At 62.6% G+C, this 49,769-nt stretch carries 47 protein-coding genes and 2 pseudogenes; 25 read left to right on the forward strand and 24 right to left on the reverse strand.

The window, feature by feature from the left end:
* The 3 genes and pseudogenes from GSQ83_RS30465 to GSQ83_RS10430 form a co-directional block, all read right to left on the reverse strand.
* Positions 1-423, reverse strand: a pseudogene (locus tag GSQ83_RS30465) (DNA polymerase IV); the annotation flags it as partial.
* Positions 424-491: 68 nt separating this feature from the next.
* Positions 492-1,598 (reverse strand): NADH:flavin oxidoreductase/NADH oxidase, encoded by a 1,107-nt coding sequence (locus GSQ83_RS10425; RefSeq protein ID WP_158802834.1) that lies wholly within the window; start codon positions 1,596-1,598, stop codon positions 492-494.
* An 84-nt stretch (positions 1,599-1,682) separates the two neighbouring features.
* A complete protein-coding gene (locus tag GSQ83_RS10430) occupies positions 1,683-2,006 on the reverse strand; it encodes a hypothetical protein (RefSeq protein ID WP_254065606.1) in 324 nt (107 codons plus the stop codon).
* Between the two features lie 114 nt (positions 2,007-2,120).
* Here GSQ83_RS10430 and GSQ83_RS10435 point away from each other — a divergent pair, with 114 nt between their 5' ends.
* Positions 2,121-4,148 carry a M3 family metallopeptidase gene (locus GSQ83_RS10435; RefSeq protein ID WP_158802835.1) on the forward strand — a complete coding sequence of 676 codons (2,028 nt, stop codon included), beginning with the start codon at positions 2,121-2,123 and terminating at the stop codon, positions 4,146-4,148.
* 23 nt (positions 4,149-4,171) lie between these two features.
* The gene (locus GSQ83_RS10440; RefSeq protein WP_158802836.1) at positions 4,172-5,362 is read left to right on the forward strand and encodes an acetyl-CoA C-acyltransferase; all 1,191 of its coding nucleotides are present in this window, start codon (positions 4,172-4,174) and stop codon (positions 5,360-5,362) included.
* A 36-nt stretch (positions 5,363-5,398) separates the two neighbouring features.
* Here the strand turns inward: GSQ83_RS10440 and GSQ83_RS10445 are convergent, their stop codons facing one another.
* Both GSQ83_RS10445 and GSQ83_RS10450 read right to left on the reverse strand, forming a co-directional pair.
* The gene (locus GSQ83_RS10445; protein WP_158802837.1) at positions 5,399-6,784 is read right to left on the reverse strand and encodes an FAD-dependent oxidoreductase; all 1,386 of its coding nucleotides are present in this window, start codon (positions 6,782-6,784) and stop codon (positions 5,399-5,401) included.
* A gap of 51 nt (positions 6,785-6,835) precedes the next feature.
* The gene (locus GSQ83_RS10450) at positions 6,836-7,804 is read right to left on the reverse strand and encodes an MBL fold metallo-hydrolase (RefSeq protein WP_158802838.1); all 969 of its coding nucleotides are present in this window, start codon (positions 7,802-7,804) and stop codon (positions 6,836-6,838) included.
* Between the two features lie 187 nt (positions 7,805-7,991).
* Here GSQ83_RS10450 and cynS point away from each other — a divergent pair, with 187 nt between their 5' ends.
* The 5 genes from cynS to GSQ83_RS10475 all read left to right on the forward strand — a co-directional run bounded on the left by cynS (position 7,992) and on the right by GSQ83_RS10475 (position 11,449).
* The gene (cynS, locus tag GSQ83_RS10455; protein WP_254065607.1) at positions 7,992-8,522 is read left to right on the forward strand and encodes a cyanase; all 531 of its coding nucleotides are present in this window, start codon (positions 7,992-7,994) and stop codon (positions 8,520-8,522) included.
* Between the two features lie 55 nt (positions 8,523-8,577).
* Positions 8,578-9,207, forward strand: a complete 630-nt coding sequence (locus GSQ83_RS10460) for a TetR/AcrR family transcriptional regulator (protein WP_158802839.1) — start codon at positions 8,578-8,580, stop codon at positions 9,205-9,207.
* A gap of 82 nt (positions 9,208-9,289) precedes the next feature.
* Positions 9,290-9,865, forward strand: a complete 576-nt coding sequence (locus GSQ83_RS10465) for a DUF2852 domain-containing protein (protein ID WP_216850034.1) — start codon at positions 9,290-9,292, stop codon at positions 9,863-9,865.
* Positions 9,866-10,026: 161 nt separating this feature from the next.
* Positions 10,027-10,338, forward strand: a complete 312-nt coding sequence (locus GSQ83_RS10470) for a plasmid stabilization protein (protein ID WP_158802840.1) — start codon at positions 10,027-10,029, stop codon at positions 10,336-10,338.
* A gap of 70 nt (positions 10,339-10,408) precedes the next feature.
* On the forward strand, positions 10,409-11,449 hold the full coding sequence (locus tag GSQ83_RS10475; RefSeq protein WP_158802841.1) for an alcohol dehydrogenase catalytic domain-containing protein: 1,041 nt from the start codon (positions 10,409-10,411) through the stop codon (positions 11,447-11,449).
* 207 nt (positions 11,450-11,656) lie between these two features.
* On the opposite strand, the gene cysN is transcribed toward GSQ83_RS10475, so the two are convergent.
* The 3 genes from cysN to GSQ83_RS10490 all read right to left on the reverse strand — a co-directional run bounded on the left by cysN (position 11,657) and on the right by GSQ83_RS10490 (position 16,222).
* Positions 11,657-13,528, reverse strand: coding sequence for a sulfate adenylyltransferase subunit CysN (cysN, locus tag GSQ83_RS10480; protein WP_158802842.1), 1,872 nt, complete (start codon positions 13,526-13,528; stop codon positions 11,657-11,659).
* Positions 13,528-14,457, reverse strand: coding sequence for a sulfate adenylyltransferase subunit CysD (gene cysD / locus GSQ83_RS10485; protein WP_158802843.1), 930 nt, complete (start codon positions 14,455-14,457; stop codon positions 13,528-13,530). The genes cysN and cysD overlap by 1 nt, the downstream gene beginning before the upstream one ends.
* 163 nt (positions 14,458-14,620) lie before the next feature.
* Entirely contained in the window at positions 14,621-16,222 is a 1,602-nt protein-coding gene (locus tag GSQ83_RS10490; protein ID WP_159013361.1) for a Do family serine endopeptidase, read from the reverse strand.
* Between the two features lie 177 nt (positions 16,223-16,399).
* Here GSQ83_RS10490 and GSQ83_RS10495 point away from each other — a divergent pair, with 177 nt between their 5' ends.
* Both GSQ83_RS10495 and GSQ83_RS10500 read left to right on the forward strand, forming a co-directional pair.
* Complete coding sequence (locus tag GSQ83_RS10495; RefSeq protein ID WP_158802845.1) at positions 16,400-17,536, forward strand: Mrp/NBP35 family ATP-binding protein; 1,137 nt, start codon at positions 16,400-16,402, stop codon at positions 17,534-17,536.
* A 99-nt stretch (positions 17,537-17,635) separates the two neighbouring features.
* Positions 17,636-18,694 (forward strand): agmatinase, encoded by a 1,059-nt coding sequence (locus GSQ83_RS10500; protein ID WP_158802846.1) that lies wholly within the window; start codon positions 17,636-17,638, stop codon positions 18,692-18,694.
* Positions 18,695-18,861: 167 nt separating this feature from the next.
* Here GSQ83_RS10500 and GSQ83_RS10505 read toward each other — a convergent pair whose 3' ends face one another.
* Positions 18,862-19,455: an NADPH-dependent FMN reductase gene (locus tag GSQ83_RS10505; RefSeq protein WP_158802847.1), complete on the reverse strand. Its 594-nt coding sequence runs from the start codon at positions 19,453-19,455 to the stop codon at positions 18,862-18,864.
* A 167-nt stretch (positions 19,456-19,622) separates the two neighbouring features.
* Between GSQ83_RS10505 and GSQ83_RS10510 the strand changes: the two genes are divergently transcribed.
* Positions 19,623-20,792 carry a zinc-dependent alcohol dehydrogenase gene (locus GSQ83_RS10510; protein WP_158802848.1) on the forward strand — a complete coding sequence of 390 codons (1,170 nt, stop codon included), beginning with the start codon at positions 19,623-19,625 and terminating at the stop codon, positions 20,790-20,792.
* A 180-nt stretch (positions 20,793-20,972) separates the two neighbouring features.
* Here the strand turns inward: GSQ83_RS10510 and GSQ83_RS10515 are convergent, their stop codons facing one another.
* The 3 genes from GSQ83_RS10515 to GSQ83_RS10525 all read right to left on the reverse strand — a co-directional run bounded on the left by GSQ83_RS10515 (position 20,973) and on the right by GSQ83_RS10525 (position 26,012).
* The gene (locus tag GSQ83_RS10515) at positions 20,973-22,307 is read right to left on the reverse strand and encodes an O-acetylhomoserine aminocarboxypropyltransferase/cysteine synthase family protein (protein ID WP_158802849.1); all 1,335 of its coding nucleotides are present in this window, start codon (positions 22,305-22,307) and stop codon (positions 20,973-20,975) included.
* 31 nt (positions 22,308-22,338) lie between these two features.
* Positions 22,339-23,364 carry an isopenicillin N synthase family oxygenase gene (locus GSQ83_RS10520; protein ID WP_158802850.1) on the reverse strand — a complete coding sequence of 342 codons (1,026 nt, stop codon included), beginning with the start codon at positions 23,362-23,364 and terminating at the stop codon, positions 22,339-22,341.
* A 137-nt stretch (positions 23,365-23,501) separates the two neighbouring features.
* On the reverse strand, positions 23,502-26,012 hold the full coding sequence (locus GSQ83_RS10525; RefSeq protein ID WP_158802851.1) for an EAL domain-containing protein: 2,511 nt from the start codon (positions 26,010-26,012) through the stop codon (positions 23,502-23,504).
* A gap of 749 nt (positions 26,013-26,761) precedes the next feature.
* Here GSQ83_RS10525 and GSQ83_RS10530 point away from each other — a divergent pair.
* Positions 26,762-26,938 carry a hypothetical protein gene (locus GSQ83_RS10530; protein WP_158802852.1) on the forward strand — a complete coding sequence of 59 codons (177 nt, stop codon included), beginning with the start codon at positions 26,762-26,764 and terminating at the stop codon, positions 26,936-26,938.
* Positions 26,939-26,957: 19 nt separating this feature from the next.
* Here the strand turns inward: GSQ83_RS10530 and GSQ83_RS10535 are convergent, their stop codons facing one another.
* Positions 26,958-28,499, reverse strand: a complete 1,542-nt coding sequence (locus GSQ83_RS10535; RefSeq protein ID WP_158802853.1) for a peptide chain release factor 3 — start codon at positions 28,497-28,499, stop codon at positions 26,958-26,960.
* A gap of 278 nt (positions 28,500-28,777) precedes the next feature.
* The gene (locus GSQ83_RS10540) at positions 28,778-29,614 is read right to left on the reverse strand and encodes a transglutaminase family protein (protein WP_158802854.1); all 837 of its coding nucleotides are present in this window, start codon (positions 29,612-29,614) and stop codon (positions 28,778-28,780) included.
* Between the two features lie 104 nt (positions 29,615-29,718).
* Here GSQ83_RS10540 and GSQ83_RS10545 point away from each other — a divergent pair, with 104 nt between their 5' ends.
* Together GSQ83_RS10545 and GSQ83_RS10550 are read left to right on the forward strand one after the other, a co-directional pair.
* The gene (locus tag GSQ83_RS10545) at positions 29,719-30,051 is read left to right on the forward strand and encodes a cupin domain-containing protein (RefSeq protein ID WP_158802855.1); all 333 of its coding nucleotides are present in this window, start codon (positions 29,719-29,721) and stop codon (positions 30,049-30,051) included.
* A gap of 73 nt (positions 30,052-30,124) precedes the next feature.
* Complete coding sequence (locus GSQ83_RS10550) at positions 30,125-31,834, forward strand: dihydroxy-acid dehydratase (RefSeq protein WP_158802856.1); 1,710 nt, start codon at positions 30,125-30,127, stop codon at positions 31,832-31,834.
* 58 nt (positions 31,835-31,892) lie between these two features.
* On the opposite strand, the gene GSQ83_RS10555 is transcribed toward GSQ83_RS10550, so the two are convergent.
* From GSQ83_RS10555 to GSQ83_RS31195, 4 genes are all read right to left on the reverse strand, one after another.
* On the reverse strand, positions 31,893-32,162 hold the full coding sequence (locus tag GSQ83_RS10555; protein WP_158802857.1) for a hypothetical protein: 270 nt from the start codon (positions 32,160-32,162) through the stop codon (positions 31,893-31,895).
* A complete protein-coding gene (locus tag GSQ83_RS29845; RefSeq protein WP_216850035.1) occupies positions 32,159-32,437 on the reverse strand; it encodes an AraC family transcriptional regulator in 279 nt (92 codons plus the stop codon). Before GSQ83_RS29845 ends, GSQ83_RS10555 begins: the two co-directional genes overlap by 4 nt.
* Before the next feature lie 306 nt (positions 32,438-32,743).
* Positions 32,744-33,055 carry a LysR substrate-binding domain-containing protein gene (locus GSQ83_RS31190; RefSeq protein ID WP_216850036.1) on the reverse strand — a complete coding sequence of 104 codons (312 nt, stop codon included), beginning with the start codon at positions 33,053-33,055 and terminating at the stop codon, positions 32,744-32,746.
* Positions 33,056-33,064: 9 nt separating this feature from the next.
* Positions 33,065-33,160, reverse strand: a complete 96-nt coding sequence (locus GSQ83_RS31195) for a LysR family transcriptional regulator (protein ID WP_371417993.1) — start codon at positions 33,158-33,160, stop codon at positions 33,065-33,067.
* A 76-nt stretch (positions 33,161-33,236) separates the two neighbouring features.
* Between GSQ83_RS31195 and GSQ83_RS29855 the strand changes: the two genes are divergently transcribed.
* The gene (locus GSQ83_RS29855) at positions 33,237-33,482 is read left to right on the forward strand and encodes an SDR family oxidoreductase (protein ID WP_256367222.1); all 246 of its coding nucleotides are present in this window, start codon (positions 33,237-33,239) and stop codon (positions 33,480-33,482) included.
* Positions 33,483-33,714: 232 nt separating this feature from the next.
* Here GSQ83_RS29855 and GSQ83_RS10575 read toward each other — a convergent pair whose 3' ends face one another.
* The gene (locus tag GSQ83_RS10575) at positions 33,715-34,296 is read right to left on the reverse strand and encodes a helix-turn-helix transcriptional regulator (protein ID WP_158802858.1); all 582 of its coding nucleotides are present in this window, start codon (positions 34,294-34,296) and stop codon (positions 33,715-33,717) included.
* A gap of 178 nt (positions 34,297-34,474) precedes the next feature.
* Here GSQ83_RS10575 and GSQ83_RS10580 point away from each other — a divergent pair, with 178 nt between their 5' ends.
* Complete coding sequence (locus tag GSQ83_RS10580) at positions 34,475-34,681, forward strand: hypothetical protein (protein ID WP_158802859.1); 207 nt, start codon at positions 34,475-34,477, stop codon at positions 34,679-34,681.
* A 574-nt stretch (positions 34,682-35,255) separates the two neighbouring features.
* On the opposite strand, the gene GSQ83_RS10585 is transcribed toward GSQ83_RS10580, so the two are convergent.
* Positions 35,256-35,891 carry a TetR/AcrR family transcriptional regulator gene (locus tag GSQ83_RS10585; protein WP_158802860.1) on the reverse strand — a complete coding sequence of 212 codons (636 nt, stop codon included), beginning with the start codon at positions 35,889-35,891 and terminating at the stop codon, positions 35,256-35,258.
* 196 nt (positions 35,892-36,087) lie between these two features.
* Between GSQ83_RS10585 and GSQ83_RS10590 the strand changes: the two genes are divergently transcribed.
* The 4 genes and pseudogenes from GSQ83_RS10590 (at position 36,088) to GSQ83_RS10600 (ending at position 39,109) form a co-directional block, all read left to right on the forward strand.
* The gene (locus tag GSQ83_RS10590) at positions 36,088-36,834 is read left to right on the forward strand and encodes an SDR family NAD(P)-dependent oxidoreductase (protein ID WP_158802861.1); all 747 of its coding nucleotides are present in this window, start codon (positions 36,088-36,090) and stop codon (positions 36,832-36,834) included.
* Between the two features lie 303 nt (positions 36,835-37,137).
* A complete protein-coding gene (locus tag GSQ83_RS10595) occupies positions 37,138-38,475 on the forward strand; it encodes an FAD-binding oxidoreductase (protein ID WP_158802862.1) in 1,338 nt (445 codons plus the stop codon).
* 106 nt (positions 38,476-38,581) lie between these two features.
* Positions 38,582-38,725, forward strand: a pseudogene (locus GSQ83_RS30945) (response regulator); the annotation flags it as partial.
* Complete coding sequence (locus GSQ83_RS10600; protein WP_305782245.1) at positions 38,711-39,109, forward strand: winged helix-turn-helix domain-containing protein; 399 nt, start codon at positions 38,711-38,713, stop codon at positions 39,107-39,109. The pseudogene GSQ83_RS30945 and the gene GSQ83_RS10600, both read left to right, overlap by 15 nt.
* A gap of 454 nt (positions 39,110-39,563) precedes the next feature.
* Here the strand turns inward: GSQ83_RS10600 and GSQ83_RS10605 are convergent, their stop codons facing one another.
* The 3 genes from GSQ83_RS10605 to GSQ83_RS10615 all read right to left on the reverse strand — a co-directional run bounded on the left by GSQ83_RS10605 (position 39,564) and on the right by GSQ83_RS10615 (position 41,237).
* Positions 39,564-39,974 carry a GFA family protein gene (locus GSQ83_RS10605; protein WP_371417994.1) on the reverse strand — a complete coding sequence of 137 codons (411 nt, stop codon included), beginning with the start codon at positions 39,972-39,974 and terminating at the stop codon, positions 39,564-39,566.
* 216 nt (positions 39,975-40,190) lie between these two features.
* A complete protein-coding gene (locus GSQ83_RS10610; RefSeq protein WP_158802864.1) occupies positions 40,191-40,538 on the reverse strand; it encodes an SDR family NAD(P)-dependent oxidoreductase in 348 nt (115 codons plus the stop codon).
* A 150-nt stretch (positions 40,539-40,688) separates the two neighbouring features.
* The gene (locus GSQ83_RS10615) at positions 40,689-41,237 is read right to left on the reverse strand and encodes a carboxymuconolactone decarboxylase family protein (protein WP_158802865.1); all 549 of its coding nucleotides are present in this window, start codon (positions 41,235-41,237) and stop codon (positions 40,689-40,691) included.
* A gap of 816 nt (positions 41,238-42,053) precedes the next feature.
* Here GSQ83_RS10615 and GSQ83_RS10620 point away from each other — a divergent pair.
* Positions 42,054-42,479, forward strand: coding sequence for a PRC-barrel domain-containing protein (locus GSQ83_RS10620; RefSeq protein WP_158802866.1), 426 nt, complete (start codon positions 42,054-42,056; stop codon positions 42,477-42,479).
* A gap of 1,401 nt (positions 42,480-43,880) precedes the next feature.
* Complete coding sequence (locus tag GSQ83_RS10625; RefSeq protein WP_216850039.1) at positions 43,881-44,081, forward strand: DUF4142 domain-containing protein; 201 nt, start codon at positions 43,881-43,883, stop codon at positions 44,079-44,081.
* Between the two features lie 1,242 nt (positions 44,082-45,323).
* Here the strand turns inward: GSQ83_RS10625 and GSQ83_RS10635 are convergent.
* Complete coding sequence (locus GSQ83_RS10635) at positions 45,324-45,680, reverse strand: OmpA family protein (protein WP_371417995.1); 357 nt, start codon at positions 45,678-45,680, stop codon at positions 45,324-45,326.
* Positions 45,681-46,155: 475 nt separating this feature from the next.
* On the opposite strand from GSQ83_RS10635, the gene GSQ83_RS10640 reads away from it, so the two are divergent.
* The 4 genes from GSQ83_RS10640 (at position 46,156) to GSQ83_RS31200 (ending at position 49,315) form a co-directional block, all read left to right on the forward strand.
* Positions 46,156-46,362, forward strand: coding sequence for a hypothetical protein (locus GSQ83_RS10640; protein ID WP_158802868.1), 207 nt, complete (start codon positions 46,156-46,158; stop codon positions 46,360-46,362).
* A gap of 1,144 nt (positions 46,363-47,506) precedes the next feature.
* Entirely contained in the window at positions 47,507-47,980 is a 474-nt protein-coding gene (locus GSQ83_RS10645) for a hypothetical protein (protein ID WP_158802869.1), read from the forward strand.
* 76 nt (positions 47,981-48,056) lie between these two features.
* Entirely contained in the window at positions 48,057-48,614 is a 558-nt protein-coding gene (locus GSQ83_RS10650; RefSeq protein WP_158802870.1) for a sigma-70 family RNA polymerase sigma factor, read from the forward strand.
* Positions 48,611-49,315, forward strand: coding sequence for a ChrR family anti-sigma-E factor (locus GSQ83_RS31200; protein ID WP_158802871.1), 705 nt, complete (start codon positions 48,611-48,613; stop codon positions 49,313-49,315). The genes GSQ83_RS10650 and GSQ83_RS31200 overlap by 4 nt, the downstream gene beginning before the upstream one ends.
* Positions 49,316-49,769 lie beyond the last annotated feature (454 nt).

Consider the following 49,769-nt stretch of genomic DNA (forward strand, 5'->3'; position numbering starts at 1 on the left):
CATGTCGAGCGCCGCCTCGTCGATCGAAAGCGGTTCGACCAGCGGCGTGAGGTCGCGCATCAGCGCGCGGATGCGGCGGGATTCGTGAACGTATTTCGCCATGTCCGGGCGGATCACCACCGCTTCGGGGCAAAGCTTCAGCGCCTTGAACATCGGCATGGCCGAACGCACGCCGGAGATGCGCGCGATATAGCAGGCGGTCGTCACTACCCCGCGCTGTCCGCCACCGACGATGAGGGGCTTCGCCGCCAGCTCCGGCCGGTCCCGCTTCTCGACGCTCGCGTAGAAGGCGTCGCAATCGATGTGACCGATCGTGAGCGTGAACAGCTCCGCGTGGGAGACGATCGCTCGCGATCCACAGCGGGCACAAGCGCCCGATGGTCGGTCTGCCACCGCATCGCAGGATCGGCAAAGGCTGGGCATGATGCTGAGAGGTTAGCAGGTCGGCGGGCGATTGTCCGTCGGGCAACGCCTCAGGCGTTTCGAGGTCTCTATCCCTTCCCCAGTTTGAACAAATCGCGCAGGCCGTGGGGCTGGGAGCGCAGATATTGCGGCGGAGCCGAGACATGCGCGCCGAGGGTTGCGGCGGCGTGCCAGGGCCAGCGCGGGTCGTAGAGCATCGCCCGCGCCAGCGACACCGCATCCGCATCACCGCCGGCGATGATCGCCTCCGCCTGGTTGGCTTCGGTGATCAGCCCGACCGCGATCGTCGGCAACCCTACCTCCGCCTTTACCCGGCGCGCGAATGGCACCTGATAGCCTGGCGTCAGTGGGATCTGTTGTTTGTTCGAGATGCCGCCGCTGGAGACGTGGATCGCGGCGCAGCCCCTCGCCTTCAGTGCCTTTGCCAGCTCTACCGTGCCCTCGATATCCCAGCCTTCCGGCACCCAGTCGGTCGCGGAGACCCGCATCCAAACTGGCCGTTCGGCTGGGAAAGCCGCCCTCACCGCGTCAAAGATCTCCAGCGGAAAACGCATCCGGTTAGCGAGGCTGCCGCCATACTCGTCGTCCCGCTGGTTGGAGATGGGGGAGAGGAACTCGTGCAGCAGATAGCCATGCGCGCCATGGAGTTCGATCCCGTCCACCCCCAGCCGCGCGGCTCTGCGCGCTGTGGCGACAAAGTCTTCTCGCACCCGGTCCATACCGGCGCGGTCGAGCTTCAAGGGTGCGACGCCGCCATCCACTTGCGGCACCGCCGAGGGCGCCTCGGCGTCCCAGCCGTCCGGCGCGTCGGGCGTGATCTGCGCGCCGCCTTCCCAGGGTACCTGGAACGACGCTTTGCGCCCAGCATGCGCGAGCTGCACCGCCACCGCGATCGGCGAATACCGCCGGATCGCCGCGAGCACCCGCCCCAGCCCCGCCTCGGCCGCATCCGAATAGAGCCCGAGGTCGCGCGGGGAGATCCGCCCCTCAGCCGAGACCGCCGTCGCCTCAGTGATCAGCAGCCCGGCGCCCGACAATGCAAGGTGGCCGAGATGGATCATGTGCCAATCATTCGCGACCCCGTCCTCGGCCGAATACTGGCACATCGGCGCGATCACGACGCGGTTGACGAGTTCAAGCGCACCCAGGCGCCAGGGTTGGAACAGTTCGCTCATCTCGGACCTCAGACTGGTGGTGTGGAGTTGGTGTCGGATGTCGCACCCTCGCAGAGGCCGCGTCTTCGCAGAAGGCCCGGCGGGCTATTCCCCGTCCGCTCCGCTTCCGGAATTGGTGATGCCGGCGCGGCTCGGTGCCGCAGACCCCGGCCTGATCTCCCGCGACATGCGAGCGACCTCCTCATCATTCCCGGCCGGTTCGACCGCCGCCCGGTAGTCGCCGCCCGCGTCACTCAGTGCCGCTTCCACCGCCGATGGGTCGATGCGGTTGGCTTCGGCGAACAGGGTGTCCGCCTCATCCTGGTTGCCAGCGGCTTCGGCGCGGAGGGCCTTCTCGGCGAGTTGCCTGGCTTGTGAATGCTTCCCCGCCTCGGCGTCAGTGGAGGAGGCTTCGTCGTCATCCGCCATATTCATGTTTCCTTGAATTGCCCGAACCAGGGTTCGGCTAGCGGCATGTGGCCGCCCACGCGCGTCATTCAACGTCGCTTGACCTCCTTCCCGGCTTCTGCATCCCCTGCGCCCATGAACACCAGCAATCCACTCCTCGCTTCCTGGACCACGCCCTTCGGCGTTCCGCCCTTCGACCTCATCAAGCCGGAGCACTTCGCGCCAGCTTTCGGCGTGGCCATGACCGAGCACCTTGCCGAGATTGCGGCGATCGGCGCTTCCGCTGCGCCTCCGAGTTTCGCCAATACGATCGAGGCCTTGGAGCGCAGCGGCCGGACGCTGGCGCGGGTCGGCAGCGTGTTCGGAAATCTCGTGGCGAGCCAGGGCGGCGAAGCGCTGGAAGCGCTGGATCGCGAGATGTCGCCAAAGCTGGCACAGCACGGCATGCAAGTGTCGCTCGACCCCGCAGTTTTCAGCCGCGTCGATGCTCTGCACAGCAAGCGCGAGACCTTGGATCTGACCGAGGACCAGCGGCGATTGCTCGACCGCACGCATCTGGGTTTTGTCCGCAGTGGCGCCGCGCTGGCGCCGGCTGAGAAGGCGCGGATGACGGAGATCTCGGAGCGCCTCGCCGTGCTGCACACTGAATTCGGCCAGAACGTGCTGCATGACGAAAAAGCCTGGCAGCTACCGCTAATCGAGACTGATCTTGCAGGCCTCCCGGATTTCGTCCGCGCTGGCGCGAAGCAGGCGGCGGCGGAGCGCGGGATGGATGGCTATATCGTCACCCTATCGCGCTCGCTGATCGATCCGTTCCTGACCTTCTCGGACCGCCGCGACCTGCGACAGACGGCTTACGAAGCCTGGATCGCCCGAGGCACGCATCCCGGCGCACATGACAACCGCGTCCTGATCCCGGAGATCCTGGCGCTCCGCCACGAGCGCGCGCGGCTCCTCGGCTATCCGAGCTTCGCCGCATTTCGCCTCGCCGACAGCATGGCCGGCACTCCATCGGCGGCGGAGGGGCTGCTGGCGGAGGTCTGGCAACCGGCGAAGCGCGTGGCGGCAACCGAGCGCGACCGGCTGCTGGCGGTGGCACGAACCGAGGGCTTCAACGGCGCCCTCGCACCCTGGGACTGGCGCTACTACGCCGAGAAGGTGCGCCGAGCCGACTACGCGGTGGATGAGACGGAGATCAAGCCGTATTTCGTGCTGGAGAATATCCAGAGCGCGGCTTTCGATACCGCGACGCGACTGTTCGGCGTCACCTTCACGCCGCGCCCGGATGTCCCGACCTATCACCCCGATGTGCATGCCTTTGAGGTGCGCGACGCGACAGGCCATGTCGGCGTATTCCTCGCGGATCATTATGCGCGCAGCGACAAGCAGTCCGGCGCCTGGATGAGCAGCTACCGCGATCAGGAGACGCTCGACGGCGAAATTTCGCCGATCATCGTCAACAACAATAACTTCGCGAAGTCGGAGCCCACGTTGCTGAGCTTCGACGATGCCGAGACATTGTTCCACGAATTCGGCCACGCGCTGCATGGCTTGCTGAGCAAGGTGCGTTATCCGGGTCAATCCGGCACCTCCGTGCGCCGCGACTTCGTCGAGTTGCCGTCGCAGATCTACGAGCATTGGATCGCGCTGCCGGAGACACTGGGCCGCTACGCCTTGCACCACGAGACCGGTGCGCCGGTGCCGCCGGAACTTGTGGCGAAACTGCTTGCGGCGCGTGACTTCAATCAGGGATTCGGCACGGTCGAATATACCGCCGCCGCGCTGATCGACATGGCGATGCACAGCCATCCGGCGCCTGAAACGATCCGCGTCGAAGCCTTCGAGGCGGAGTTTCTCGCGGGCATCGGCATGCCGCCGGAGATCGGCATCCGCCACCGGCCACCGCATTTCCAGCATCTGTTTTCGGGCGGAGGCTATGCGGCGGGTTACTACTCCTACCTCTGGGCGGAAGTGCTCGATGCCGACGGCTTCGAGGCATTCAAGGAGGCCGGAAACCCGTTCGATCCCGCGACCGCGGCTCGCCTGCGAGTCTTGCTAAGCGCGGGTGACACCCGCGATCCGATGGAGCTTTACGCCGCCTTCCGTGGGCGCGCGCCAAGCACCGAGGCCCTGTTGCGCACACGTGGTCTGGCAGCGGCATAGGCGACAAGGAGCCAGGAAATCCCATGCCTGTCGCTGATCCGATCGTCATTGTTTCCGCGACCCGCACGCCGCTCGGTCGCTTCCAGGGAGATCTCGCGGCGATCCCGGCGCCGACCTTGGGCGCGCATGTGATCCGGTCGGCGCTGGAGCGGGCTGGACTTGCGCCGGAGCGCATCGATGAAGTTTTATTCGGTTGCGTGCTGCCGGCGGGTCAGGGGCAGGCACCGGCACGGCAGGCGGCGCGCGGCGCCGGCCTGCCGGATGCGACAGGCGCTACGACGGTCAACAAAGTCTGCGGTTCCGGCATGAAGGCGGCGATGCTGGCACATGACCTGATCACAGCGGGCTCTGCCGATATCCTTGTGGCGGGCGGCATGGAGTCGATGTCGAATGCGCCCTATCTGCTCGCCAAGGCGCGTGGCGGCTATCAGGTCGGGCATGACCGCATCTTCGACCACATGATGCTCGACGGATTGGAGGACGCCTACGAGAAAGGCCGCTCCATGGGCGATTTCGGCGAGGCGGCCGCCCAGGCCTATCAGTTCACCCGCGACGACCAGGACGCCTTCGCGATCGAAACCCTGACGAGAGCGCGCAATGCAATCGACAGCGGAGCTTTTCGCGCGGAGATCACCTCGATTTCCGTTCCGGCGAAAGGCGGAGACAGGCTCGTCGAGAATGACGAACATGCGCTGAAAGTCTCGCCGGAGAAAATCCCGTTGTTGAAGCCCGCCTTCCGGGCTGATGGCACGATCACCGCCGCAAGCTCATCCGCCAATGCGGATGGCGCGGCCGCGCTCATCCTGACGCGACGCTCGATCGCCGAGCGCGAGGGGCTGCCGATCCTGGCCGAAATCAAGGCGCATGCCACGCATGCGCAGGAACCCGCCTGGTTCACAACGGCGCCGATACCGGCGATCCGTAAGCTGCTCGCCAAGACGGGCTGGAGCATCAATGACGTCGATCTTTTCGAGATCAACGAGGCTTTCGCGGTTGTCGCCATGGCGGCGCAGCGCGACCTCGACATTCCGCGCGACCGCGTCAACGTCAATGGCGGCGCCTGCGCTCTCGGCCATCCGATCGGTGCGACCGGTGCCCGCCTCATCGTGACATTGCTGCACGCGCTGGAGCGTCACGACCTCAAGCGCGGCGTGGCGGCACTTTGCATTGGGGGTGGCGAGGCTACGGCCATCGCGGTCGAGCGCGTTCACTGATCATCGCAGTGCCTAGCGGTGTTGCGTCGCTCGACGCTACGCGGCCTCTGGCTTGCTAAGATGCGAGAACAGCATGTTCAACCCTTCCGCGATCGTCGGATGGGCGATTATGCCGTCTCGCAATGCCGTAAAGGGCAGACCACCGAGCATCGTCATCTGCACGACGGGCATCACCTCGCCCGCATGAGCTCCAAGCATCGCGAAGCCAAGAATGCTGTCGTCCTCCGCAACCAGAGCCTTCATGAATCCCTTGCGTTCCGAGAGCGTGCGCGCGCGGGGAATGACATCCATCGGCATCGTCGCCAACCGATAGTCTGTGCCAGCGGCGCGCGCCTCTTTTTCGCTTAGTCCCACGCGGGCGAATTCCGGGTCGATGAAGACGCAGTATGGAATGAGCCGGCCGGTGGTTGTGCGGTCGCCGCCGGTGATATCGCTTTTCGCGACGCGGTAGTCATCCAGTGCCACATGGGTGAACATCGGGCTGCCAGCGGCCTCGCCCATGGCCCAGATGTCAGGCGCGGTCGTCCGCAGCTTTTCATCGACCTTGATGAAGCCCTTGGCGTCCAGCGCGACGCCAGCGAGATCGAGGCCGATATCCGCCGTGGTCGGCACCCGGCCCGCCGCCACCAGAAGATGCGAGCCGTCAAAGCTTCGCCCGTCGCTGAGGCTGACGGTCACCTGCTCGCCGGAGCGGCCCTCGACACGGTAGTCGCCCGCCCCCAGCACCACCTCGATGCCGTCTTCCTTGAACAAATCGTGGATGGCGGCAGCAAAATCGTCATCCTCGCGCGGGGCCAGCCGCGGGCCGTTCTGGATGACCACCACTTCGCTGCCCAGTCGCCGGAAAGCCTGCGCCATCTCCATACCGATGTAACCGCCGCCAAGGACCACCAGCCGGCGCGGAAGAACTTCGAGCTTGAGAGCCTCGACGTGGGTGAGCGGCATCGCCTCGGCCAGGCCGGGAAGATTGGGAATGGCAGCACGGGTGCCGAGATCGAGGTAGATCCGCGAGCCCGTCAGCCGCCGCACGCCGGTTTCTGATGTTACCTCAATCACGCGAGGCTCGACGAAGCGGCCCCAGCCAAGCACCAGGTCAAGGCCACTCGCTTGGAACGCGTGCAGATTATACTCGACCATCCCGGCCACGATTTCGGCAGTCCTGAGGGCCACGCGCGCCATGTCGATGGTCGGCGCGGTGGTAGCGACACCGAAGGTGGCGCTGTGCCGGACGAGATCAGCGATCTGAGCGCTCCGCACCAGAGTCTTGGTCGGGATGCAGGCGATATTGATGCAGGCGCCGCCGATCATGCCGACTTCAACGAGCGCGACCTTCCGCCCTGCTTTCGCCTGGTCCATCGCCAGCGTCTTGCCGGCCTTGCCACCGCCCAGCACCAGGATGTCGTAGTGTTCCAGTTCGGCCATCACATCATTTCCTCGCGTCGCGCGTTCGTTGAATCCGGGCGTATCGCAGCGTCAGACACCTTCATGAACCAGCTCGGTGAAGAAGATGGGGTCGATGACGAACTGACCCCATTTCGCATCGAAGGCCGCCGTGGGTTTGGCGGCCACGATGTCGTCCAGCGATCTGCCTTGGCGTTTCAACGTCGCGACATTCTCGCGGATCGCGACCAGCATGTCGCGGTAGTCGGCAAGCTGTGCCCGGTTGCCGATGGGACCATGGCCGGGAATGATGATCGTGCTGTCGCGGGTCATCGCCAGGTTCTCCTCCACCGCGCGAATCGAACCGTCGATGCTACCGCCGGTGGAGTAGTCAATGAATGGGTAAATACCGTTCCAGAAGGTATCGCCGGTGTGGAGGATATCGGCCTCGCCGAAAGTCGCGGAGATGTCGCCGTCGGTATGGGCCGGGCCGTAGTATTTCAGCGCGATCGCCGTGCCGCCGAAATCAACGCTGCGCTCCGTGGTGAAGACATCGGAAGGAAGGGCGCCCGCGGGGGGAGCCGGGAAATCGGTGTGCCAATCCTCCACATGCTGGGCGGAACTCAGTCGCGTGCGGGTGTTCTCGTGAGCGAGAATGGAGGCGCCGGCCGCATTCACCCAGGCATTGCCGTCCGAATGGTCGAAATGCCAATGCGTATTGATCAATTGCCGAATTGGTGCGTCACCGAGCGTGGCCAACGCCTCCGCCATCATCGGTTGAGAAACGCCGATGCCGGCATCCACCAGCAGCTTGCCATCGGGCGCCACCAGCACGGCAACATTGCCACCGGAACCTTCGAGGACGCTCACCTGGCCTCTCAGCCGATGGACGGTGATCGTTGCTTTCGCGGCCGCGGCGCGGATCGTCTCGACGATGTGCCGTGATGCGGCGAAGACCTGCCTCGGGGTGAGCCAGGCGCCATCGGCGGAAAGCGTGGCCCCTCGGGTGCCACAGGTGCAGCCCAGGCTATGCGGGACAGCTCGTGTCTGGGTGTCGCTCATGGCTTCGTTTCCTCGGTTGCGGACGGGTTTCGCCCATCTCGGTTCGGAACTCCGCCGCGTATGCATCCAACGGCGCCACAGTCAGAAGATCGACCAGCGAGCCTTACATCAACCTCGAAATGCTCGCTGCAGTTTTCGCAATGCCACGGTGGGATGTCATCTTCGCCGCCTCCCTTGTCGCCAGCGGATGGCCCGCGCAAAGTCCAGGCACACAAACATCCTGAGGAGACCGGTCATCAAACGCGAGGAACTCACCGAAAAGATTCTCGACATCAAGCGCGAGCGGGACTGGACGTGGAAGCATATCACGGAGGAGATCGGCGGCATGTCGCCCGTTCTCGTCGTGGGGGCGCTGCTCGGCCAGATGAAGCTGACGAAACCGCTGGCCGCCAAGGCCGCGACTTTGTTTGGGTTGAGCGAGGTCGAGCAGCGGATGCTCAACGAGATTCCGATGCGCGGCATGCCGATGCCGCCGACCGATCCGCTGCTCTATCGCTTCTACGAGATGGTGATGGTCAATGGGCCGGCCTGGAAAGCCCTGATCGAGGAGGAGTTCGGCGACGGCATCATGTCCGCGATCGACTTCGATCTCCGGCTCGAGCGGCTGGCCAATCCGAAGGGCGACCGAGTGCAGCTCACCATGTCCGGCAAATTCCTCCCGTATAAATATTACGAGAGCGAACAGGGTCTGCCGGAATACGGATTCAAGGAGGAATGACCGACCGGCACCGCCGGGTGATGTAAAACCGACTCACATGGGCTAATCCACCCGCATGAGTTGGTCCGGACAGCGGCGGGGCTACCACCACGGCAACCTGCGCGAGGCGCTGGTGGAAGCCGCCCTGGCGCTGATTGGCGAAACAGGGCCGGCCGGCCTGACCATTGCCGAGGCGGCGCGCCGGGCAGGCGTCAGCCCTGGCGCGCCCTATCGGCATTTCCGTGACGCCGAGGCACTTCTGGCCGAAGTTGCGTTGCGGGGGTTCGAGAGCCTGGCAACTGCGCTGACCCAGGCGTGGAATGGCGGAAAGCCGGAACTGATCCAGGCTTTCGAGAATCTTGGCCGGGCCTATCTCGCCTTCGCCCGTTCCGAGCCCGCTTATTACGCGGCCATGTTCGAGGCTCGTGTGGATGCAGAGGCGCATCCGGGTCTGCTCGCCGCCAGCGATCGCGCTTTCGCAGTACTGCGCGATGCCGCCGACACCCTGACCGAAGCGGCGCCCGGTAGAGGGCGGCCACCGGCGCTCATGGTGGCGCTGCACGTATGGGCGATGTCCCACGGCATCGCCTCGCTCTTCTGCCGGCCCGATGCCGGGCGCCGGAAGCTGCCGATGTCAGCTGAGGAACTGCTCGAGGCGGGTGTGCTACTCTATCTGCAAAGCCTGGGATTGGCCGGCGGCAATTAGGCGATCCGCGCATTACCCTTGACGGCGGCAAAGCGCGGTGCCTAGATGTAAATGTGCTTTACATTCACATGGGAACCACATCATGTCTGGCGCTGCGAACCAAGGGGCCTTTGGCAACCCCGGTATGGGACAATCATCCTGGGGAACCGGGCCGAACTGGGGCCCCGGTGGCGGCAATCAGGGCAATCCCGGGGATCGGCCTTGGGGAGGGAATGGCGCGCCTAACGACTATTTCGGCCTTTGGTCGATCTCGCGTCCGCTGCTGATCGCCGCGACGATCACGGGCTTTATCGTCTGGTGGCCGGTCGGGCTTGCTTTGCTGTTCGTCGCCATTTGGAACAAGCGGGTTGGGCGCTGGGCCTTTGGGGCTCACGGCGGCCACCAAAGTGGCGGAGGCTGCGGCTGGGCTGGGCCGTGGTCCGGCTGGAAGAGCCGCTGTGGCGGCGGCGGCGGCAACTCCTCACGATCCAGCGGCAATAGCGCCTTCGACGAATATCGCGAACAGACGCTCCGCCGCCTGGAGGAAGAGCAACGCGACTTCTCCGGTTTCCTGGAGCGGCTGCGCTTCGCCAAGGACAAGGCCGAGTTCGACCAGTTCATGGCCGACCGCCGCCAGTCCCCGCCGCCATCCGAGCCGCAGCACCAGCCGGAAAACTAGGCGCCTCACCCGCGATCGCGGGTGAGTAGAGAAATCGGAAGAGGGGTGGCATTGGCCGCCCCTTTTTCGTTGGGACGCAGTTTTATGAGAGGTCCGAGCACTGCTTGACGCGCTTGCCTCGCGCGCCATCTCAACCCATCCGCATGACGATGGAGGTTGCAGTGCCACGCGGCGACAAATCGAAATACACCGACAAGCAGGATCGCAAGGCCGATCACATAGCCGAGAGTTACGAGGATCGCGGCGTCCCTGAAAAAGAGGCCGAACGCCGGGCCTGGGCGACGGTGAACAAAGAAAGCGGCGGCGGCAACAAGAGCGGCTCCGGCCGGGGCAAAGCTGATACGCACGTCTCCGCCAAGAAGGGCGGCAAGACCGGTGGCGCCGCCTCCGCGCATCGTACAGCCGCCGAACGTTCGACTTCCGCCAAGAAAGCGGCGGCGACCCGCAAAAGGAACGCCGAAGCTCGCGCCTAACGCCTTCGCCCGAGTTGCGGCGCGGCGCCTGAACCTTCAGGTTGGCCGGCACAACCAGGGACGATGCGCAATGACCCAGACAATGAGGCGCGCGCTGATGACGGCAATGGGCGCGCCGTTGGAACTCGGTTGCGACGCTATTCCAGCGCCCGAACGCGGCGAGATTCTGATCCGCGTTCTCGCCTGCGGAGTGTGCCATTCCGACGTCCATATCGTCGATGGCGACTGGGGCCGCCCGGCGCGTCTGCCGCTTATTCCCGGCCACGAAGTTGTGGGTGAGGTCGTCGCTCTCGGCGAGGGAGTGACCGTCCCGGCGATCGGTGAAACCGTGGGTGTGGCTTGGAACGGCGGCGCCTGCGGCCATTGCCGCGCTTGCCTGGAGGGCGAGGAGACCATCTGCCCCGAGCGTGAGGGCACCGGCTATTCGCGGGACGGCGGCTATGCCGATCACATCGTCGCGCGCGCCGATTTCGTGGTGACCTTGCCGAAAGGTATCGACGCGGCGCGGTTCTCGCCGATCCTATGTGCTGGGGTCACGACCTATCGCGGCCTGAAGAAGGCGGCGGTGCGGCCCGGCGGCTATGTCGCGGTCATCGGCTGCGGCGGGCTGGGCCAGATGGCGGTGCAGTATGCGCGTGCCATGGGGCTGCGGCCGATCGCGGTCGATCTCGATCCAGCTAAGCTCGAACTCGCGACACGCCTGGGCGCGGTGGCGACGGTGGGGTCTGATGAGGAGCTTCCGGCCGCCTTGCAGGCCATCGCTGGCGAAAACGGCATCCGCGCCGCGGTCATCGTGGCGCCGGTCGCCCAGGCTTTCGAGCAAGGCATCGCGGCGGTGGCGCCCGGCGGCGCGGTGATCTTCATCGCTTTGCCGAGTGAGCAGAAGGACAGGATCTCGATCTCGATTTCCGACTTGGCGAATAACGAGAAACGGCTGATCGGCACGAATGTCGGCACACGAGCCGATTTGCGCGAAGCGGTGGATCTCGCGCTGACCGCCGGGATCCTGGCGAATGTGGAGACCTTGCCGCTGGCGGATGCCGGTATCGCGCTGGACCGTCTGCGGCGCGGCGGTGTGACAGGACGGCTGGTGCTCACTATGAAGGGTTGAGGCAATGGCGGCAGCGGCGTCGATGAATTGGCGTAGACCTAGAGCGGAATGTCTCTGATCTGAACCGTGCCTATTCCATCACATCATGCTCGGCGAAGGCCGAGCATCCACGCCTTCACGTGGGTGACGAAGGCAAGGCGTGGATGGCACGCCTTCGCGTGCCATGACGGATCTTTTGGCCCCGGTTCGTTACTAGATCATCACGCTCTAACCCCCAATCATTCCCCGCCGCCGCAACTCCGCGATCACCGTGTCCGCCGCCGCCTCCGGCGTTGTTTCCACGGTGCGGATATGCAACTCCGGCGTTTCGGGCGCCTCATACGGCGCATCGACGCCGGTGAAGTTGACGAGCGTGCCGGCATCCGCCTTGGCGTAGAGCCCCTTCGGATCGCGCCGGCGGCAATCCTCGATGGGTGTATCGACGAAGATCTCGATGAAGCCGCCCTCCCCTGCCCGTTCGCGCGCCAATTGACGCTCGGCGCGGTAGGGCGAGATGAAGGACACCACCACGATCAAACCGGCATCCATGAACAGCCGCGCGACTTCAGCGACGCGGCGGATGTTTTCCACGCGATCGACTTCGGTAAAGCCAAGATCGCGATTGAGGCCGTGGCGAATATTGTCGCCATCGAGCAGATAAGTATGCGCGCCGCGCGCCAGAAGTTTCTGCTCGACAAGATTGGCGATCGTCGACTTGCCAGATCCAGACAGCCCGGTCAGCCACAGCACGGCCGGTTGCTGACCTTTCTGCGCGGCGCGGGTCGCGCGATCGACGGTGATCGCCTGCCAATGCACATTCGCGGCCCGTCGCAGCGCGAAACGAATCATGCCCGCGCCGGCGGTTGCATTCGTCACCCGGTCGATGATGATGAAACCGCCCATCTTGCGGTTCTCGGCATAAGATTCGAACGGGATCGGCTCGGCGAGCGACAGATTCACCACCGCGACATCATTGGCCGAAAGCGACTTCGCCGCGAGCTGGTCGAGAGACTCCATATCCACGCGATGCTTGATCTCGGTGATCTGCGCCGAGACCGTGCGGGTGCCGATCTTCAGCAAATACGGACGGCCGGGGAATAGATCGGCATCATCGAACCAAACGAGATCGGCGGCGAATTGGTCAGCGACCTCGGGCCGCGCGGCGGCGGCGGCAATCACATCGCCACGCGAGGCATCGCGCTCATCGGTGAAGAGCAGCGTTACCGCATCCCCCGCCTTCGCCTCAGGACGATCGCCGTCCATGCTCACGATGCGAGCAATGCGCGTGGTCTGGCCGGACGGCAGGATGGCGACGGTGTCACCGGGCTCCGTGCGGCCAGCGACGACAGTGCCGGCGAAACCACGGAAGCTCGAATCCGGGCGATTGACCCATTGCACCGGCATGCGAAAGGGCGCGGCGGCCGCCGGTGGCGTCACGTCCACCGTTTCCAGATGATCGAGCAGCGTTGGTCCCTGGTACCAGGGCAGCCTGGCGCTCGGCGCCGTCACATTGTCGCCGTGGCGGGCGGCGAGCGGAATAGCAGTGATGTCGTCGAAGGCGAAGCGTGTGGCGGCGAATTCCTTGTAGGCCTCGGCAATCTCCCGAAACCGTTCGGCGCTGAAGCCGACCAGATCCATCTTGTTCACGGCCAGCACGATGTGGCGGATACCAAGCAGGCTCGCGATGAAGGAATGGCGCCGCGTCTGGCTGAGGATGCCGTGCCGCGCGTCGATGAGAATGACGGCAAGGTCTGCGGTGGACGCCCCGGTCGCCATGTTGCGGGTGTACTGCACATGGCCTGGGGTATCGGCCACGATGAAGCGGCGGCGGGCGGTCGCGAAGAACCGGTAGGCGACATCGATGGTGATGCCCTGCTGCCGCTCCGCCTCCAGCCCATCCAGCGCCAGGGCCAGGTCGATCTCATCGCCCGCGGTTCCGAAGCGGCGCGAGGCCTGGGCGACGGCGGCGAGCTGATCCTCGAAGATGCGCTTGGTGTCGAAAAGGATGCGGCCAATGAGGGTTGATTTGCCGTCATCGACGCTGCCGCAGGTGAGGAAGCGCAGCAGCGTCGCCTGAAGCGGATCCGCCAGCGCGTCCATCAGAAATACCCTTCCCGCTTCTTTTGCTCCATGGACGCAGCCTGATCCTTGTCGATGAGGCGGCCGGAGCGTTCGGACCGGCGGGTCGCGATCATTTCGGCGACGATCCCGGCCAGCGTCGTCGCGTCGGATTCGATCGCGCCGGTGAGCGGATAACAGCCGAGCGTGCGGAAACGCACGCGGCGCATCTCGGGCTTTTCGCCGGGACGCAGCGGCAAGCGATCGTCGTCGGCGACGATGAGCGTTCCGTCACGCTCGACCACCGGCCGGTCCGCGGCGAAATAGAGGTCGGGGATCGCCACGCCATGCAGCTCGATATATTGCCAGATATCGAGCTCAGTCCAGTTCGACAGCGGAAAGACGCGGATCGATTGGCCGCGCGCGACGCGGCAGTTGAAGAGATTCCATAGCTCCGGCCGCTGATTCTTCGGATCCCAGCCGTGATCGGCGGACCGCACGGAGAAGATGCGCTCCTTGGCACGGCTGACTTCCTCGTCGCGGCGGGCGCCGCCAAAGGCGGCATCGTAGCCGCCAGCATCGAGCGCCTGCTTCAGCGCCACGGTTTTCATGATGTGGGTATAGGTGCCGGCATCATGGTCGAAGGGGTTGATGCCACGGGCACGACCCTCGGCATTCTGGTGGACGACGAGGCGGAGACCGAACTCGCGGGCCATGCGGTCCCGGAAGGCGATCATCTCGCGGAACTTCCAGCCGGTATCGACATGCAGCAGCGGAAAGGGGATCGGCGCTGGGAAGAAGGCTTTGCGCGCCAGATGCAGCATGACCGAGGAATCCTTCCCGATCGAATACAGCATCACGGGATTTCGCAGTTCGGCCATGACCTCCCGCATGATGTGGATGCTCTCATCCTCGAGCTGGCGAAGATGCGCCGCGGTGTCGCCGTGCGGCTCGAGCGAGAGGTCTGTCATTACGGCAGCGGCCTTTTGCAAAGCGATGGCGCTGTTTGATCCCGAGCGCCGAGCTTGGGAAGCGCGGATACCGCGACGGAGAGGTTCATTTTTTGGAAGCCATCGCACCCGCCTGCCGGGCGCCTCCCTGGCACAGCGAGAAACAACGACCGGGCGCCCGCGCTTAGGTTCCGCCACTGAGGGGCAAGGTCACCCATTGCGTCTCGTCACTGCCCTGGACGAGCAGGAGGATCTCGCCCCGATGCGCTCGCCGCAAGGCATCGATCCGTCCCGCGACGTCTTGCGGGTGGGCAACTGGAGCGGCGCCCAATTGCAGGATGACATCCCCCGCCGAGAGGCCCGCCTGGGCGGCAGGTCCCTTGGCAGTGACATCGGCGATGACGACGCCGTGGTTCTCAGGGACCGAATACTTGCCCCGCACCGCCGGGGTAATCGCCGTGACGGAAAAGCCGAGGCCCGCGATGCTCAGCGTGCTGGGCTTGGGCGGCGGCGTGGCCGCCGCGCTGATCGTTGACGGCGGCGTAGGGGCATCGGAGATCGCGACGGTCGCAGTCTCGCTTTTGCCGTCCCGCCAATAGGTGAGCGACGCCTTGGCGCCGACGGCGACCTCCGCGACCAGCCTCGGCAGGGCATGCATGCCGCTGACCGCATGGCCATCGAAGGTAAGAATGACGTCACCGGCCCGCAGATCGGCCACCGCCGCTGGGCTGTTGGGTTGCACGAAGGCCACCATGGCGCCGCCCGGCTGCGGCAGGCCGAGGCTCTGTGCGATGTCGGGCGTCACCTCCTGAACCTGGGCGCCGAGCCAGCCGCGGCGTGGCTTGCCGTAGCGATGAAGCTGCTCGACGACAGGCGCCACCTCCTCCGCCGGGATGGCGAAGCCGATGCCGACCGAGCCGCCCGAAGGGGAGTAGATCGCCGTGTTGATGCCGATCACCGCGCCGTCCATGTTGAAGAGCGGGCCACCCGAATTGCCGCGGTTGATCGGCGCATCCGTCTGGATGAAGTCATCACTGCTCGAGTCGTCGATATCCCGGCCGCGCGCGCTCACGATTCCGGCGGTCACGGTGCCGCCGAGACCATAGGGATTGCCGATCGCGAGTACCCAGTCGCCGATCCTGGCGGGTGCGGCGCGGCTGAAGGCCACAGCTGGCAGCGGATGGTCGGCATGAACGCGCAGCAGTGCGATGTCCATTTGCGTATCCCGACCAACCAGATCGGCCGGCAGGGAGGTCCCGTCCGCCAGTGTGACGCTGATGCTGTCGGCACCGTCGATCACGTGGTTATTGGTCACGATCAGTCCGGAAGGGTCGATAATGAAGCCGGAGCCGAGACTTTGCAGCTTGACGCCACCCTTCTGGTCGGCCTGGGAGTCGCTCGGCGGCCCAGCCGCGAAATCCTGGAAGCGCTTGTCGAGCGGCGACTGGGCAGCTGAGGAAGAGGCCGAGCTGGAGGTAGTCGCGTCCGCCTGATGGCGCCGTGGCGGGTCAAACCCCTGCTGATCCCGCCCTTGCTCCAAAGGCTGGTCCTGAGAGGGACCGGCACCAGCGCCGTCTGAGCCGCCGCTGTCGCTGCTGGAGGAGGACTGCGTGCTCGCGACATTGACTACGGACGGCAGCAGCCGGGCCGAAAGGTCGGCGAAGCCCGCCGGAGTCTCCGCGGCCGTCGCGGGGCGCAGAGGCAGTAGCGCCGCGCCGCCGAGCGGGGTGGCGGCGAGTAGCGTCGCAAGGATCGCCGATCCGGCGCGGGGCAGCATGCGGCGCATCAAGTGGACATTCCTGATCGGAGGCATGATTGTGCATCTGCGGAAGCACGACGCCAAGCGCCACGCAAGCACTGGTTACGTCGGACCGAAGCCGCGGATCGCCGCAGATCGCCCCTCCAATGCGCGTAGCGCCAGTATGGGCCGTCAAGCGACGGCACCTTCAGGAGTGTCTTTTCCATGACAAACCGTGAACCCAGCAGCCCGGACGACGCCATGGCGCAGGCGGTTCAGCGGGTCCTTGGCGGCCTGCGAAATCCGATCAGCGGAGCCAATTTGCTCTCGAGCGACATGGTGGAGGGAGTGAAGGCTGCCGGCGGCCTCGTGCAGGTTTCGCTGCGAATCGACCCTGCCCAGGCAAAGGCGATGGAGGGCTTGCGGCGTGAGGCGGAGGCCGCCATCGGCCGTCTACCCGGCGTGCGCAATGCGAGCGTGGTGCTGACCTCTCATCGCGCGGCCGCCGCTCCCGCTCCGCACGCCCACGCCCATGCGCAAGGCCCAGCACCGCAAGGCCCGGCGCATGGCCGCACCCCGGCATCGCGCCCGGCGCCGCTACCGGGGGTGGGTGCCGTCGTGGCGATCGCCTCGGGAAAGGGCGGTGTCGGGAAATCCACCGTCGCGGTGAACCTCGCGGTGGCCCTGGCCCGGCAGGGGCTGCGCATCGGCCTGCTCGACGCCGATATCTACGGGCCGAGCCTGCCCCGCATGCTGGGCGAGAGCCGCCGCCCAGAGGTACGGGCCGAGCGCATCATTCCGATCGAGGCCTGGGGGCTTAAGGCGATGTCGATGGGATTCCTGGTGGAGGAAGACTCCGCCATGATCTGGCGCGGCCCGATGATCATGGGCGCTGTGCAGCAGTTCCTCGGCCAGGTCACCTGGGGCGAGCTGGATGTGCTGATCGTCGACCTGCCACCGGGAACGGGGGACATCCAGCTGACGCTCTCGCAGAAGGTGCAGGTGACGGGGGCGGTGATCGTCTCCACGCCGCAGGACATCGCGCTGATCGACGCGCGCCGAGCCGTGCGGATGTTCGAGAAGGTCGAGGTGCCGGTCCTGGGCATGATCGAGAATATGAGCGTCTTTTGCTGCCCCAACTGCGGCCACCGCTCGTCGATTTTCGGTCATGGCGGGGCGCGCACAGAAGCGTCAAAGCTCGGCCTGCCGTTCCTCGGCGAGATCCCGCTCCTCATGGACGTGCGGGAAACCGCCGATGCCGGCACCCCGATCGTCGCGGAGCAGCCGGAGAGCGAAGGCGCGCTGGCCTTTGCCGCCATCGCGGAGAGCCTCGCCGCACGCCTGTTGTTGCCAGCGGCCTAGCCTGCCCTTCCGACCCGGCGCCTAGCTCCGTCGGGCCGAGGCGCGTCATACTGTCTTGGCGAGGCGGGCTCGTGGCTGAAGGATGAGGAGGGGCGACCCATGGCGGATCGGGACAAGCTAGCGGCGCTGCGAGCGAAATACGGCAATGCGGCGGGCGGCGACATCTTCGACCCCGCCTTCGCGGCCGTCGCGGCGGGCCAGTTCAAGGGCGGGGACCGGCGCGCGCTCCCCTACGCCAATGCCGCGACCTTCATGGGCCTGCCCTATCGGCCCGAGGCGCCGGACCAGCCACAATTCGGCGGCCTCGATATCGCGGTGGCGGGTGTCACGATGGACCTCGGCGTGACCAACCGCGCCGGCACGCGACTGGGGCCACGGGCGGTACGGGCGATCGAGCGGATCGGTCCCTATGAGCATGCGCTACGGCTGGCGCCGGCGCAGATGTGCCAGGCGGCCGACGTGGGTGACGTGCCGATGCGCAGCCGCTTCAGCCTGGAAAGCTGCCACGAGGATATCGAGGCCTTCTACACGAAGGTCATCGCGGCCGGCGTGGTGCCCTTATCGGTCGGTGGCGACCATTCCATGACGCAATCGATCCTGAAGGCCGTGGGCCGCGAGCGACCCGTCGGCATGATCCATATCGATGCCCATTGCGACACCAGCGGACCCTATGAGGGCACCAAGTTCCAGCATGGCGGCCCCTTCCGCCAGGCGGTGCTGGATGGCGTGCTGGACCCCGAACGCACCATCCAGATCGGCATTCGCGGCGGCGCGGAATATCTCTGGGAGTTCTCGTACGACTCCGGGATGACGGTACTGCACTCCGAGGACGTGCACGGCATGGGCATTCCGGCGGTGATTGAGCGAGCGCTACAGGTGGCGGGCAGCGGGCCGACCTACCTCTCCTTCGACATCGACAGCATCGATCCTGGTTTCGCTCCGGGGACGGGAACGCCCGAGGTTGGCGGGCTGACGCCGTTTCAGGTCTTGCAGCTATTGCGTGGGCTGATCGGTGTCGATGTGATCGGCGGCGACGTGGTGGAGGTGGCGCCGCAATACGATGCGACCACCAACACGGCACAGGTCGCGGCACAGGTCCTGTTCGAGATCTTCTGCCTCTCGGCGGCATCGCTGAAGCGGCGGAAGGCGGGCGCTTAGGCCGACTTCCGCGCTGGAACCCCACCTGTCTCGCAAAACACGAGGGTTTCGTCAGGCTCGTCGAAGGGCGGGCATCCCCGCCTAGCCTTCGAGCCGAGAGCAAAGGCGTGGATCTTCGGCCTTCGCCGAAGATGACGTTGGAGAGTGACTACAGCCGCCAGCCGGTGTCAGTACGGCACGCCCGCGACACGATGGTGCTTAAGGGCCTGGGCATACCATTCGAATTCGCCGAGGAATCTGCCGAGAGACCTAGCCATCCCTTCGGCCTTCGGCGTGCCGTCTTCGTCGATGGCCTGGCCGATGCGGGGGATAGGGAAAAGGCTCGGGATGCTCGGCATGCCGAGTTCGGCGAGGGTCATGCGGAGCTGCATAGCGGCGCGAACGCCGCCGAACTGGCCAGCCGAATAGCAAAGGATTGCGGAGGGGCGCCAGAAATACTCCTCCAGGAAATGGTCGAGCAGGTTCTTCAGCGCCGGCGGAATGCCGTTGTTGTATTCAGCGCTCACGATCATGAAACCGTCAGCCCGCCGATAGAGGGTCGCGAGTTGCTCCAGCTGCGCCGGCGCCTCGCCCTTCGGATGCTCCTTGTACATCCGGTCGAGCAAGGGCAATTGTAGTTCCAACGGATCGACCAGAACGGGCTCGTGGCCGCGTTCGGTCAGCGCATTGAAGATGAGCCGCGCCGCCCTGATGCCTTGGCGGTCCCGACGGACAGAGCCGAGTAGAACCGGGATCGTCAGCCTCGTATCGGCGGTGGGCATCGCTTGTCTCCTCGCGGTTGAGCAGAGGTATCCTAGCTCGACGTCACCCAATCGCGAATGAGGCGCCTCCTCGCGGGGTTATGACCGCCCCTTTCGCGAGCGGAGATTGCAGCAGGCCACTCGGCACCCGAGATGCCCGCCTCGGATCCTGGTGGGAGAACAGTCTCGTGAGAGCTTTAACATGGCACGGCAAGAGCGACATGCGGTGCGACACGGTGCCGGATCCCAAGATCGAACATCCGCGCGATGCAATCATCAAGGTTACGGCCTGCGCGATCTGTGGCTCCGACCTGCACCTGTATGACGGCGTCATGCCGAGCATGAAAAGCGGCGATATCATCGGCCATGAGACCATGGGCGAGGTCGTCGAGGTCGGCAGCGAGAACAAGGCGCTGAATATCGGCGATAGGGTCGTGGTGCCGTTCACGATCTCCTGCGGCGAATGTTTCTTCTGCAAACGCGGCTTCTTCTCAGGCTGCGAGCGCAGCAATCCGAATCACGCGATGGCAGAGAAGATGTGGGGACATTCCCCAGCCGGGCTCTTCGGCTACTCGCACATGCTCGGCGGCTATAGCGGCGGTCAGGCGGAATATCTGCGCGTGCCTTTTGCTGATGTCGGGCCGATCAAGGTGCCCGAGGGGCTCAGCGACGAGCAAGTGCTTTTCCTGTCCGATATTTTCCCGACAGGCTATATGGCGGCCGACTTTTGCAACATCCAGCGTGGCGACACGATCGCCATTTGGGGCTGCGGGCCGGTGGGACAATTCGCGATCCGCAGTGCCTTTCTGCTCGGCGCCGAGCGGGTGATCGCCATCGATACGGTGCCGGAGCGTCTTGCCATGGCGCAGGCGGGTGGCGCGCAAACGCTCGACTTCAAGACGGACGACATCTTCGACCGCATCCAGGAACTGACGCATGGGCGCGGCGCTGACGCCTGTATTGATGCGGTGGGAACGGAGCCTGATATGGGCTCAGGCTTCGATGCCGTGGTGGACCGTGTTAAGGTCGCGACCTTCATGGGCACGGACCGCCCGCATGTGCTGCGTCAAGCGATCCATTGTTGCCGCAACTTCGGCACGGTTTCGATCGTTGGTGTCTATGGCGGGATGTTGGATAAGGTGCCGATGGGATCGGCCATCAATCGCGGGCTAACCTTCCGCATGGCGCAGACACCGGTGCAGCACTACCTGCCGTCACTGATGGAGCGCGTGGTGAAGGGCGAGATCGATCCTTCGTTCGTCATCACCCACCGCGCCACGCTGGAGGAAGGTCCCGAGTTATACAAGACGTTCCGCGACAAGAAGGACGGCTGCATTAAGGTTGTGCTGAAGCCGTAGCAGAGCGCAATGTCCTTGGCCTGAAGCTAATCGTTCCACCACGTCATGCTCGCCGGAGGCCGAGCATCCACGCCTTCCTTGCTCAACGAAGGCAAGGCGTGGATGGCACGCGGGGGGCCGCCCCGCCTTAGCATGCCATGACGGACCCTTTGGGCGCGGTTCAGTATCAGACTGTCGCGCCTATGCGCGCGCCAGCGCCTGTTGCAGGTCGCTCAGAATATCGTCGGGATGCTCAAGCCCAATCGACAGCCGGACATAACCCGGCGTGACTCCAGTCTGTAGCTGTTCCGGACCCGTAAGCTGGGAATGCGTGGTTGTCGCGGGGTGGATCGCCAGGCTGCGCGCGTCGCCAATGTTCGCGACGTGGTAGAACAACCGAAGCGCATCGATGAAGCGCCGGCCTGCCTCGGCGCCATCTGCCAGCTCAAAACCAACGAGCGCGCCATAGCCCCCCTTGAGATAGGCATCCGCCCTGCGCCGCGCCTCGCCGGTCTGCAAGCCCGGATAGATGACGCGCGAAACCTTGGCATGCCCGCTCAAGAATTCGGCGACACGCTGAGCGGAGCTGTTGTGCTGACGGATGCGCAGCGGAAGCGTTTCCAGACCCTGGATGAACTGGAACGCGTTGAATGGCGACACCGCAGCGCCGATGTCCCTCTGCAACACCACGCGGGCGCGCAGCACAAAGGCGACAGGGCCGAGCGGCTTCGCCGCTTCTAGCCAGACGGCGCCGTGATAGGCGGGATCTGGCTCGCTGAGCAGCGGGAAGCGAGCGGCATGTTCCTCCCAAGGAAAATTGCCGCCATCGACAATCGCGCCACCGATTGAAGTGCCGTGGCCGCCGATGTATTTGGTGGTCGAATAAACGATGATCGCCGCGCCATGCTCGAAGGGCCGCGCCGTCAGCGGAGCGGCGGTATTGTCGAGAATGAGTGGTACGCCGAGCTTGCGGCCGATCTCGCTCACTTCGCGGATCGGGAAAACCTCGAGCTTCGGATTGGGCAAGGTCTCGCCGTAATAAGCGCGGGTCTTGCTGTCCGTCGCACGGGCGAAGGCTTCCGGATCGGCGGGATCGACGAAGCGTGTCTCGATGCCCATGCGCTTGAGTGTATTGGCGAACAACGCCCAGGTACCACCATAGAGATCCGTGCCGCTGACGATGTTGTCGCCGGCCTGCGCGACGTTCAGCACTGAGAAAGCCGAGGCCGCTTGGCCGGAGGCGAGCGCCAGCGCGGCCGCGCCGCCCTCCAGGGCCGCGAGCCGCTGCTCGAAGGCGTCCTGCGTCGGGTTGGTGACACGCGTGTAGAGGTGGCCGAGTTCCTGAAGCGCGAACAGCCGGCTGGCATGCGCGGTGTCCTGGAACTGAAACGAGGTCGTCTGATAGATCGGCACCGCCACCGCGCCGGTCGCCGGATCGGACCGGTAGCTACCGCCATGAAGTGCTATGGTCTCCGGCTGCCAATCGGCGCGGAAACTGGCGTCTGACGGCAGGTCGCTCGGCTGAATATCGGGCATCGGTCTTTCCCCTTCGCAAAGATTTTGGGAGTCAGGAGGCGGCCAGCAAATCCGCGTGGTGGCGTTGGGCAACATCGGGATGCGAGCGCAGCCGCCCCTTGAGGGTGTTCTGACCGACCTGATGAAACAATGGATTCTGCGGGTCACGGTCGAAGCCGGGCGCCTCGGCGGCCAGATGGGGCGGCAGCCGCAGCACCGGGACCGTCGCGTCCAATCGCGCGCCCAGGAAGAAGGCGGCCGATAGCCGCTCGCGCCCGGAAAGCGGGCTCACGACGCGATGCATGGTCGCCTTGAGGTAGCCGTCCGACGCGAGTTCGAGCAATTCGCCGATATTGACGACAAAGGTGCCCTCACGCGGTGCGGCGTCGATCCACACGCCCGGCGAGGCTTCGACTTGCAATCCGCCATTCTCATCCTGAAGGATCAGCGACAGCAGCGCGCTGTCCTTATGAGCTCCAACCCCCTGCTCCGCATCCTCGGCGACGCGCCCGGGATAGCGGATGAGCTTGAGGAGCTGGTGCGGCGCGCCGTCATAGATCGGCGCGAAGACATGCTCGTCCTGCTCCAAGGCCAGGGCGAAAGCCCGCAGGATCCGGACGAGGACCTGCGTCACCTGCTCCTGCCACTCCAGCACCACGGGCCTCAGGCTTGGCAGCGCGGCGGGCCACTGGTTCGGGCCTTGCAGCCGGGTATAGGGCGGGGTGCCCGAGGATTGCGGTATGGGCGCGCGCTCGGCGCCGACATCGAGCTGCTCGCGCCAATCGGGCTTGCCGCGCGTAAGCTCAAGACCGGCACGGTTATAGCCGCGGAAATGCGGCGAATTGACCATCGCGATGGCCTGCTTCTCGTCCTCGGGAAGGGCGAAGAGCTTCGTCGCCTGATCGAGCACGGCGCGGTTCAGGTCGGACGGAACGCCGTGATCCGTGACGTAGAAAAATCCGACCTCACGCGCCGCGCGCCGAAGATCGGCCAAGAAGGCGCGGCGCACGGCAGCATCTCCGTCAAACCGCGACAGAGCGAGTGTTGGAAGCACACGAGCCGGCGACAAAACGTTCATTTTTGACCTCGCCCCAAACTATCACGATTTCTTTTCGTGATTTCTCGCACGGGCTACCAGTCGCGCGGGGCGCTTCCGGCGTCAATAGATTTCGGATATTGCACGATCCGCAACAGCTATAAGCGCTGCCTGGCGGCTCAGTTGAGCCAAACCCGCCGCAGCAGCGCCTCCAGGGCCGAGGCAGGCACCGGAGGGCTAAAGAGATACCCTTGCGCCTGTGTGCAACCTTGCGCTTTGAGAAATTCCAGTTGGGCGCGAGTCTCGACACCTTCTGCGGTCGTTTCGGTGCGCAGGTTGCGGCACAAGCCGATGATGGCCTGCACGATCGCATCTCCGCCATTCCGGTCCGGCAGGCCGCTGATCAGCGACTTGTCGATCTTGACCTTGTCGAAGGCGAAGGTGCGAAGGTAGCTGAGCGAGGAATAGCCTGTGCCGAAGTCATCCATGACGATACGCACGCCCTTCCGTCGCAGCGAAAGCAGAGTTGCCGCATTCGTCGAGGTATCCTGCAACAGCAACGTCTCGGTAACCTCGAGTTCCAGCCGATTGGCCGCGAGGCCAGTGCTGGCAAGCGCCGCGACGACATCGGCCTCCAGGTTGCCGATATTGAACTGCACGACGGATAGATTGACCGAGACACTGATCGCCTCAGGCCAGGAAAGAGCGGCGCGGCAGGCTTCCGTGAGAGCCCAGCGCCCCACACCCACGATCAGGCCGGTTTCCTCGGCAAGCGGGATGAACTCAGCGGGGGAAAGCAGCCCGCGCGTTGGATGCTCCCAGCGCAGCAATGCTTCGAAACTGACGAGGCGGCCGGTCGACAGCTCAATCAGGGGCTGGAAGAACAGCCGGAATGCCTGCTTTTCCAGCGCGTCGCGCAGGCTGAGCTTGAGCGCCTGGCGCGCCTGCAAACCCATATCCATCTCGGATTCGAAATGTCTGTACGAACCCCGGCTGGTCGTCTTTGCGCGATAGAGTGCCGTGTCGGCATTGCGGAGCAGTCGCTCAGGCCGGCTGGCGTCTCCTGGGGCGAAGGCGATGCCGATGCTGCCGCCTAGCACCACGGTATGTCCGTTCAGCTCCGTGGGCTCGCTGAGAACCTGGAGGATCTGATGGGCCAGTTCATCGACCTCGCTCGGGCAAGTCACCCCGCCGCGCAGCACCGCGAATTTATTTCCGACATAGCGCGCCACGGTATCCGTGGGGCGGAGACAACTGCCGATCCGGTCGGCGGCCAGCCGCAGCAACCCGTCTCCGGTGTCGTGGCCCAAAGCGTCGTTGGCCGCCCGGAAATTGTCGAGGTCGATACAGAGGAGCGCTGCCATATTGTCCGGGTCCGCCAGATCGAGCGCTTGCGACAGCCGGTCGTTCAGGAGACGCCGGTTCGCAACGCCTGTGAGGGCATCGTGATGCGCGAGGTAAAGCAGCTTGGCTTCAGCCCTTAGCCGCTCCTCCTCGACCCGGCGCTGATCGGTGATGTCGAGCGACAGGCCGACGGCGCGCATCGGCGTACCGTCCTCTGAATAGACCCCGCGGCCCGTTATGCGGATCCAGTGAATGCTCCCGTCGGGCCAAATGTTGCGGTATTCGACCTCGTATGCCTCGCCGGCCGCCAGGGCTCGCTCGATCGCCTGGCTGCGCCGCTCGCGATCCGCCGGGTGGACGGATTCGATTAGCCGATCGTAATCCGAGAGGTCTTCACCACGCCTCAGCCCGAAGTTGAATGCGCAAAGATCGGAGGCGGTGACGCGGCGCGTGTTGAAATCGACCTCCCATGCGCCGAACTTTCCGGCCTCCAAGGCAAAGCGTAGCCGCTTCTCGCTTTCCTGCAGCGCCAGATCGGCGAGCTTGCCATCATGAATGTCCTCGAGTGTCCCATACCATTTTATGATTCGCCCGGCATCGTCGCGCCGCGGGGCCGCGCGGGAGCGAAACCAGCGGTAACTGCCGTCCGCCAACCGCAGCCGGTATTCATGGTCGAGCGGCTTTCCACTGGGCAACGACACCGCCCAGGCGGCCTGAACGGCGGAGAGGTCATCCGGATGTACTGCCTCGGTCCAGGAATCGCCTCGCGGCGAGGCCGGTGACAACCCGGTGAGAGCCTGCCAACGCGAGCTGGCTTCCTCCATTTTGCCGGCGGCCGAGGCCGTCCAGGGAATTTGCGGATTGAGCTCGACCGCATGGCGATGGTGGATCTCGCTCTCACGCAGGGCCGCCGCAGCGCGATAGAGTTCGAATCGCGAGGATGCGTCCTTGGCAAGCTCAGCCAGCGCATCGGCGGCGGCGGGACTGAAGCTGCGCGGTTCGGTGTCGAGGACGCAGAGCGTGCCAAGGGCAAGGCCCTCGGAGTCCGTAATCGGCGCTCCGGCGTAGAAACGAATGCCACATTCTGGGGTTACCGCCGGGTTATTCGCGACACGCGGATCGAGCCGCGCATCGGGTATCACCGTGACCCTGTCAGGGGACAGGATGGTGATCGAACAAAACGCCAGCGAGCGCGGAACGTCTAACCCTCTGGGAAAGCCATAGGCCGACATGGTCCACTGCCGCTCGACATCGACCAGATTGACCAGCGCCATAGGCATGCTGAATTCGCGTGCCGCGAAATGCGTCAGGCGGACCAAATAGGGGTCATCAGGGGTGTCAAGCACATCATGCGCCAGCAGCGAGCGAATTCTTTCTGCTTCGTTCGCTGGCCTTAGAGCCGAAGCCATCTGTGCCTAACTGCTGTGGAAACGTCGCATGATTAGAGAGGAAACTGAGCGACTCTGCAACTCCCGCGAGTGCACCGGGCCATTTTGTGTCGCAATCGGCGCTCTGATCGGAAAATGGCAAGGTCTCACCCACTGCATCGAATCTCGTAGAGTCTAGCCGTAGGCTAGGCGGATTCGTCCCGCGCTAATCGCAGATGCCTAACTTCAGAATTGGACCATCGTTCTTGCCGTCTTCTTGGGCCGATCTTCGGTACAGCCCCAAAAGACTTTAATCGTTGCGAGACGCTGATCGTGGCGTCAATTTTCGCAATCACCGCCCGGCGCTTCAGCACCACACAAACGCCTCGCAGGCTAACCCCATCAAAACAATATCCATAGAGTAACGTCGCGCATTACGGGGCAAGGACTCCCCGTGGGAGGCGGCCAGCGGCGTGCATCTCTGATGTCGCACGCGCTCATGAGGCTTCGCGGACGCATCGATATATACAATCATGAAGCGTTGAATCTGGGCCACGGGAAGCGGATGCGGGTGCGGTAGTCCTGGCAATCGCGGTATGATAACTCTCAACCGCCGACCGACCGGGATCGGGCCTTTCGGCCGCTGGTGGAGCGGCGCTGGCTGATCTAAGGAGGCTGTGCGGAGCCGCCCCGACTTCGGAGCGGCCGGCCAGAGAGGGAGCCTAAGAGTGTCGGGCATACTGAGAGAGATCATAGGGTTCCTGGTATTCCTGGCCCTGGCCCTATTCGTGTTCTTTCACTCCCGGCCGAATTCCACGCATGACCAGCGTGTCGGCTTCATGATCGTCATTGGCGCGTTTTTCTTCTTCTTCACGGTCTATAACTGGAAGTTCGTGGGCTTCTGACCCCTCGGTCGCCGGGCTATCAGGCGGCCTCGAGCCGGACGTCCTTGATGTCGCGGAAGGTGAGATCGGGGTTGGTCTCCATCGCCCGGCGCATCGTATAGGCGGAACTGGCGAGATAGACCGGGTCGCCATCGACGTCATCGGCCATGGACGTCCTCTGCGCCGCCACGAATTTCGCGAGCGGCACCCGCTCCCCGGAAACCCAGCGGGCCACCGAATAGGGCGTCTGCTCGTAGCCGATCGCGACGCCGTATTCGCCGGCGAGACGGGTCAGCAACACGTCGAGCTGAAGGGTGCCGACCACGCCCACGATGGGCTGCGAGCCATCCTGCGGGCGGAATAGCTGCACGACGCCCTCCTCCGCCAATTCCTGCAACGCCTGCCGCAATTTCTTGGCCTTCATCGCATCGTCGAGCCGCACCCGGCGCAGCAACTCGGGCGCGAAATGTGGCACGCCGACGAAGTTGAGGCTCTCCTCCTCGGTCAGAGTATCGCCGATGCGAAGCGTTCCGTGATTAGGAATGCCGACCACGTCGCCCGCGAAGGCCTCCTCGGCCAGCGCCCGGTCCCGCGCGAAGAAGAACTGCGGCGCGGTCAGCGGGATCGTTTTGCCGGTGCGGACCTGTTTCAGCTTCATCCCGCGCACCAGCCGGCCGGAGCAAACGCGGGCGAAGGCGATGCGGTCGCGATGATTCGGGTCCATATTCGCCTGGATCTTGAAGACCAGGGCTGTGACGGCAGGCTCCATTGCCTCGACCACCCGAGTATCCGCAGGCTGGGCGCGGGGCTTGGGGCCGAAATCGGCCAATGCGTCGAGCAGATCGCTCACCCCGATCTCCCGGATGGCGCTGCCGAAGAAGACCGGCGTGAGGTGGCCTTCCATGAAGCTGGCCTCCTCGAAGACCGGCAGCGCGGCACGGACGAGATCGACCTCCTCCCCGAGCGTGATCATGCGATCGTCGGACTGCGGCAGCTTCGTGGTGAGGTGGTAGTCGCGGGTCCGCAGGTCATAGGTGCCGACAAAGTCGCTGGCACGGCCCACGGGCCAGGTGACCGGCGCGGTATCCAGCGCCAGGGTGGCCGCCACATCGTCCAGCAGTTCGAAGGGGTCCCGCGCCTCGCGGTCCATCTTGTTGATGAAGGTGATGATCGGGATATTCCGCATGCGACAGATCTCGAACAGCTTGCGGGTCCGCGCCTCGATCCCCTTGGCGGCATCGATCACCATCACGGCGGAATCAACCGCCGTCAGCGTGCGGTAGGTATCCTCGGAGAAATCCTCATGCCCCGGCGTATCGAGCAGGTTGAAGACGCAGCCGCCATATTCGAAGGTCATGACCGAGGTGACGACGGAGATGCCGCGATCCCGCTCGATCCCCATCCAGTCGGAGCGTGTGGAGCGGCGCTCCGCCTTGGCGCGAACGCTGCCGGCGAGCTGGATGGCGCCGCCCGCTCGCAACAGCCGCTCAGTCAGCGTGGTCTTGCCGGCGTCAGGGTGCGAGATGATGGCGAAGGTACGCCGGCGCGCGATCTCGGTGACCAGGGAGGTAGGGCTATTCATCGGACACCACCGTAGCCGGATGATGCCGGGAAGGCCGTGATGGCCCTCGGATCGCAGGCGAGGGTCGGGGCAGGCATCACGCGTCCAATCAGTTGCGGGAGATCGATCCGGCGCGCGGCAAGTGGTGGTTCGGCGCAACCGGAGCCCGGGCGGCCGCTGATCACGGCGCCGCCCCGGACATCAGAGCAGCCTCATATCGAAACCACCTGCCGGGCTCAAGACCCATGCCGGAACACCGGCTGTCGCGAGACCTTCGGATTGACCGGTCGGCGGCCAGCTTAGCCTAAGCGGATCGCCTGCGTGGTGGCCGGGCTCTGTTCCCCGTCAGCCTCGATATGGACTTGAGGTATGTCGTAGCTGACCGCGCCGAAAGCACTGCCGAAGGCCACATCCGCGGCATCGCGCCCGACGCCGATGCGCACGAGCCCGGCGGGATCGGACATGCGGGTAGGGTCGAACAGATACCAGCCGGGCCCGTTGGGACCCTGGAGAAATGCCTCGAAGACCGCATGGAAGTCCGGCGGATTGAGGCGGAAGGCATAGGCGCTGACATAGCGGGCGGGGATGTTCATCGTGCGGCAGAGCGCGATGCCGAGATGCGCGAAGTCACGGCACACACCCGCGCGCTGCGTTACCGTGTCGAAGGCCGAGGTCATGGCGTCCGAGACGCCGCCCTCATAGGACACGTAGTCGTAGATCCAGTTGCAGATCCCGTTCACCCGCGTGTAGCCGGGCTGAAGCGCCCCGAAGGTGCTGCGCGCGAACCGGTCGAGCTTGTCCGATTGGCAATAACGGCTTGGGTTGAGGTAGGGGAAGACATTCAGAGGCAGATTGGAGGGATTGAGTTCGGTAACGGCATTGGGATCTTCCAGGCTGGGCGTGAGACTGACGACCGCCTCATACTTCACGATCAGTTCGCCCGGCGACGCGGTCACCCGGAGATAGCGGTTGCCGGTCTCGGGCATCTGCCACTGCTCCTGCCGCAGGGTCGGCGCGATTTCGAGGCGTTCCTCCTCGATGACTTGCCCAGCCGACTGCTGCGCCTCCACGTTGAAGATGAACGTCGTTTCGTTTGTGGTCCGATAGCCGAGCCTGCAGCCGAGTCTGAAGCGCATTGCTGGTTCCCAGGGCCAATGATCTGCCAAGCTTACGCGTGGGCCGAGCGGCTCGAAAGACAAGAGCGGGAAGCCCGGTGCGCGCGAAAACGAAAGGATTGACGATGGTGGATCGCAAACCCTTGGGCACCTACCCCCTGGCGAACGGCCGGATGATCGGCCGGGTCGAGGTTCAGCGCCTGACTCTCCCGCCCGGCGGCAAAACAGGCCTGCATCGCCACCCCTGCCCGGTTATCAGCTTCGTCGTCGAGGGCAGCGTCACGGTTCAATTTCTCGGCGAGGAGCCGCATACCTTTACGGTAGGGCAAACGGTCTTCGAGCCTGCCGACACCACCTTGCAACGCTTCGACAATGCCTCGGACTCCGCGCCCGCCGTCTTTATCGCGACCTACCTGCTCGGTGAGCAGGACCGGGAGCTGATCCACTTGCTCGAATAGGCTCGCCGTCTCGGCATCGGCGGTAAGCTGTGCCAGACCGTGTGAGGCTGAGACGAACTAGAGGACCGAGACAATGAGCGACGAAGCCAAGCCGCGCGGATTGCGTCGCGGCCTCACCAACTACGGCGATTTCGGCTTCAGCGGGTATCTGCGGCGGTCTTTCGCAAGTTCCATGGGCTACAGCCGGGAGATGCTGGAGCGGCCGATCGTCGGCATCTGCCATTCCGAGAGCGGCTTCAACAACTGCCACCGCGCCATGCCGGAACTTGTCGAGGCCGTGAAGCGTGGCGTTCTGGCGGCGGGGGCGCTGCCGATCGAATTTCCCACGGTTTCTCTCGGCGAGGTCTTCCTGGTGCCGACCAGCCTGAAGTTTCGGAACCTCATGTCGATGGATGTCGAGGAGATGATCCGCGCGCAGCCCATGGATGCCGTCGTTCTGGTCGGCGGGTGCGACAAGACCGTGCCGGCGCAGCTCATGGGCGCGGTCTCCGCCGATCTTCCCGCGATCCAGCTGGTGACCGGGCCGATGTCGACCGGCCGCTATCATGGCGAAAGGCTCGGTGCCTGCACGGATTGCCGCCGCTTCTGGGCGCGCTACCGCGCCGGCGAAATCGATGACGTGGAGATCGCCGAGGTGGAGCAGAGGCTCGCAACCACGGCCGGCACCTGCGCGGTCATGGGCACCGCCAGCACCATGGCCTCGATCGCCGAGGCGCTGGGCATGATGCCGGCCGGGTCCGCAGCCGTTCCCGCGGTGGATGCTTTGCGGCTGCGCCTCGCGGAGGAAACCGGCCGCATGGCCGTTGGGCTGATTGGCTCCGACCTCACGCCCAGCCACATCATCACGGAGCAGGCGCTGGAGAACGCCGTGCGCGTTCTGCTCGCGATCGGCGGATCGACCAATGCGGTGATCCACCTTGCCGCGATCGCCGGGCGGCTCGGACTGCAACTCGACCTCAAACGGCTCAACGTCCTGTCCGACACGACACCGGTTCTGGTCGATCTCAAGCCGACGGGGGCTTTCTACATGGAGGATCTCGCCGCCGCCGGAGGTATTCCCGCCGTCATGCGCGAACTACGCCATCTCCTGAACCTCGATTGCCTGACAGTCACCGGGGAGACGATTGGCGAGCGGATCGAGCGCTGGGATCCTTGGGTCGATCGCGCGGTTGTCCGGGCGCGCGACCAGCCGGTTCAGGATGAAGGAGGGCTTGTCGCGCTGTTCGGCAATCTTGCGCCGAATGGGGCCATTCTCAAGCGTTCGGCCGCCGATCCGAAGTTGTTCGAGAAGGAGGGACGATGCGTGGTTTTCTCGTCGCTCGATGATCTCGCCAATAGGATTGACGATCCGGATCTTGATGTGCATGCCGACGATATCCTTGTGCTCAAGAATGCCGGGCCGCGTAGCGAGTCTTGCATGCCGGAAGCAGGCTATTTGCCGATCCCCAAGAAGCTCGCGCGCGCCGGGGTCAAGGACATGCTGCGAATTTCCAACGCGCGCATGAGCGGCACGGCTTTCGGGACGATCGTGCTGCATGTTTCGCCGGACGCAGCCTCGGGCGGTCCATTGAGCTTCGTTGAGACGGGCGATGTGATCGCGCTGAGTGTGCGTGACCGAAGCATCGAATTGCGTGTCGCTGCTGACGAGTTACAACGCAGAAAAGCCGCGACCGCTCCGGCCGCCGCCGGTCCGGCGAAGCGCGGCTACGACTGGCTATATAGCGAATTCGTCACGCAGGCCGAGTCCGGCTGCGATTTTCGGTTTCTGCAAGGAAGTGGCTAAAAATCTGAGGCTGAGATCAAAGATCCATAAGACATCGCGCCCTAATAGTCGGTCGGGGTTAGTTTGTAGTGCGCCGTGTTGCAGGCGTCTTCATCGCGGCGTGAATGACGCACAGGATGAGTCCCATTTCGTCGGTGACGCATGAGACGGGGTCGTCATAGTCTACGGCATCGGCGAAGATGACAGCATGGCCTTCATCGAAGGTTTCAAAGAGCTCGAACACCTTCCTTGATGCAATGCCGCCGAGATGGGCTTCTTGGTCTGTATTCACACACGGGCGACCTTGTTGAGCGGGAACGCTTAACGTGGCCGTGATGACGAGTTTCATGTGCGGGAGGAGCGGCTCGTCCGCTTGGAAGCTGACGCTCGGCGCCATTGCGCTGGCGTAATGCCCATATTCTGCTTGAAGACGCGTTGGAATGCAGCTTCGGATTGATAACCGACCGTCTCGGCGACGGAAGCAACAGAATTCAATGGTCTATCCAATTCGTTGCCCGCCAAAAAAATCTTGCGGATGTCCAGCAGAAAGTCCGAAAGTCCGCAGCTGAACGGCCAAGATTTCTCTGGAAATAACGTGCGAACGTCGCCCGCGACATATTGCAAAGGCGGGAGAGTTCCGGGAGGGTCCAGGAATGAGCCGGACTCCCTAACATGGCTGCCAAGGCTGGGGAAAGGCGAGGATGAGCGGCGAGCGCCAGCAGACCTGCCGGAGCGGCGTCGTTTGTGCTCGCAAGTCTCAACGTCAGCGCAAAGAGCGCAGCTGATAGTCTGTTCAACAGAGCGCGCCCACCCGATCCGGCATTTTCGCTGAAAGTCATTTTGAGTCCTGGTCGACTGCTGGCCGGACCAAGCGGTGCGCCGCTGCCGGCGTGCAGACTATGCGCCACACCGGATGGCACCAGGAGAATGTCACCGCTGTCGAGACGATGCGATAATCCACTTTGGAGATCTTCTAAGATAGCCGATCCGCCAGTGGAGCATGGTAAATCCGATATCAGCCTTTCCGCTTTCCACCATATCAACGACACCCGGCGAGCTCCGGCCGAGCATAGAAAGGTTTGCCCTTGGTAGTTGGGCTATATATCGTGCGAAGACGGGACTGATGAAGTAGGAACCCAGGGTGTGAATGGTCGCAACGCGCAATGTGCCCTCGGTCACGCCCTCCTGGCGGCGAAGTTGCAATATGGTGTCATCAATATGCGCGTACGCGGGCCGTGTCATCTGCTCGAGTTATTTGCCGGCGTCAGTGAGAACTACGCCGCGGCCATGCCGTTCGAACAGCAGATGACCGAGGTATCCTTCAAGGCTAGCAAGTAGTCGGCTCAAGCCCGACTGGGTGAGATCGAGTTCCTCGGCCGCCCGCGAAAACGAGCCGCAGCGTGCGATTTAAGAAAGTCTTACGATCGAGGCGTGGCCGGCTCTCAAGCTGTCCAAAGGATCGGTGCTTCTAACCTCTGGGAATTCGGCATTGTTTCCTAAGGCCGCCTATGCTGCCGTGGGCACCATCAACGCGGCCATCGTGGCTCTTGCCAAAGCGTTCGCGGATAAGGGCCTCAAGGATGGTGTGCAGGTGAACAGCGTGATGCCGGGCCCGGTGATGACGGGACGGCGCGAATCTTACATTAAGCATTGGGCACCGCTCCCATAATGTGTCGGTTGAGCAGGCAAAGGAAAAGTTCCTCGAAGAGACGGGCATCGACCGGTATGGCCGACCGGAGGAGATCGCCGACCTGATGGCCTACCTCGTGTCACCGGCGGCTCACTGGATGAGAGGCGGAGCCAGCAATCGTTATGAGTTCAACGCTCCAAAGCGGCACCAGCCTAAAGGTGACCAATGATTGGTTCGGCTATCCGTATGGATGGTGGCGAGGTAGCGTGGTCTAGGGCTCTTCCTTCTGATCAACGACACGTCCGATCGCTTCGCGGTGAACGCGCATGAGAAGGCTTTCTGAAACCGCATCCCAATTAGAGATCGAGGGGCGCATCCCGTTGGGGTCAAACATCAGATGCAGTAGATTGCGTGGCTTTGGGCGCGAATCCATATCGATGAATTTTCCGAAGAACGTGGGTGCAGCTTCGTTAGCCATGACCACGTTCCAGTAGCGGTCCATGACCACGGCGGGGAATGGTTCATGCTGACGCAGGACGCGCTCAAGAGCGTTCACGATGCTCTCCATCTCCGGTGCATCCAACGCATTGTCCGTGTAAATGGGCGCATATCCAGCCGCCAGAAGGAACCCATTGCGTTCCCGCAGTGGGACGTCGAGACCCTCCGCGATGTCCATGAGTTTCTCCCGGCTCGGGATGCTGCGCCCGCTTTCGATGAAGCTAATATGTCTTTGAGAGACACCAGTTTCGAGCGCCAGATCAAATTGGCTATTGGCGCGCGCCTCACGCCAATAGCGCATCAGTTTGCCCAGCCCGCTCTCCGGCCGTCTGGCTTCGCGTCCGTTAGGTTCCATCCTGCTGTTCCTCACCGCGGACTTACTTCGCCATCTAGTCTAGCACATTTTCTTCTGCACCTGATTACCTCTGATGTAATTGGATCCATTTCTGCGAGGGTCTATCTGAGTTGTCGAACGGGTCACTGGGTGATGTGCCCATGGTCCATTCACTTCGCCTTTGGGAGGGTAAGCGAAAATGACAGAGTTTCCCGTTAGTACCATCGACTCTGCGCCCGAGCGCTCGAGACCGGTCTTGGTACAGTTGCAGGCCATCTTCGGCATGATCCCGAATATTCTCGGTTCCATGTCGACATCTCCGGTGCTGATCAATAGCCTCGTCGGCCTGTTCCAGAAGGTCCACGGCGGCAGCTCACGGAAGACCAAATACAGACATTGCTGCTGACCAACGCGGTAACCAATGAGTGTCCTAGGGCCATCGCGCTCCATACAGCGCTGGCACTCAAGGGAGGATAAGAGCCTGCTGACGTTCAGGCCATTCGGGAACGCCGGCTGCCTAAGCATAAAGTCTCGCTGCTACTGCTCCTGATCCTTGTCGGGCTGGAGAAGACACTAAGGCGTATTCTGCCGACCTTTTGGCGGCAGCCCGCTTCCAGCATGCCATGTGGCGGTTGGAGGACCTGGGCCTGCATCGTATGGCAGTCGACAATATCGGAAATGCCGTCAGCCGCGGTCGCCTGGAAGTGGAGGAGGCGAGACTCGAGGCGAGCCTTAGAAGGGCGCATGGCGACAGTCGGCGCCTTGACCATCGGTGTCGCTCGCGCGAGCGCGAGGCGTCCATGAGGGGCCGAGGGCGCGGAGCTTTTCGCATCACTGAGATCGGCGGTGTTGGTGCGGCCCACCTCTTCGATGGCGTCAAACAGCAAGAGTTTACTGCACGGGATCTGCACAGCGTCGAGCGCCTGCCTTCGGCGAGCGACCGCACTGAAAACATTGACCCAACCTGGGCCCGAACCCCGCTACATCTTCTCCTTCAATAACGAGTGAGCAGCGGCCTTCACTAACCAACGCTCTGCGCGTTCATAGGTCCATCCATTCTCATTATGCAGGGTGTAGTAGCCCCAATAGCCAAAGTAGAACCACAGCAGATCGGCGGCGTCCTCCAAGGTCAGTCCAGACCGGAGGCCTCTCAGGCTTGCGAGGTGCTGAGCCACAACCAGGAACCACTTCCGGTAACGAGCCGTGGCCACAGCGAGACTTTCGGCTACCGCTTGGTCCTGGGGGGCGGCGTCGTGCATGAAATAGGCGATGTCGCCGAACTCCTCCCGCATGGACCGCACAACTCCCGCCACGCTCTCGATGATTGCTAGAGGATTGCGAAGAGCGAGAATGCTGCTGAGCGCCGCCTCATTTCCGGGTGCTGTGCTCCAAATCTCCATCAGCATGCGTAGCAGCCCGACTTTGCCGCCTACGGTCGTGTAGATCGTAATTGGAGCCACCCGCGCGGCCCGCGCAATGTCCTCGACTTTGGTTTGGGCGTAGCCCTGCGCCGCGAAGAGCCGGCGTGCTGCCGCAACAATCGCGGCCCGCGTTTGCTCCGCGTACTCCTGTCGGCGAGTCTTCGCCTCTACGACCTTGACGCGGGCCCTTGCCAAAATCCGCTTGCCTCCGATATAGTGTAACTATAGTGAACGTGGTAGCGACTTACTCGACATGACTAGGATACAGCCGCAGCTTCACGGCTGTCTAGGGGAAGGGCACTTGAAGGGGGACTGGAGCTTTGAATAGATGAGACCGAGGGGACGAGCGACCAAACTCACCCGTACGCTGCAACCGTCGAGGGCGAAACGTATGCCACAAATTGCAAAGATAGCCCTCGTCACCGGGGCCAACCAGGGAATCGGATTCGAGACCGTCCGCCAACTTGCTGAGAAAGGTGTGACGGTCCTACTCGCAGGTCGATCGCTCGCGGCCGCTGAGTCAGCTGCGGCAAAACTGCATACTGACGGCCTAGTAAATGTCTCGCCAGTCAAGCTTGATGTAACGGAGGCCGCCGATCGTACTGCTACAGCGCAGCTTATCCAGAGGCAGTTTGGACGTCTCGACATACTCGTCAACAACGCAGGTATGACGGCGCCTCAAGGGACCCTAATGGAGAGGCTCACCATCAACACGACGGAGGAAGAGCTCCAACTTGTATTCGAAACGAACCTCTTTGCGGTGCTCCGACTTACCAGTGAGGTGCTCCCGCTGCTAAGAGAAAGTGGCGGAGGCCGCATTGTGAATGTTTCCAGTATCCTCGGATCGCTCAACTTGCACGCCACGCAGGCCGAAGCTGTGTCCTATAACAAGCGCTTTGCATACAATGCGTCGAAAGCTGCTCTCAATCTCTTCACGATCCAGCTTGCCCAGGAGTTGGACGATACAGACATCAAGGTGAACTCTGTTCACCCAGGATGGGTGAGGACGAGGAGTGGGACGGATCTTGCGCCGATGGAACCGTCGGAAGGCGCTAAGACGAGTGTTGCGGCGGCGCTGATGGGCGCCGACGGTCCAACAGGGACTTTCTTCCACTTCTCCGAAACCATTCCATGGTGACACGCATGCAGACTTTTGGATGAATGACTCTGGTATGGCGTTTTTGAGTCCACCGATGCCGAGACGCTCTTGTGAACGGGCGGATTCCTTGCCGCGGTTTGGCGGCTTTCGATAGCGGCAGAGACTGATCTGCCGACAAAGCCATATGTGCCGCTGGAAGCGGCGCATGTGTGGGGTTGCGAACCGGCTTGCTGCCGGGTTTGCCTAAAACGCAGAAATCTCCGGCTGGTGTGTGCGCAGCCGATAGTTAATGCCCCGTGCTTGCGGCCATGCCGGGAAGCTCGGTGCGAAGAAGGAACAAATATGGGTATAACCAAACATTTGATCGCGGACCTCGGTGCAAAACTTGCAGGCAGGGTGATCCTTCCATCACATCCCGAATATGACGCAGCGAAGGAGATCTGGGTCCGCACCTCGGCCCGTCCGCTGGCGCTCGTGAGGGCGCGCAGTGCGGCAGATGTTCAAGCCGCCGTTCTCGCCGCCAGGCAGACCGGGCTGCCGCTCTCCGTCAAGGCTGGAGGTCACGACTGGACGGGGCGCGCCTTGTGCGACGGCATCGTGATCGACCTGTCGGAGATGCGCGGCGTTTTCATCTCATTGGACGGCACCCTGGCGCAGGTTGGCGGCGGGGCGCGCGCTCGCGACCTTACCCCTGAGACCGACAGGCTGGGTCTGGCGGCCGTGACTGGCTCAGTCGGCGTGGTCGGACTCGGTGGCCTGACGCTTGGCGGCGGCTACGGGCCCCTAACCCCGCGGTTTGGCCTGGCCTCGGACAACCTTGTCGCTGCGGAAGTGGTGCTCGCTGATGGAAGTGTCGTAACGGTAAGCGAAGAGGTTAACGAGGAGCTGTTGTGGGCGCTCCGAGGCGGTGGCGGGAATTTCGGAGTCGTGACACTCATGTCGCTTCGGCTGCACCGCATTCGCGGGCTAACTTATGGACCGATTATGTATCCCGCAGTCGAGGCAGCTGCGGTGTTCGCCCGTGCGGCTGACGTTTGCCGCCACGCGCCGGATGCGCTCACGGTTCAACTTGGATTCATCTCGGCACCCGACGGGCAGGAAGTGGCCGCCGTGGTTCCGGGCTGGTGCGGCGATCCGGCGCAGGCTGAAGCTGAGATAGCACCGCTGCATCGCCTCGGCACAGTGCTTGGCGCGGATGTTCGGTATCGTTCGTTCACTGAAGCGCTGGCGATGTTCGATGGGCCGATGACGCAAACGCATGACGTGTTCATGGAAAGCTGCTGGCTTGCCGATATTTCGCGGGAGGTCGCGGAGGTTCTGGCATCGCAAGGCGCTCGCCGGCCTGGGCCCGGCTGCTCGCTCCTAACCCATGAGTTTCGCGGCGCTGCACTGCGCGTGCCGGTCGGAGCTACGGCCTTCGGAATGAGAACCAGGCATGTGCTGCTGGACATCGTCGCCCAGTATGATGGCGGGGACGGCTTGCGTGAACGTGAATGGGCCCGGGAAACGGTAGCGCTGCTGACGCCTTGGGCCTTTCCGGCGACCTATCCGAACCTGGCGCGGCGCGACGACCCTCGGGTTCAAAGAGCATACGGGCCGAACGCCGAGCGTCTGGCAGCCGCGAAGCGGCGCTTCGACCCCGCCGGTTTGTTTAGCTCCGCACTCGGCCTCCCAGTTTAGGACGGCTTCCGGCTCGCGCATCTAAGCGGCCGTCGCTTTTCGGCAATCGTTCGCGAAGGCGGGGGTTCTGTAGCAGGTTCTGGAGCGGCTGTAGGATGGGCTAGATCTTCTGCGGGACATTCGAGCTCGCTCCGACGTGCCGGTTATTGTCGTGACTGGGCATCGTCGTGACGAGATTGACCGCATGGTCGGCCTGGAGCTCGGCGCGGATGACTATGTCACCAAACCCTTCGGTATGCGGGAGCTTCTGGCGCGCGTTCGAGCGGTTCTGCGACGTCAGGAATTCAGCCGCAGACCGTCGCGCGACGAGCCGTCTTCAGGCGGCTACCGATTTGACGGCTGGGAGCTCGATGTCCGCGAGCGCAAGCTAGTCAACGCAGCGGCTGAGCCTGTTTCTCTCACAAACGGTGAGTACGCGCTGCTAGTGGCCTTTCTAGCTTCCCCTGGGCGGTCCTTGTCTCGCGAGTACCTGTTACAGGCGACCCGCGTACATGAGGATGTGTTCGACCGCACCATTGACGTTCAGGTGCTTCGGCTGCGGCGTAAGCTGGAATCTGACCCCAGTGCACCGCGCGCGATCCAGACCGAGCGCGGCATCGGCTATCGCTTCGCCCTTCCGGTCAGGAAGCTATAATGCGAGCATCGTCCATCTAGGCGAAGCGCCTCTGGAGGTTGCCGGCAACGCGACAATCGAACTACTGCAAGAGACGCATTCGCGGTCCCGCGGCGGTCCGTCTATCGCCTCCAGCGTGCGACGTGTGGCAAGAAGTTCTAGTTAGCGGCCATGATGGCGCAATTGATGGTATTCGGGAAGTCGTCGGCGGATGAAGCACTTGGAGAGGAATCAGCGATGGAGTGCAACGCCCCAGGGCGCACCAGGGTCAGCCGAATCGCCTACGAGATCTGCGCCATGCAACCTCGAGCGCCGCATTTCGCCAGGCTGCCGGGACCCGTCGCAGGTTCGCGGCGTTGATGCCCCACCGAGGATGAACCCGACCCGGCGCCACCGCTGCTTGCCCTAGGGTCCGGCACCGGCCAGGCCGGTTTGCAATGCGTGGGCGAAAAAGGTAGAGAGCGGCCGTCCAGATCTATGTCGGGAAGCGTTCGAAGGCTGGTAGCGTGTGCGCTGATCTCATCCAGCCGATCCTATCAGCAGTCTGCACCTGCATCTTAGGAGCTATCGCATCGGGATCGTCGAGTACCGCGATCCGCACCTGCACCATGCCCATCTGTTCGAGGAGCGCGTTTGTGAAGAACAGCCCGGTGCCACAAGCACAACAGAAGGAGCGGCGTCCGCGCTCCGAGGAGGCGTAGACCTTTGGCTCGCCGCGCATCGTGACTGAAACCGCGGGAACCATTGCCCACGCCAACATTGGTGCCCCAGACTGCCTGCGACAGTCGTTGCAATAACAGACTGTACTAAGTACTGCCTGGTCCGGCATCTCGAACTGAATTCCACCGCAGCGGCACCGCCCTTGGATCATGAAAAACCCTCTCATTTAAAAAGCCTACTTCTAGTGCCGAAGGTCATCTACCTTAGTGCAGGTTCCGGCCGAAGAGCGCTAGTATTTGGTCCAGCCACGCTCAGCAGCGGCATGATTGTAAATGGGGAAGTCTGGCTTCATCGAGCCCCGCGCTGCCGGATATAGAGCCGGCTGTTGAGGTCATGGTGATGCGCTACGTTGCGGCGGGCGCGGACGGTCAAATTGAACTGATCAAGGGGTCGGCGCAATTGGCTGGCGTAGCGCCGAAGCCAAGTGACTAGAACTCCGTTTGGAGTGGCCCGGAGACGCACCGGCGTACCCATACCCGGCATTATTAACCAGCACGTCGACTCCGCCGAAGCGATCTCTAGCTGCCTCGACCGCCACCTTCACCTGATCGAGTTTGTCGACGTCGAGTTCCACCGCGAATGCGACGTCGGCATAGTCCTCCACTATGTCACCGACAGCGGAGGGGCCCCGCGCGTTCGCCACGACGCGGCACCCGGGCTCCAGGACAAGCGCTCGACCGAGCCCTGTCGAACATCCGGCGATAAGCCAGACGGCGTTCCGGTCAATCATCGCTCAAGCTTCCTGAGTGCCGGCACTGCTCGGCCATGAAGGTGGCAGAGCTGAATATTGCAGCTCCAAGGTGGAGGCCGATCCGGCTCGGGATTATCCAAAGATTTTGCAATCAGGCCTTGAACGTGCTGACGCCCTGAACTGGTCGCCTTACGGTTGCCAAGCGTGTGATTGGAAGGGTTCCTCCAGCGGCGTTCTTGTAACGCTTCCGGTATAGTTCGTGATCGTGGATGCGGCGACCACGGCAATCACTTCGAGCACGAGATCCTTGCCAAACCCAGCGGCGATGAATGGCTCGATGTCCTGGTCCTCGAGGCGACCGCGCTCCTGGATCAATGTCTTAGCGAGGGCCGACAGAGCGGCCAGCTTCTTATCCTTGGGCAGCCGGCGTTCCCGAATGGCCTGAACGTCAGCAGGATCTAGTCCTTCCTTGAGTGCCAGGGCCGTATGGAACGCGACGGCCCAGGAACACTCATTGGTCACCGCATTGGTCAGCAGCAGTATCTGTATCTGGTCTTCCGTAAAACTGCCGCCGTGAACATTCTGGAACAGGCCGACGAGGCTATTGATCAGAACCGGAGATGTCGACATGGAACCGAGAATATTGGGAATCATGCCGAAGGTGGCCCGCAACTGTTTCAGAGCGGGCTTGGAGCGCTCGGGTGCAGTTTCAACGGTATTAACAGGAAAATCCGTCATGTGCGTTTACTTCCAAAAGACGAAAGTGAACGAGATCATGGGTACATTGCCCAGTGACTGCTCGTTCGACGGCCCGAATAGACCCTCACTAGAGTGGATTCAATTACATCAGAGGTAATCATATTAAGAGCGGGATGTGCTAGATAGCGAAGTGAAGACCGCGACGAGCAGTAGCGAAGCCGCCCGGGAGAGCCGCCGCGGACTGACGCGTGGGCCTCGCTTTCTCGAGAGCCGGCTAGCCACCCCGCCCTCCCCAGGGACGCCGAGGCACCCGCACCATTTTGCCGGTGCGCCGAACTGAACCTCGACCAGCCCCTGGTCCACCATCCCTTCCACGATCACATGGATGCGCCAGATGCCTGTGACCTCCTTGAGGTCGTCTATCCGCACCCACTCGCCAACCAAGAGGGCGGATAGGAGCTTGGATTCGTCCTAGTGAGGTTGGGCATGGCGCCTCGTCCTAAGCGACGGGAACGTCCCGCCGAATACGATCTGCTGAGGATCTAGTGCGCTCCGTTACGCCAAGACCCGCATCTTCTGCAGAGCACCATCGTCACAGCGCAGACATGACGTCGGTTTTGGGAGCCTGAGGAACGGCGCAACCAGTCGGTGATCATATCCCCACTTCCGCCAATACGCTTGCCAAGTCGGTTAGAGATAGAACCGGGACCACAGGCGCGATCGTAATAGGGCCTGATGATCACGTCTTCGTCGAGGGCCCACAAGAGCCTGCAACCGGCGAATTCTGAACCTATTTTGTCGAGAGCTTCGCGCGAGCTGAACATTTGGCGCCGAAGCTCAGAAACGGAGGGAACTATGGTCAGCGATGAAAACCCAAGTAACACCGGCGGAAGGCTGATCGCTGCCAGCAAGGTTAACGGGACGGCCGTCTACAACACGGCGGGCGAAAGCCTCGGCAGCGTCCACGACGTGATGCTCGACAAGGCTTCGGGCAAAGCCGATTACGCGATCCTCAGCTTCGGAGGATTTCTGGGAATCGGCGAGCGCTACCATCCGCTACCCTGGAACCAGCTGACCTATGATCCGCAGGCTGGCGGGTTCGTGGTCAATCTCGATCGCAGCCGACTAGAAGGAGCGCCAACTTACGCGGCTGATGATCTCAGCCTGTGGGATGAGCGACGTAGCGCTGACATCGACACCTACTATGGCGCCAGTCCCGGGATCGGTCCCGCGCCAGGCCTGGGTGACGCTGGATTGGGAATAGGTGGGGCTGTTCGTTAAAACAGCGCGAGTGACAGTGGCGCCGGCGGCCAAGCCAGAGGCCACTACACTGACCCGTCCTTTTGACTAGACGACGCCATGAGCCGCCGCCCACACGTCTGGAAGCCATGGCACGCTGAACCGAGCCCGGCTGACAATGCCGTCGTCATAACTCTGGAAGAGCTCGCGGAGATCGCGGCCGGACGCGCAGATCGCCGCCGGAACATAAAGAAGCGAGGCAACGCTGCCTTTCGGGCGCGACGGAAGGCCCAACGGGAAAAGGAAGATGATCTCGACGAGTGACTTCAGGATCGCGCGTTCAGCGCTCTAGGGACGGTCGAGCTATGGGCAGTCATCAACGCAATAAGTGCAACGTGTGTGCAATCAGGGGTGACACCTTCCCATCGCAGTCAAGTGAGTTGTCCGCCCCAGCGCTTCCGCTCACTGTGCTGAGATGCTCACACGAAACCCCAATGAATGTCGCGCCGGCTCCTAAGTGGCGCCTAAAACTGCTCGCGCTTGACGGGGAACACGAGGCGAGCCGCCTGTTCGACGACCTCAGGGCCCTGCTTGGCGACGCACTTCAACTTCGCGAGGAGCGCCCGGAGCTTCACCTAATTGTGACGATTCCTCCGGAGGCGTCGGAGGAAGATCGAAACCTTCTTAAGCAGATTGCCAGTCGCCTACCCCTAGACTCCGACTAGCTGATCGCCGTCGCGGAAGAAGCGTTCGCTGGTGCAAGCTGGGCTGCGTCACCATCTTGGTCGGCAGCGCCCCTGGCATCGCCTTACCTCTGGCTGCCATCTTAGCTTAGCGACTGCGGATCATTAGCTCGAAATATCGCCGTTGGAGCCAGCGGTCAGCAGTTTCTCATAGATCGCAGCCGGCAGGTTTTTTGGCACGTGCGCTGCTCAGAGCCGTCGCGGAACCACAACTGAAGCTGGCCGGCTTGATAGTCTTGCGAAATCGGGGTCCGGAAATGCTGGCATAACTCCCATTTGGGGCGGGTCACCGGACCACAATTTAAATGTCGGGACGTCGACGTTCACGGCCAAAAGTGACGAACCGCACCAGCCAAGCGACTCCATAGATCGCGGCAGCCAGAGCCGCCCACTTCGCAAAGGCGGCCCAAGACTGTGTGATTTGGCCACCTAGTGCAGCGAAGGTCATGATGCCGACGATCACGAGCACGACGGACGCGACCCATGCAAAGCCAGTAGATGACGTTGCCGATCCGCTCAAGCATCTCGCATGCTCACCCGGCTCGGGCCTACTTCGCTCGATGAACGCTGTTGCTCGCAGACCGCATCGAGCTTTGTGCAACACATCTTCGAGGTCACCTCTTGACCCCAGAGGTCCCGCGCCTGAGCTGCTCGATCGCCTCCGGCCTGCCAGGGGCGATGCAGACAAGGGACCTTGATCGTGAAACGCTCGATCGTCATGGGTGCTATCATTCTCCTTCTTCCGTTTGGCGCGATGGCTGCGCACGCGGCGGTTTCCGCTGAGGATAAAATCTTCGTGCAGCAGGCCGCAATTGGCGGCTTGGCCGAGGTCCAGGAGGGACAGCTGGCCGCCGCACAGGGCGGCTCGGCGACCGTCAAGCGATTCAGCCAGCAAATGTGACCCTGCACGACAGGGAGTGTCTTTGTCGCGAAGGCCCTCAGATCAGAATCGCTACCGCTTTGAATCGCGGTCTCCATGAGCAGCTCAGGCTAACTACCAATGGGTCAGCGGTTGGATGCAGCCTCCAGCGACTGCCCAGGAGGACGCCAGCTGAAGATTATTTCCCGTGAGCACGACTAGATGGACCCGGTCGGTTGCCGCTGGGTACTCATCGTGACGGCACTCGCCGCTCTCGTCGTCATCGCCCTCTTTATCGTATTGCGTTGGTAAAACTTCTTTGCGATACCGATGCGGTCTGACGCATCGAGGCGAGGTTTCGGCTCAGGATGAGCCGTCGGTCACCGGCTCGTAGCCCGGCGCTATTGTTCATCGCATGGTTCGCAGGACGGCAGCGTAATCTGGGCCGAGTGCCGCAACCGCGCCATCTTCGACCCGACGACCCATCAAAGGACTGATTTCGTGCTCATCATGCGCGACATCACGGCGCAGAAGACGTTCGGCGGCCGATCGACCTCTCCGCCCGTTACGGCGGCGAGGAATTCGCCGTGATCTTGCCTTCGACCGACTCAGCGGGCGCCGTCGCCCCTGGCGGAGGCGGCGGATTTGTCACCGCAAGCCTTGGCGGCGCAACGGCACACTGCCGGACGGGGGCACGATGGTCTCTCCTCGCAGCTGCGGACACCCCACTCTACAAGGCGAAGCAAAGTGGCTGGAACCGAGTTGCAACTGGTTTACTGTTAGCCCCGGCAGACCAGGATTTGGACCGCTGCGCGCCTGGTTCGCTATGAGTGTCGCACTAGCGAAAAGGCCATTAGTTCCTGTCCGCCACGCCCATGCTGTAACGACCACATTATCGTCATGCGGACCTTCTGGAGCCACGCCAGAACTTTGCTGTGTAAATCAAGCTCGGCGGGAAGGTATGGTGCAACGAGGCGGACTGAGCCATTCGACTGTCCTAGCATCCACACTTCGGCAAACCGCCCCATTTCTTCCCGCCATGCCAAGTTAGAGCTGGAGTTCAGTCGACGTGCGTTTGCAAAATGGAAGGCCGCGAGATTTACGGGTGCGTAACTAGGCCGGAAGCTCCCGCCGGTGCTGAATCAAAGATCCAGACAAAAGGTAGTATACTACGTACACGGGCAGGCCCTAGCCGCGCGGATCGCGGTGAGGGGCACTGTCACAGTACTGGGGCTGACGCGCGAATCGTGACCGGACGAAGTCGGAGGGCCAATTCACCACTCCTTACCATCTGCTTACATTGATCTCCACGCGTCGGCTCGCGACACCCGGATTGTTGCCGGTCTGTCCGCGACCATGCCGTGAGATGCGGTCTGATGCCACGCCATCCGCGACCAATGCATCTGCCACGTGCTGCGCGCGTTGCTGCGACAGCAGCACATCGGCTTGCGCACTCGCGGCGCTGTCCGAATACCCGCGCACAGTTACGGTAGCATCAGGCATTGTCCTCGCCTCTGCTGCCGCGCGAGCAATGATTGCCGCGGCGATTGGATCGACAGTCACGGAGTCTTGCTGGAAGAAGACTATGTAATCCGGCTTTGGAACAATTCCTAGCATCGTGCAAGAAGCCAAAATACACATTCCTAGTATGATCCAAAAGTGGCGCACGGACAGACCTCATTATTGGGCTTCTGCAGCCTGAATTTCGAACAGTGGCTGAAGGCTCTCAAGCCCACAAGAAAGATGTTGATAGTGGCACTCACTTGTGATCTGGTTCCAGCTCTGGGCGCTTGGTTGGGGCCCGTAAGATGGCCGGTCAGGAAGCGATCAAAGTCGGAAGAGTCTGGTACAGTGTTTAGAGCGACTTGAACTGAGGGGCAGTCTTGCGCACCTATTGATCTATGAAGGTTATAGGTAATTTGTAAGGTTGCACAGGCTCGAAATGCTGTTGTCATTCATCCTGAAGCGGACTGAATTAATCCAGGAACCACCTTATACGAGGCCGTAATCCGAGATCTAAGCTTCCACAATCTGAGCGGTCAGAGATACCAAAGCCGGATCAATCGCGTAGTGCCGCGGTCCTAAATCGTCGTCTTCGTCATTCAGCTCCCTCATCATGCGGCTCCATACGGCTAACGCGAGCGGCAATGTCGTAGTCCACCAGGAGATCACCCCGAGCGCGATAGATTGCGACAGCGACAGCGCCGAGCAAAACGTCTTCTGGGAACCCACCACAGACCATCCCAATCGTGCTCATGCCAGCCTTGGCGGCAGCCTCAATGTCGCATGCGTGTCACCCACCACCACGACATCCTTCGACTAATGGGTCGGATAAGCGCCTATCTAACCTGAAGTTACGTGGCTCATACGTGCCAAAATAGACCACGCAGGTGATACCTTCCATCTGCGCAAGTAGACATTCACTATGCGGTGATGGATGTATGCGCGGATATCGACCCTGAACCGCTAGAATGAGACACTTTTTCACCTGCGTCGCAGAATCAAGTTGCCAACTTCGCGATATATGAAGCGGCATCATACAAGATCACGGTTACGTTATCAAGCAATCATCTGAACAAGTAGTCAGTCTACCTTTGGGTAATTGATCGAGCGAGGGCGCCTGAAGTGCGGGCATGCAACCCGTATCCCGAGTTCCAAACTGTGTTGTGAAGCAATTTCGAACTGGCATGCGATCCTTTCCAGATGTAGTAGGGCACAGAAAAGTGATAAATCCCAAATAGGTCGTATAGCATTGTTTGCGGCGTTGAGGGCGACGAGCGCGTCGGTTGGCGTGACGATTGCAACCCCGCCGCCAAACGGAACCGATCTTCGTCGCTTCTATCTCCAGAAATCGTCATATGATGTACGTTACGGAATTCGATGCGTTCCATATTGCGGATTTGTGAGGGCGGGTGACTCGGATACGGTGGTTCACACCCCAAACGCCGCGACCGCAAAACACAGCGCGAGCGCAACAAGCACTGCTGTGGCTTCCACTGCCGGCACTCCTGCCAAAACCTGTGGCGCCGCCAACAACCCCGCCTTCACATCACCATGGCGGCCATCACCACGGCTCCTTGCCAGGTGGCAGTGGCCACGGCCACGGTTTGTCGAGTGGCAGCGGCAGCAGCTCGGGTGGCCAGGAGGACCGCAGAGCGGACGGGATTGGCTGCGCGGGATGATCTACTATCCGCGGGAGGCGAAGGTATCAGCGCCGTGACCCCTCTACAGTGTTTGACAGATCAATCAGAAGTGACGATGCGATAGCTGGCTAAGCGATGAGATGGCCCCACGTTAGTTCGGCACGCAGGTCAACGACCACGGCTCGGTTCATCTCCGGGCTCTAGCATCAGCGGAGTTGCCTCTGAGAGCTGCCGTAGCCGTAATATTATGATCATGTGGGTGAGCAGCTCCGGAGAGACTGAATCAGCTGAGACGTTCATATGACGAGCAGATGGTTGGTAGTGATGAACGCCGATCCTCGCAGAGTCGTACGTTTCGCCGAAGTGACGCTCTGGACGTGGACGGGCTGGGAAACAGCGTCGGGAATTTATCAATCATGGACGTCCGTCCCCAAACTGGCTGCAAATCAGTTGTCAGGACTCATCTTTGTTACCCCGTGGACAATACACGAGCTGATCGTTGCATTCTATGTGATCGGTGCGTGTTTGTCGGCCTGGATCATATGGCAGATTGGTGCTGGTAAGCGATGGGCGAGGAGCAGCCTACTTCTGAGCTTGCTGGCCGATGCAATATGGACGGCGGCACCACCCTATAACAATATTCCAGGCTACATGTGGGCGATACCCGATCTCGGACCGCAGGTCGCCGCGACCTATCTTCTGTACTTTCACCCTGGGCGGTTATGGTTCGAGGAGGGTCTAACGCCGCGTGGCTATCGTCGTGAAAGAGGCGCGATTGGTCCGAGGAAGGAACTGTGATCAATATCAGGCTTCAGCGGGTATTGAGCGCTCAATGCATCTCGGGCCAATGTTGACGCATGGACTTACCGCTCTGATGCCTGACATTCGTTCCACGCCTAAGCTGGCAGATTGTATTGAAGCCGTCGCGGTGTCGCGCGACCGCATAGCGTTTACGGTTCTCTTTCGATATTACATGCCTCGCTTGAAGACCTACTTCGGTCGGAGAGGGCTGACACCGACCGCAGCGGACGACTTGGCGCAGGAGACCATGCTCAGGCTCTGGGACAAGGCCCACTACTTTGACCCCGAGAAGGGCCATCCTTCCCCGTGGGTATTTACAATCGCTCGCAACTTACTCGTCTCGCGATTTCGAAAACCGCGCCTCGGTGTGGTGGACGCCGATGTATCAGCATTTGAGGACCCTGGTCCCTGGCCCGACGAGCGGCTAGCTCTGAACGATTCTGATGTAGAACTGTATCGGGCGCTGGCGGCACTACCCGAGATGCTTGTCGATCTGCTGGAAGCATCCTTCCTGGACGGGAAATCGCATCAGCAGATCGCGCAGCAGCAAAATATGCCTCTCGGAACGGTCAAATCACACCTAAGGCGGACTTTAAAGCGGCTTCGCCTCGTTCTACGTCAAGAGCCATGACACCAGATACTGGAACGCAGCCGCGAAGACATCCAAGCGATGCGACGCTGCTCGCACACGCTGCGGGCACACTTGGAAAAGCACACCGCCTGGTTGTCGAGATCCACGCGGAAAGCTGCTCGGATTGCCAAGGAGCAATTCGCGCCGCTGAACGGGTGGGGGGACTTCTGCTCGATGAATTGCCGCCCACCGCAATAACGACCGGCGCGCTTGAACTATGTCTGACTCGACTGGAAACTAACGAGCGCTTACCATCCTCGCGGGGACCGGAGCGCTCGACTTCGCATGACGAAGCTTGGTCGGCGCTCCTGAAGGGAGGCGTCGTGCTTCCGCCGGAACTGCAGAAGCTTCGGCCTAGACGAATTCGCAGGCTTGCGCCGGGCATTCTCCATGCCACGCTTTTCAGTGACCGCGACGGTAGGTTGCACGTCATTCGCGTGTCGCCGAACGTGGCACTTCCGCGGCATAGTCATCCAGCTGGCCTGGAGCTCACTTATGTGATGGCAGGGTCGTTTCACGATGAGAGCGGCCGATACCAAGCCGGAGACGTGGGCGAGCAGCCCGACTGCGATGGATCGGACCGCGCGCATTCGGTGAGAGCCGACCCAGGAGGGGACTGTATCTGCATTTTGGCGACAGCAGGGCGCCTCCGGTTCGAAAACCTCCTACCTCGCATGCTGCAACCAGTCCTCCCATTCTAACGACACTTAACCGGCGTAATATGCGAGACGCCCCATGTCGTGGAAGGAACGCAAGCGATCGCGAGAGTCAACCCGCCGCGGTGAGTGTATTAAGGGAATGCTACGCTGAGCTCCTCTGATGTAGGCGCTCCAGGCGAGGCGTTCGCCTGGACTTAACGGCCTAATCGCATCAATGAAGCTGCCGCTCATCCCTACCCTTCACCCGGCGGCGCGAACCTCGCGCCGTTGCGCCACCTGGCGGCAAGATCCTGCATAATGCGTTCCTCCTCAGAAAGCATCTCGTAGGGCACGGGCTCTGGCGGCTGAGGCCCCATTGCGGCGCCATCGATGGCACCGAAGCCGATGCGCAGTCCACTGAGTGCAGATTGATCGGGATAGGGGGATGTCTCGCGACGCCACCCCTCCCACACCACCGGGCATACGGGTCACGTACCACGGCGGTTCGACCGGGTTA

The organism is Acidisoma sp. L85 (assembly GCF_009765865.1).
GTDB lineage: Bacteria > Pseudomonadota > Alphaproteobacteria > Acetobacterales > Acetobacteraceae > Acidisoma.

Excerpts from the sequence above, each read along its gene's own strand:
- GSQ83_RS10615 (WP_158802865.1), bottom strand. The coding sequence starts at position 41,237 with ATGACGGATTTTCCTGTTAATACCGTTGAAACTGCACCCGAGCGCTCC.
- GSQ83_RS10620 (WP_158802866.1), top strand. The coding sequence starts at position 42,054 with ATGGTCAGCGATGAAAACCCAAGTAACACCGGCGGAAGGCTGATCGCT.
- GSQ83_RS10435 (WP_158802835.1), top strand. The coding sequence starts at position 2,121 with ATGAACACCAGCAATCCACTCCTCGCTTCCTGGACCACGCCCTTCGGC.
- GSQ83_RS10460 (WP_158802839.1), top strand. The coding sequence starts at position 8,578 with ATGAGTTGGTCCGGACAGCGGCGGGGCTACCACCACGGCAACCTGCGC.
- GSQ83_RS31200 (WP_158802871.1), top strand. The coding sequence starts at position 48,611 with ATGACACCAGATACTGGAACGCAGCCGCGAAGACATCCAAGCGATGCG.
- GSQ83_RS10500 (WP_158802846.1), top strand. The coding sequence starts at position 17,636 with ATGGCGGATCGGGACAAGCTAGCGGCGCTGCGAGCGAAATACGGCAAT.
- GSQ83_RS10445 (WP_158802837.1), bottom strand. The coding sequence starts at position 6,784 with ATGGCCGAACTGGAACACTACGACATCCTGGTGCTGGGCGGTGGCAAG.
- GSQ83_RS10550 (WP_158802856.1), top strand. The coding sequence starts at position 30,125 with ATGAGCGACGAAGCCAAGCCGCGCGGATTGCGTCGCGGCCTCACCAAC.
- GSQ83_RS10590 (WP_158802861.1), top strand. The coding sequence starts at position 36,088 with ATGCCACAAATTGCAAAGATAGCCCTCGTCACCGGGGCCAACCAGGGA.
- GSQ83_RS10490 (WP_159013361.1), bottom strand. The coding sequence starts at position 16,222 with ATGCGCCGCATGCTGCCCCGCGCCGGATCGGCGATCCTTGCGACGCTA.
- GSQ83_RS10515 (WP_158802849.1), bottom strand. The coding sequence starts at position 22,307 with ATGCCCGATATTCAGCCGAGCGACCTGCCGTCAGACGCCAGTTTCCGC.
- GSQ83_RS10605 (WP_371417994.1), bottom strand. The coding sequence starts at position 39,974 with ATGAGAGGGTTTTTCATGATCCAAGGGCGGTGCCGCTGCGGTGGAATT.
- GSQ83_RS10495 (WP_158802845.1), top strand. The coding sequence starts at position 16,400 with ATGACAAACCGTGAACCCAGCAGCCCGGACGACGCCATGGCGCAGGCG.
- GSQ83_RS31190 (WP_216850036.1), bottom strand. The coding sequence starts at position 33,055 with ATGACACGGCCCGCGTACGCGCATATTGATGACACCATATTGCAACTT.
- GSQ83_RS10540 (WP_158802854.1), bottom strand. The coding sequence starts at position 29,614 with ATGCGCTTCAGACTCGGCTGCAGGCTCGGCTATCGGACCACAAACGAA.
- GSQ83_RS10580 (WP_158802859.1), top strand. The coding sequence starts at position 34,475 with ATGACAGAGTTTCCCGTTAGTACCATCGACTCTGCGCCCGAGCGCTCG.
- GSQ83_RS10440 (WP_158802836.1), top strand. The coding sequence starts at position 4,172 with ATGCCTGTCGCTGATCCGATCGTCATTGTTTCCGCGACCCGCACGCCG.
- GSQ83_RS10545 (WP_158802855.1), top strand. The coding sequence starts at position 29,719 with ATGGTGGATCGCAAACCCTTGGGCACCTACCCCCTGGCGAACGGCCGG.
- GSQ83_RS10555 (WP_158802857.1), bottom strand. The coding sequence starts at position 32,162 with ATGAAACTCGTCATCACGGCCACGTTAAGCGTTCCCGCTCAACAAGGT.
- GSQ83_RS10640 (WP_158802868.1), top strand. The coding sequence starts at position 46,156 with ATGCGGCTCCATACGGCTAACGCGAGCGGCAATGTCGTAGTCCACCAG.
- GSQ83_RS10600 (WP_305782245.1), top strand. The coding sequence starts at position 38,711 with ATGCGGGAGCTTCTGGCGCGCGTTCGAGCGGTTCTGCGACGTCAGGAA.
- GSQ83_RS10465 (WP_216850034.1), top strand. The coding sequence starts at position 9,290 with ATGTCTGGCGCTGCGAACCAAGGGGCCTTTGGCAACCCCGGTATGGGA.
- cysN (WP_158802842.1), bottom strand. The coding sequence starts at position 13,528 with ATGGACGCGCTGGCGGATCCGCTTCAGGCGACGCTGCTGCGCTTCCTC.
- GSQ83_RS10635 (WP_371417995.1), bottom strand. The coding sequence starts at position 45,680 with ATGTGTATTTTGGCTTCTTGCACGATGCTAGGAATTGTTCCAAAGCCG.
- GSQ83_RS10645 (WP_158802869.1), top strand. The coding sequence starts at position 47,507 with ATGAACGCCGATCCTCGCAGAGTCGTACGTTTCGCCGAAGTGACGCTC.
- GSQ83_RS10505 (WP_158802847.1), bottom strand. The coding sequence starts at position 19,455 with ATGCCCACCGCCGATACGAGGCTGACGATCCCGGTTCTACTCGGCTCT.
- cysD (WP_158802843.1), bottom strand. The coding sequence starts at position 14,457 with ATGACAGACCTCTCGCTCGAGCCGCACGGCGACACCGCGGCGCATCTT.
- cynS (WP_254065607.1), top strand. The coding sequence starts at position 7,992 with ATGGCCCGCGCAAAGTCCAGGCACACAAACATCCTGAGGAGACCGGTC.
- GSQ83_RS10430 (WP_254065606.1), bottom strand. The coding sequence starts at position 2,006 with ATGGCGGATGACGACGAAGCCTCCTCCACTGACGCCGAGGCGGGGAAG.
- GSQ83_RS10595 (WP_158802862.1), top strand. The coding sequence starts at position 37,138 with ATGGGTATAACCAAACATTTGATCGCGGACCTCGGTGCAAAACTTGCA.
- GSQ83_RS10450 (WP_158802838.1), bottom strand. The coding sequence starts at position 7,804 with ATGAGCGACACCCAGACACGAGCTGTCCCGCATAGCCTGGGCTGCACC.
- GSQ83_RS10475 (WP_158802841.1), top strand. The coding sequence starts at position 10,409 with ATGACCCAGACAATGAGGCGCGCGCTGATGACGGCAATGGGCGCGCCG.
- GSQ83_RS10650 (WP_158802870.1), top strand. The coding sequence starts at position 48,057 with ATGCCTGACATTCGTTCCACGCCTAAGCTGGCAGATTGTATTGAAGCC.
- GSQ83_RS10425 (WP_158802834.1), bottom strand. The coding sequence starts at position 1,598 with ATGAGCGAACTGTTCCAACCCTGGCGCCTGGGTGCGCTTGAACTCGTC.
- GSQ83_RS10610 (WP_158802864.1), bottom strand. The coding sequence starts at position 40,538 with ATGATTGACCGGAACGCCGTCTGGCTTATCGCCGGATGTTCGACAGGG.
- GSQ83_RS10535 (WP_158802853.1), bottom strand. The coding sequence starts at position 28,499 with ATGAATAGCCCTACCTCCCTGGTCACCGAGATCGCGCGCCGGCGTACC.
- GSQ83_RS10575 (WP_158802858.1), bottom strand. The coding sequence starts at position 34,296 with ATGGAACCTAACGGACGCGAAGCCAGACGGCCGGAGAGCGGGCTGGGC.
- GSQ83_RS10520 (WP_158802850.1), bottom strand. The coding sequence starts at position 23,364 with ATGAACGTTTTGTCGCCGGCTCGTGTGCTTCCAACACTCGCTCTGTCG.